Origin of the sequence: Pantoea sp. GM_Pan_4, assembly GCF_026541005.1 — a bacterium.
In the GTDB taxonomy this organism is placed as follows: domain Bacteria; phylum Pseudomonadota; class Gammaproteobacteria; order Enterobacterales; family Enterobacteriaceae; genus Pantoea; species Pantoea dispersa.
Genome location: NZ_JALNUZ010000009.1, coordinates 112,160 through 168,962, shown reverse-complemented (window position 1 = coordinate 168,962; position 56,803 = coordinate 112,160). Strand labels below are relative to the sequence as shown.

The window sequence follows — 56,803 nt, the reverse complement described above, 5'->3', positions numbered from 1 at the left end:
GCATCGCAGGCCAGGTTTGCCGTCATCCGCGATGACATCGACCAGCCGATAATGGCCCGCGACTAGAGGTCGATGACCACGGCCAGGTACAGCCAGCCTTCAGCCGTACGTAAGTATGTGATGTCTCCCGACCACTTCTGGTTCGGGCCGCTGGCGTTAAAATCCTGCTTCAGCAGGTTTTCTGAGACCGGCAGACCGTGTTCACGGTAGCTTACCGGACTGAACCGGCGTGAAGCTTTTGCCCGCAGACCCTGACGCCGCAGGCTGGAGGCTATCGTTTTCACGTTGTATGTCAGGCCCTGCGCACGCAGCTCTTCTGCCAGGCGGGGTGCTCCGTAGCGCTGTTTAGCCAGGCTGAAGGCGCTACAGACCAGGCTGTCGCAGTTCTGTCGGAAGCGCTGGCGTGCACTGATAACTGTGCAACGGCTCCGCCAGGCATACCAGCCGCTGCGGGCCACACGCAGCACCCGGCACATGCCTTTAATACTGAACTCAGCCTGATGGTTTTCGATGAAGACATACTTCATTTCAGGCGCTTCGCGAAGTATGTCGCGGCCTTTTGGAGAATGGCCAGCTCCTCGTCCTTTTCAGCCAGCTGGCGTTTGAGGCGAGCAATTTCAGCTGCCTGTTCACTCTCGCGCTCAGAGGACGTTGCCTGATTTTTCTGCTTGCTGCGCCAGTTGTAGAGCTGCGATTCGTACAGGCTGAGCTCGCGAGCTGCAGCGGCCACGCCGATATGTTCAGCAAGCTTGATGGCTTCCTGGCGGAACTCCGGCGTGTGTTGTTTACGGGGCTTTTTGGTCGCCGTTGGTTTTGCCATATGAGTCACCTCTGGTTAAGAGTTTACTCACTTAGTCTCGTGTCCACTATTGCTGGGTAAGATCACTTTCCATCGAGGTTCTGAAGCGTCTTAATGGTACCGGAGCCATCTGTACTATCCCGATGAGCGGACTTTTCGGTGAAAAGGCCGCTCAGGGCGATCGCGGTCAGTAATAATATAATAAGCAAGCCTTATGACTGACTTTTAGTGTGCAACGGGGAGCTGTGACAGACGTATCAACTGAATATTTCATCTATCCAGTCTGCAAATGCACGTACGGCGGGTGAAAGAAAACGCTGATGGGGATAAAGCAATGCGACAGGAACAGACGACGGCTGCCAGTCGGCCAGGACTTCAACCAGCGTTCCTTTCTGAAGGTGTTCTGCCACAACGTTCTCAGCAAGCTGCGCCAGCCCGAATCCTTCGAGGCACATTTTTATATAGAGTCCCGTCTCGTTGACGGCTGCCTGCCCCCTGACGGGTACGGACAGCGTTTCTGTTCCCTTTACAAAACGCAATTCGTCTGTACGCCGGCTTTGTCCGGAAAAATAATGAATAGCCCGGTGATGAGATAAATCTTCAGGTGACTGCGGAATACCGTACTCCCTGAGATAATCGGGAGAGGCGCAGGTGATCCAGCGAAATTCTCCGAGCGAACGGGCTACAAGCGTGGAGTTAAGTAACTCTCCGGTTCTGATCACGCAGTCCACGCCCTCCTGAACCAGGTCAACCTGCCGGTCGCTGACGCCGATCATCAGGTAAATATCAGGATAACGGCTGTAGAACTCTTTCAGGTTTGGCATCACGAGGAAGTGCGCTATACCGCCGGGCATATCAACGCGTAAACGGCCACGGGGGCGCCTGTTCGAATCGGCCAGACTGGCTTCCGTATGCTCAATTAAGGCCAGAATTTCCCGGCACTGCGCCAGATACTGCATACCTTCCGGAGTAAGGCTGACCCGTCTTGTGGTCCGGTTCAGCAGACGCACCTGCAGATATTTCTCCAGGTTTTTGATGGTGCTGGTAACAGTAGAAGAAGGCAGGGACAGTGTTTCCGCTGCCCGGACAAAGCTTCCGGCCTCAGCCACCCTTATAAAAACCTGCATAGCCTGAATTCGATCCACCTGATTGCGCTCCTGAATAGCATGTGACGGTGATAACCATCATTATTCGCAAATTCTGAATGATGAAAACACGTTAGTCATCTTTTTCAGCTTAAATAGGAGGCGTATTGTTTTCCTTCTGAACCTGAAAGAGACAATTCAAATGACCGATTACAGCAGAAATATTGTTAACAATCAGACGGCAAATGCGCCGGTAACGCTGATCCGCGGTGCAACCATACTGAGTATGGATGAGAATGTTGGTAACTATGAACGTGGCGATATTCTTGTCACAGGGTCAACCATCACCGCCATCGGTAAGGACCTGAACGCCGAGGGTGCTCACGTCATTGATGCCACAAATATGATTGCTATGCCGGGGATGGTCGATTCTCATCGTCACGCCTGGGAAGGCCAGCTGCGCCGCATCAACCCCAACGCCACCTGTCTGGACGACTATAGCAATGCCACGCACTTCTCGTTTGCGAAATACTATCGGCCCGCAGATATCTATGTCGGTAATCTCCTGACGGCGCTGGGCGCGATTGATGCGGGTATCACTACCATGATTGATAACTCGCACAACAGCCGTACCGCAGCACATGCAGACGCCGCCGTTGAAGCCCTGCTTGATGCCGGAATTCGCGCTATTCATGCTTCCGGCGCGCCGGTAGCAGGCGAATGGGATAAAGCGCACTGGCCGGGTAACTGGCAGCGTCTGCAGGAAAAATATTTCAAAGACAATCCTGAGGGACTGGTTTCTCTGGGCGTCATGGCCCAGCTGGAGCCGGAATTGTGGGCCGAGGCCCGCCGGCTCGGGCTGCCAATCGTGACCGAATTCTTTGGCGCTGAAATGGCTTCAGAGCTTAAATCACTGCATCAGCAGGGCCTGCTGGGCCCGGACAATATCTTCAACCACTGCACAGCACTGCCTGATGAGGGCTGGGAAATCCTGCGTGAAGCCGGCGTACGGGTGAACGTCTGTCCGCGCTCAGATTCGCACTATGGCATTGAAAGCGGGATGTTTGCCATTGAGGCCGCGCAGCGCCATGGCATCAATCCTGGCCTGAGCGTGGATAACGAAACGTCTTACAGCACAGATATGTTTATGGAAATGCGCGTGGCGTTCTATCTGCAGCGAGTAATGGGTATGCATAAGCAGCACTGCTGTGATTCAGGGCATTCTCTGACAACGCTCCCGGCAGCGCAGCTGCTGAAGTCGGCAACCGTCGATGGTGCGACCTGTGCTGGACTACAGGATAAAGTGGGTAGCCTGACGCCAGGCAAACAGGCCGACCTGATCCTGATTAACGCTGCTGATCTCAATCTCTATCCGAACGGGAATGCCTTCGGGACGGTGGTGCATGCAACTGAACGCAGCAACATCGATACCGTCATGATTGGCGGGCGCATCGTCAAGCAGAACGGCAAAGTTCTGGGCGTGGACAGCGAGCGTCTTCGTGCTGCCATCGATGAATCACGCGAACACCTTTTCGCCGCCGCCGGGTATGAGCCGGACATCTTTGCGGAGAAATTCCTGCCGCTGGTACAGGCAAGCTGACAGGGAATAACAGCATGAGCGCGATTTATTACGTAATAGCTTTTGCAGCGGGTCTTGGTATTACTTTGCAGACGACCCTGAACAGTCAGCTCGCAAAAGGACTCGGGGGCGATCCGGTCACCGCCGCGTTCTTTTCCTTTACGGCCGGGGCGTTGAGCCTCGGGATTTACTCGCTGCTACGTGGAGGGTTATTTAGCTCTCTCGCTGCTATTCCTTCGCAGCCAGCATGGAGTCTGGCGGGCGGCCTGATCGGTGCCTGTGCGTTGTTCAGCTACGTGGTGCTGGCACCGAAAATCGGTTTTTCAGCCCTGCTCGGGCTGGCAATCGTTGGGCAGTTACTCTCGTCGCAGATGATTGACCATTTCGGTCTGCTGGGTGCTGTACGGCGACCGGTTTCGCTGCTCAAACTGGGGGGCATGCTGGTCATGCTGGCAGGACTCGCCATCATGCTTTTTGGTGACAAACTTTCAGCGCGTTTTTTGCCCTGACAGGGTGGGAATAGCTTGTTACTGCCGTCTGCCATAGTGCAGATGGCCTTACGCTTTTGGTCAGGCGCGATGCGAAACTTTTATATGCGGGAGAAATAACATGTTTTCAGTGGCTGCTGATGCCAGAAATTTGCTGGGAGAGTGCCCAATCTGGTGCGAGAGGACACGCAGGATTTACTGGACTGACATTGAAGGCAGCGAGCTGCTTGCCCTTGAAGAAGACACCAGTGTTGTGATGCGCTGGTCCCTGCCTGAGCGCCTCGGATCGTTTGCACTTACTGAACATTCTGACGTTTTACTGATGGGACTGGCGTCCCGATTCGCCTTCTGCGATCTGAATACGGGTATCTTTACGCCGGTTGTGGCGTCACCGGGAGGACCGGGAACACGGACAGGGGATGGTCGGTGCGACCGCGAGGGTAATTTCGTCTTCGGGACCATGGATGACGGATACCCCGCAAAAGTCATAGGAAGATTTCACAGGCTAAATGCAGCGACACTCAGCATTGAGACGCTACCCCTGCCTGAGGTGGCCATCCCGAACAGCATCTGTTTCAGTCCGGACGGCAGCACGATGTATTACTGTGACTCGATGCAGGGCCGTATAATGTGCTGTGATTACCCCTCTATGAATAACCAGCGCGTGTTCACTGCAACAGAAGGAAAGGGGGCGCCTGACGGCTCCTGCGTGGACGCAATGGGCTATGTCTGGAATGCCGAATGGGGAGGAAGCCGTGTTGTACGTTATCGTCCGGACGGAACGACGGAGAGTATCCTGCCCTCTCCAGGAGTTCAGAGCACTTGCCCGACACTCGCGGGAGAAGCATTCACAACGCTGTATTGTACCAGTGCCAGCGTGGGTCTTTCTGTGCCGTCAAGGCATGATGGAGCGTTGCTAAGAGCGGAATCAGCCGTATTCCCCGGTTTACCGGAGAGCCGGTTTTCAGCTCACACAGCGTAACCGCTTTGCTATCAGTGCCAACAGGGGGAACAGAGTCTTTCTCTTCACCATATTCGGGTAGGTAGGAGAAAGACTCTGGTATTTATTACAGCAGCTTAAATACGTTTATAATGAGCTGCCCGGGGTCAGGTTTGCATTTATCCAGGCTGCCACGTCGGTAACCGGAATGTTATGGCGTTCATTGAATGTCTGCTTTTTATCCCATGCAACTCCCCGCCCCTGTGCAAAAACGGCACGATACTTAGACATCATGTCTTGCGGGTTGAGCGCGAGTTTATCCATCAGATATTGTTCGCTCCATTCCGTGCAGCTGAAAGGACGGCCAAGCGCTGATTGCAGCTTATCTGCTACCTCTGCGTAGGTCAGTGTATCACCGGCGATATACACAATTTCATTCCGGATGCGAGGAGTTTTAAATACGATCGCTGCCGTCAGCATCCCGATATCATCGGGAGTTGTCAGTGTCATGGTGTTGTCAATACTGCCGAGTGCGTGAACAGTATCGTTCTGCAGATCGACCACACCGAAGTCTGGTTCGAACAAATAGCTCATAAAGATGCCGGTCGAAATGATGACCCACTCAGTTTCATGCTGGCTGCGTAGTAAGTCACGCACGTCAATCTGCGCGTCGAAGATGTCTTGTGGACTGCCGCGTCCGATGGCATCAAAATCGGCACCAAACTGCCATGGGAAATAGCGTGGAATCCGCGCCTGCAGGGCCGCCTGCGCCAGTTTCATCGGTGTATTTATGCCGGCCGCGTACCCCGTGCAGCCAACGACTGTGTCAAATTGCGCAAAGAGGCTGGCCAAATCGTCGACAGAACTCATGACGAGATCGCCCGTGACTATATTGATACCGAGGTTTCTGATTTCCGTGATAACGAATTGTTTTCCAGGTTCATCTGACGTTACGGTGCTTTCGCGCAGCAACACGCTGATTTTCGTTCCCTCCACATCTTTTGCCCGAAGGGCAAGATTTCGCAGAACGGGGAGGCCCAGCTCACCGGCACCGAGCACGAGGATATTTTCAGACGTAGTGTTAAGAGCAGTTTTGTTCATAATCTGGCCTTACAGGAATTGTTGAGCCACTCTAGCAATTCATAACAGGCTAAAAAAGAAGGTACATGCATGATACTGGGAGCTAGTGAGATGGTTCGGGAAGAGATTCTTCAGTATTCGCAGGCTGTATGTAAGGGTCTGAGAGACGATGATGATGGTTTGCGGCGGGAAGTGCTGACTCATGCAGGAAGTCGCTGGTCGCTGGGTATCGTCAACACGCTTGGCGTTTATGGCAGACTGCGTCATGCCGAGATTGGCAGGCGTATGCATGGAGTGACTCAGCGTATGCTGACGCGCACATTACGGCAGCTTGAGCGTGACGGACTGGTTATCCGCCATGATTTCGGTGAGGTTCCTCCGAAAGTCGAGTACGAGCTTTCTGATACGGGGATGGAGCTGCTTGTTCGTATGATTCCGCTATGGACCTGGATTGTCGAGAATGCGGATCGTTTCAGGGAAGACAGGCTTAAATACGACAAACAGAGCAGCATCCCAAGTTCTTAACAAGTTTTCAGGGTAAATGGTAACTTTACTTTGTTCAAGATCTGCTTCTGGCACAAAGCTGTCTGTTAGGTTAGGTTATGGCCTTGAGCCATAAAAATGTTAGCTCAAATCTTCGCTAACATTTTTAGAGGCATTTTACCCGAATTCAATTGTCAATGTGTATTCCTGCATCGCCAGAACGAGCCATGGTGCTACGTGCTGCCGCAATACGCCTGCGAGCAATTTCCACATAATCCGCTTCGCGCTCAATACCGATGAAACAGAAACCTTCCATCGCCGCAGCTTTACCGGTACTTCCACTCCCCATAAAGGGATCAAGTACAGTGCCGCCTGGGGGAGTAACCAGGCGGCAAAGGTAACGCATCAGCTCGGTGGGCTTTACACATGGATGATTGTTACCCTCACCACGGTCTTTTTTGCTGGATTTTGCACAATAAAAGAACCAACTGGCGCTGCTAATTTCTACCTGCTGAGGGTTATCCCGGAACCAGGCAAGTACTGCATCACTGCCATCATGGATAAGATTGGCAGGCCATCGGCCATCAGGGTTTCCTTGCCTGGCGATATCCCCAGCACCTTTATTTCTGCCTTGCCACATGTGGTTAGGATCGGAACCTCCCGGGCCATTTGGATAATCATAGGGTGATTCTCCTTCTGCCAGAGGGATCCTGCATTCACTGATGTTCAGAACGCCGGTACCATGCGCGCATAGATTCGATTCTATAGACCAGTTGAATGACTTACGGGCAAGGGTAATCGGCTCCAGTGCCGGTTTTAACGCATGGTGAGATTTAGGAAAGCCCGAACCGTATACCCAGCCCAACATTCCGTCACGTCCAAATGTCGCGTCCAGTAATTTGAGCTGATCCGGCGACAAACTTTCAATGAGGGCCTGAGCAATGTTGCTGGTTTCGTAGAGAAATACGATCATGTCACGTATTTCAAAGCCCGCATCCTCAATACGCGCTGCCATCCGGTGTTGAGTTCGGGATCCCGAGAAGGACAGTAGATGACCACCGGGCTTGAGTACGCGCAGACATTCTTCCCAGATGGCTTGTGAGGGAACATCTTAGTCCCATGTCTTACCCATGAATTTAATACCATAAGGCGGGTCGGTCACGATGCTGTCCACAGAGTTGCCCGGCATATTGCGCAGTACGTCAAGGCAGTCGCCATGAGTCAGAATATCATGCATGGCGTTCCCTCCCTTCATCATCACCGGCAGATGGGGAGGGGGGCCCTTGTTTATCCTTGACACTATTTTCCAGTTCATCGAGGGCGCGGAAGATAAACATTTCTCGGTTCTTCACATCAAATGGAACAGGAACGCTCTTTCTCATCACCGTCCTGATGCTGCCAAACAGCCTGACCAGCGACTCCTTAGTTTTATCATCCGGCATAACATATATCACGTAATGCCAGCGTCCGGCGTCGCTGGCGGTCAGATGACTGTTAATGATGCTGATGTAACGGGCGCGGGTTTTCATCGTTCGCTCTGTTTCCACTGCAACGATGGCACCGCTGCTTAAGGTAATAATGCCGTCCGGTCGGTGCCGGACGCCTGGGTATCGCGACATAAATTCTCCCCGGTCGCCGTTAAGCCAGCCTGTGCCACCTTTTTCCTCAAGGGCGATCCTTACCCGCTGGTTTAACAGTCGATGTTCCAGCGTCGAGTTTTTGAGTTTGCCCGGCTCAAAATAGGCGGGGAAAACCCTGTCATTAGCGCTAACCACCATTGCCAGTCCCTGCATGGTGATCCCCCACAATGATTTTTTCCCGGTCAATACTGGATACTCATGTTTATTCAGGAGACCCATTGAAACCGCTTTATTCAGCAGGTTATACATCGCATGGTTATGTTTCCCTTTATAGCCAACAACTCTTTTTAAGGTCTGGAAATCAGAGAACGTTTCCTCCTTGAGAAAATACAGCAATGCCCGCATTCTCCGTTTAGCGGCTTCATTTCTTTCAGCAACGTTATGAATAAGCATTGATAGCCTCACAGGTTAATGGAGGGTTTATGAATCTGATTTTCTTTTTCGGTATGCGGCGGGTTTTTATGTTCAAATGAAAACAGGTCGATATATTGCTTATTAGCTGGAATGTGGAATAGCTTGGTTGCCTTCGCCAGATCGTTCTGGGTAAAAACAAAACCAACAAATTTGGGGAGGTTAAGCAACATGTTGCTGTCTATATAATATCGTTCAGCCTGGCGGATCATCCTGTCCGTTTCCATCTTCTCCGTCAGGGATATATCTGTTTTAACTTTTCTCATTTCATCGTCAACCAGAATAGAGCCTGTCATCCTTGCCACCCAGTCGGCGGTGTCCGGATCGCGAAGGCGATAAACAAGCATAAACTTGCAGTTCTCAATCACCGAACCGGCAACGGCATCACCCTCCAGATCTGCCGGACAGTCATATAGATCTTTTACCGACTGGTGAGCCATGATGATATGTACACCTTTGTCCCGCGCTGCGCCAAGTCCCTCAAGTGCAGGGCGGGACAGGTGATACTTGAGTTCATCAAGGAAAATAGCGACAGGACGAGGTTTGCCTTTTATCCGGTCACGCGTTTCGGCTATCTGAATCAGGCGGGTTAAAATCATTCGCTGAGCCGATATGATTTTCTGATTACGCATCGAGCCGATGATGTAACAGCAACCGCCCTCATCAAATATTTTCTTTAGTGAAAATCCCTTATTGGCATTAATGGAATTCACTAAAGCGATTTCTTCAAGCTCGCCATAAAAAGCAGGCACATCTTCACTGAGGGATTTCACAAAGTCAGTGTTAAATAAGTCGCGTAACGTCATTCCCTTTTCATAAATAGCTGCCGCATTTCTGGCTGCGCGACGGTCGGCGATACGGTAAAAGTCAGCACCTTCGCCTTTTTTACCCAGGCTGAAACCGGCGTTAAACAGCTCCTCCAGTTGTTCATGAGAAATATCAGCCAGTAAATCAAGCTGAAAATTAAGATCATTCAGGTTAATAAGAACAAATTGTTTTCCCGCTTTCTGACAGGTTTCCCGCAAAACATGTGGTGCCCACTCATCATTTTTAGGATCTTCGACAAATACGCCTTCACCTGAAAGTATTGCCTGATAAAGCAGTACACAGGCACTGACTCCTTTACCAGAGCCAGTGGTGCCGATAAGGTCTGCGTGCTGAGTTTGAAATTCTTCGGGGGTGATATATTGCGGCTGATCATCTTTGTCCAGCCCGATAAAGATACCGTTATTCAGGTCAATATAATCCAGCGGATTATACGCAATGCTGTTAGGCAACATGTCCCTGACTTCACGAACATCCGTTCTGACATTTCTTTCCAGTTTACTTTTTTTAATCATCCGGTGTTTCAGACTGTCGACTTCTCCGGCCAGCAGCCTTCGGGCAGTAATATGAAAAGCCAGACCGGCAAGCGTAAATCCGACAGTCAGTATCCAGAGTGATAATCTGAGCAGGATGTCATTATCGAGCGCTTTAAAGAAAAAACTCAGCCCCTGAATGGTCAGCGGTGACAGAGTACCGAATATGAAAAAGAAGGTGGATACACCCACTACTGATTTTAACCAGAAGGGGGCATTTTTTCTTTCTTCTATTGGCAGGTGAAATATAAATGGCAGCGTCAGCCCGGCAAATATGGACAATATTACCGGGTTGTGTTGCAGCCACAGCAGAAAAACAGAAAAGGCATCCGAAAAGGCATTCAGCCTTTGCATCAGATGAGTTTCCATTGCAGTGATCTCCGGTCTGATTTCGGTGTGGCGGGCGCATCATATGGGCGTCACCGATGGACGTAAAACCCCACGCCCATACGCGACGCTCATCGATGACGCCCATAAAAGGATGAAAAGCACTGAACGCCTCCGGCGCTCATGCCCGTTATCCGCGCCTTCAGATACCAGCCGACCCGTGGTCGTCAGTCCCCTGAAACGCCCGCATGACGGGCAACAGCGTGTTTCCTTTGTCCTGGCTGTACGCCCTGACAGCCGAAAACATGGGGGCAATGTCTTCGCTGAACGCTGCGTCAAATCCCCCAAGGTCAAGGGCGGCACACCGTCGCACGCTACGCGCGACCACCCCCTTTAAGACGGTCGCTTTCGCCTTTTTCTTCCCTTTGCTTGTTCCTCGCAGCGGGAATAAAAGGGAAGCTGACCTTTAAAGAGGGTGGTCGCGCCACGCTACCGGCTTTGGGCCGGAGACTTAGCCGCGACGGTGTGCGGGGCTGTGCCCCCCGGGTAAACCGCTGTCGTGGGCGACAGCTTTTCGCTCGCCGGGGCGGCGAAATTTATCCGGCTCCCCCCGGCCTGCAAAATCCGCGTGGGCGCGGCTGTTTGCAGGTGAGGCGCGGTGCCTGAATTATTTTCGCTCCTTAACCCGCGAAAATATTTCTGTCCGCTGCCTCATTTTTACGGCCCCTGTTTCTTCGCTCCTTAATCCGCGAAAAACAGAAGCCGTAAAAACCTGAAAACCGTCACGCCCTTGCGCCCGGTCCGCCAGTATTAACCACGAACGCGGCCATATTTACTGATAATCTGGCTGATAGCTGCCGGGTTTGCTGAATCACATTCAAGTAAAAACGATTTTCTGGCATCAGCCGTATGGTCAGGAAGAAAGCCGTGTTTATTCTTTTTCACGATATTAAAGAATGCCCGTTCAGCGGAGTGACATTCACTGCCGCCGCTGTTTCCCGTTGTTTTACCGTACATGCATAAAACCACTTCGCATGCATCAGCGGCCATTGCGGATGTTGAACATGACGCCATAACGCCGAGAAATAATAAGGAGAGTATGACTTTCTTCATTTCAGTGACCAGTATGATTAATGAAAGGTTGCGTATTTAGGGTAATGTTATTTACCAGAGTTATTTTCTGAATGTCTCTTTCATGCCATTTAAATGAACTGGCTTAAAATAAATATCATGCATCCGGCGAATATCGCCGTGTATATCAATGCTGACGATGACATCAATGCTTTTTAGTACCTTGCGTAACAGCACATCAAAAGGAATATTCCGGCAGTCGGGGTTTTCATAGCAGCGGTCAATGATCCCTTCAATACATTCTTCCGGGCTGCCCGCATGCAGGGAGGTGATTAATCCCTCATGCCCGGAACCAATAATTTTCAGCGCGTCCCATGCCTCTCGCCCGCGAATTTCCGCCAGCAATATCCGGTCAGGGTTCATGCGATAATTAGCACGGATCAGTCTGCCGGGCGTGACAATGGCGTTGTCCCCGGCATCCGCCGGGTAAAAAAGATGAACATAATTGGCGTGGTGATGAAAACGGATTTCAGGATTATCCTCAATCGTTATCAACCGGAGATGCAGCGGAATATAATGCAGCAGCGTTTTCATATAGGTGGTTTTGCCGGAGCCGGTTTCACCCACAATAAAAATCGTTTTGCCGTATTCCACCGCCTTTTCCATAAAACGGGGGATGTTCCCGCTTTGATATAACTGAACCAGTGCATCATCCTGGCTTTCCGTTTTCTCCTGACCAGCCACACGCTGATAAAATCCTGCATCAATCCATGACTGATGTGTTTTCTGCTCAAACGAAGGCTTGCGCAGCGTAATGGATACCGTATTACGCTCACAGGCCGGGGGAATAATCGTCTGAATACGTTCGCCGGATTCGAGAGTGGCCGACAGTATCGGTGACGTATCGTCAATATTATCGTCCTGCCAGGACGCCAGCGCTCTGGCAAAAGCATGACACTGACGCAGCGTGACCGGGGATTCATGCCGCTGCCATGCCCCCTTTATTTTGGTGTGCAGTTCCCCCGGTCGGTTAATCGCGATTTCGGTCAGCCCTTCGACTGGCAGACAATCACCGAACAGCTGATTTTTCATAAAATCCAGTGACAGGTTTTCAGCGCTCATACCATTTCTTTTTCAGCCGTAGTTGATAAACAGAGGAAAAATCAATATCCGTACCGGTCATGATGCCGATCACATCGCCCTGGTTCAGGTACATCGTGGGCGGGATACTGATGCTGTTTTCCAGCGTCGTTTTCGCCATTTCCGCCGTGGCGGCACGGGTGTTTTCGGTATAGTCGGTATTGCGGTCTTTACCCGGCGCGGCCTCTGATGCCGCTGCCGCCACGTCCTGCACGGTACTCAGCATCAGGGCGTTGCCGAAACGCTCCCAGAAATGGCTGTCGATCCAGCCCGCGATCCCCGCCTCACCGAGCGGGCCGGTGGCCTGCGTATCGGTGAGCGGGATTTGCAGGCTGCCGGGCTCTGGCGTGCGCAGCTCCGTCCACAGCACAAACATCCGGCTGCGCCCATGTTGCAGTGCGCCGGTGCGGTAGACACCACGGGCGACCGTTCCTGCCGGGATCAGTTTCACATGGTTACTGGCGCTCCAGACATTTTCACCGATCAGGCAGGAGATATGACCGCCAACATCGGACACGAAGCGCCGCATCATCGAACACGGAATATAGTGATCCACCGGGATATAGAGATCGGGATCAAGGCCCAGCCGCCTGACACCGGTGACGCGGGCAACGCCCGGATTGTCGTTGTTATTGCTGCCTGCCGGTGCTGTCGTATCCGGGCAGCGCAGGCGTCCATCTTCGCCACTGACCAGTACCGACTGACAGGATGTGTACGCCGTGGAGGCAGACAGGCTGTCCGACGTTCCCGCGCTGTTGCGCGGTTCGCTACGGGACGTGTAGGCATTGCCGCCAGCCGTTGTGCTGCTGTTCAGCCCGTCTGCAAGCGCTGCAGCCTTGTTCAGGGCGGGCGGTTCCGCTGGCAGGGCTGGTCCGGTAGTGACGGTCTGACGGGCCGGGTCTGCGCTTTTCTGCCTCCCTGGCCCGAACAGGCCAAACGGGTTACTGTCCATGCCCAGATTCTTACGCTCCTGCTGCACCGCCCCGGAGGAGGGCGGCGGCGCGGTGTCAGATTCTTTCTCATCACCCCTTTTCAGGGCGCTGAGAAGACGATCGCCACCGGATGCCAGCGCGATGACCAGGACCAGACTCAGCAGGCTGACGATCAGCGTGCGGCGACCGGACGTCTTACGGAAACGGGTCACTTCCGGCTGGCCGGGCGGCGTTTTCTGCTCCGACTCCTGATATGCCATTGCCGCGCGGGCGCGTTCGCGGGCTTCTGCTTCACGTTCTGCGGTGGTTTTTTTCGGTTCGTCCGGGAAAAATTTGTCGGTCATTTTGCCTCCAGCGTAACGGAGGGTGAAACAGTGTCACTGTTGGTCAGCGGGATACGCCCGGATCCGTCGTTTTCGACCCCCACCACCGAGGTGCCGTAACGCAGAACCAGCTGCGTCGATGCCGGAACCACCACCACGGTGTAACTGCCCCGTTTAACCGTTCCGGGCGTGACCGCCTGCTCCTGGCCGTTAACCACCCGGAAAACGGAAGGCAGGGTCTTCGTGGGGGAAAAACCGATATACGCGAAACGACCGTCATCCCAGGTAAAGTCCGGGGCGATGAAGGCTGAGCCTGCTGCCACCCGTTTTGTATAGCGCCAGTTGCGCGGAGTGGTAGCCTTCCCGAATGCCGCCGCTATCCGCTTGCGGTCCAGTGTTTCCTGCTGTCGTTGCTGACGGGTGGCGCTGGCAGCGGCTGACTTTTTCCTCTGCTCATCGGGATAGCGGTAGCGGATAACAAATGCCTGAACGGGCGAGTCTTTATCCAGCACGTTCAGCTCCAGGCTGTAATCGCGCTTCGAGGTCACCACGAACAGATTGGTTTTCCAGTCTTTTGCCGTCGGCAGAAACACCTGGCTGACGGTGTTGCCGCTGGCATCCGTGACCGGCTGGGTAATCGGGTTCGGGCTGACGCCCACCCGGTTATCGCTTTTCGTCACGGTCCAGCCTCTGGGAAAACCCGCCTGCGCATCGATAACGGTTTCATCATCGTCAAACACCAGCATGGTGACGTAGCCGGGGCGGGTACTGACGACCGTGGCGTTCTGGCTGTTGTACGTGACGTTCTGCATCCGGCTGTCATACGCGCTGCCGCGCGGTGTCGCGGAGCTCCATGCCACACATGACACCAGTAAACCCGTGAGGAGCAGAATGTATTTCAGCATCATTCCCCCCTCAACTCTTTGTCGCGCTGGTAGCTGGTGACGATAAAGCCCAGCGGGTTCACTTCGCGCTGGCTGTCGGTCAGTTGCCGGTGCGGGACGTAGCGGTATGTGAGGCGGATATTCCAGACATCCGTTTTCACGGAATTATCAGCAATACGGCGGATAGTGCGCTTGATACGCAGGGTTGCCAGATTATCCGGCCCGGTGGCAGGCGCATGCACATTGGAAATAATGTCGATATCAACAACATATTCCGCCTTGTTAAAAATCACGTCCGGTGCCTGGTCACCGTTAAACCCGTCCAGATAGTCCCGGTTCACACTGTCGCTGTTAAATAACTGCACGTCGTCATAATCACGCTGGAGGGAGAAATAATTATATCCCTCGCGGAGTCTGACATAGTGTGCTGCCAGTGAATGCGCCAGTGCCTTTTCAGACGAAATATCCCGCTCCTTCACGCGGGTCATATATTCATAGCGCCCGGTCTGTTTATCCACTGACCATAATTCAGTGTCGGTGGTTTTCAGTGGCAGCAGAATAATAATGGCCGCAATCGGCATTGCGGCCAGAATCAGTCCGGCAGCGGCCACCCGCCAGGCGGTTTTTCGGGAACGCTCTTCCTTTTCCAGCAGGATGGATTCAAAAGAGCGGGAAACATTAACAATGTTCTGAATATCAGACATGGTGAGTGAGCTCCTGAATGATGGTGGGGGAATTTACCGGCTCGGGTTCGCCGGATACCGGCGGGAGGTTGCCCTGATGCCGTGCGCAGCCCGTGAGCGCGCACAGCATCAGAAGGAAGATGCTGAATTTCATGGAACCCCTTATCGTATGGATGCAGGAATGCCGCACCGGTGGCGCAGGCCATGGCTTGACGGGGAAAGGAAATTAAGGGTCGGGAAGATTAACGGTGACGCTGCCGGTTCAGGCGTTTCATGCTTTCGATGGCGGCGGCGCGTTTCTGCCAGGCGCTCACGGTTTTACCCGCGCCTGCGCCGGCGAGCCTGCCGGCCGCCGCGGCGGCGGCCATGCCGCCTTTCGCAGCCAGGCGGGCTCCGCCCTTTACCCCCGGCCCGGCGAGGTCGGCGGATTTGTTCGCCAGTCCGCTCAGGCCACTCATGGCGGCACCCTGCAGCACTGCCTGTACGGCGGCCCCGCTGAGTGCGCTGGCGAGCTTCGCGGAGAACCAGACCACCACACCCGCCGCAATCCCGGCCAGCAGGCACTGCGCCGCCAGTGTTACCATATTGGTTTCAGCGGATGTTTTTGTTGCAGCATCCAGTATCTTATGCAGGTAATTAATGGCGATACGGATGGATAAGGCAGAAAACATGATCGTTAACATTGCCGCGAAAATTGTTCTCAGCCAGTTATCGAACATCGGCTTAAGAAAACCGTACAGCAGGCAGAAAATAAAGAGCGGCGCGGTGGTCGTCATTAACAGGATGGTGATTTCGGCGAGCAGATTGACAAAGGTGGCTGCCATTAGCAGGACAATAGAGCCGCCCCATACCAGGACTTCGGCAAGGCCACCATTCAGTTTGACGTAAGTTGAGGTGTCCATATTAAATAACTTTTGCCCCAGCGCCTGTGCCTTTTCCCAGACGGTATCGAGCAGCGCCCAGACGTTATCATCGCCGCTGATACCGTCTTTGAGTCCCTGGATAGCCGCTACCGCCATATCCAGCCAGCCATCAAGATTTAACGCAAAGGTGGTGATCAGCAACATGCGGCCCACATCCCAGGCGACATCTTCAACCGGGGTCCGGAGTTTGCCAGCCAGCGTCTGATAACCGCGAAACAGTATAAACAGGGTAAAAGAGCTGACGATGATGACGCTGATCATCGTGCCGTAAGTGGAAGATTGACCTTCCAGTACGGCATTCAGTCCATCCATGATGTTTTTGTCCATACCAACAAAAATGCCACCGGACATGGTGCCTCACCTGATATATAAAGAAAGGATATAGAAAACAGGGAGGACTCCCTGTTTTGCTGGAGGAAAAATTACTGTGTCACTGCATTTCGTTTTTCAGCTTCCTGCTGAAATATCGCCTCGAATTTCTCCTTAACCCCGGGCTGGCCTTCCTGTGCAAACATAAGTGCTGCCCGGTGGGCAAATTCGCAGTTATCGCTTGCCTCACCATCCTTCAGGCATTGCGTATAAACCACATAAGTTTCGTCAGGATGCTGCTTATACCAGGCTTCGGATTTGGTTTCCTGGCAGCCGGACAGTAATATCACGCCTGAGAGTGTGTATAAGGTGAACAATGATCTGAGCACGGATAACCTCCTTATAAATTATTAAGGTCAGCAACAGGAGCCGTTAGCTGCTGCTGTTCAAAGGCTTTCTGTCTTTGCTGTTCCAGCAATGTCGTTCGCTGTTCAGCCTGTCTGACAGACATCTCCCACTGATTCGTCAGCGCATTTAACTGTACGCTTTTCGCCGCGATGGCGTTAGCCAGATCCTGAGACTCTTTCGAGTCCTGCGCATTCGATATACGGTCAGATAAGTCTGATATATCGCTGAGTGTGTTGTTTATCCTGTTTTCAACGTCAGTGGTATTCTCAATCGCCATTGCCTGATTGAGGATCATCTGTTTGCAACTGTCGGCCAGGGCCTGAGACTTTATTCCTTCCTGTTCCTCGCTGCATACGCTGAATGATTTGTATTTATTGTAAAGGTTTTGCAGTTCAGCAGAATATGAGCTGTTTTGCGTGGTCAGCAGATCATCCAGTGAAATACCGCTCTTACGGAGATTATCAATATCGGTTTTCAGGCTTCGGGCATCGCTGAGAAAACCCTGAATATCCCGCACGCCGGTTGCAGTAGCTAACTGTTTTTTATACGCATCAAGTTCACTTTTATAATGGGTAACTGTATCCTCCCATTGCTGTAATTTCTGCATCCACTGGTTACTGGATTCGGTATTCTGCACGGCGTCGAAAACCGGTATTCCGGCGCTGAACGCCTGCGTCGGGAAAAATAACGATAATGCCAGAAAGGTGTATCTGGTACGCATATCAATGACCTCCGTATGAATATCAGATTGCCCGCTCAAGGAAGGTTTCTTTCCATTCATCAGGTCGCATGCCGTCCTGATAAATGGCATCGAATATTTTCAGGTTGTCCTCACTGCCGCTGAGGAGCCGGGTGAGTTTACCCAGCCCGGACAGATCCATTTTTGCCATCGCCACAAACGGGCGGGTTTCCCCGGCCCGCAACGGTGTTTTCAGGATGACCATGTAATGCTCGCCCGGATCCAGATTCCTGACCGTGTCATAAACGCTGTCCGGCACTTTCATTTTTTCCACGTAATCCGCATGACTGGCCTTCGGGTTGGCGAGGAAAATCTGGGTGCCGCACTGTTCAATAATCGCCGGGGCGATGGGATGTCTGACGATTTCATCCGGTGACTGTGTTGCGGGGACGAATATGCCGTTCAGCTTGCGGATAACTTTCAGCATATTGAGCGAGAAACGGGAAAATTCGACATCGGACAGCCAGCGCCAGAACTCATCCATAAACATCACCAGGCGGCGACCGTCCAGCAGGCTGGTCACGCGATACAGCAGGTAAAAGGTCACGGGGCCGCGTATATCGTCATCATCCAGAAATTCGGTGCCGTCGATACCAAAGTTATCGACATCGCTGATGGTGAAAGTATCAGCCTCGTTATCAAACACCCAGCCGAACTCGCCCCCCTGCGCCCACTGTTTCAGGCGAATACGCAGCCCGTTGGTGCGGGCGTCTGTGGTCGGCGGCTCCGGCAGCACTTCCAGCAGCCGGGTGATCCCGAACCGGCGGTACTCCGGCGGATAGCCCAGCATGATGGTGTCAACGGCGGCACTGATCCGTTCCTCATCGCGTGGATCGAGCGGCTTACCGTTACGGCGGCACAGCATGCGCACCAGCCGTTTGATGAAACTGATGTTCCGGCGGGTTGGCTCCAGCGCAAACGGGTTGAATCCGGTGGGCTCGCCGGTACGGATGCGGAAATAACGCCCGCCCGCCTGGCGGATCGCCATCTCCGCCGCCCGGTCCTTATCGAAATACACCGTGGTCAGCCGTTTGAGGGTGGCAGAAGGCGCGAATGTCGCCGGGTTGCGGTACTTCTGCATCAGTTGTTGCACGACCGTCATCAGCAGGGTTTTGCCGGAGCCGGTTTTCCCGATAATTGCCGTATTCCCTGGCGTTTTCTCACCGGTGTCATCCCGCCCGGCCTGGCTGTCGTGAAGGTTCAGGTAATACCCGCCACCGCCGGGCGATGTGAGGATGGCGATGGCTTCCCCCCACGGATTGCCGCTGCGTTTGTGGGGATGGAAGTTATGCAGGCAGGCCATATCGGCAAAATTCTGGCTGCTGACGGCTACCAGTCGGGGACGCAGCGTATAGACGCCCGGCAGTTGCGCCAGATATGCGGCGGGCAGTGACAGGGTGGAGAGCGTCGTCATAATACCCAGATCGGCGAAGGGCTGGGCCAGAACGTTAGTGTCCTTCACCACCTGTCCGGCACTGTCTGAGGAGATCAGCAGGGAAAAGTGGAATTTACCGCACGACACATGCCCGGACTGGAGCAGGTCGCGCAGGACAATCAGCTCTTCGCGCTGGGAAGTCGCGTCGTCGTCCGTGGAGTTAAGTCGTTTTTCCGCCAGCCGGATATGATTCTGCGTCTCATCCCGTGCCATGCAGGTAAAGGACTGCGTCAGAACATACTCGCTTTCGGCGTACAGCAGCGCATCCAGCATACCAGTATGGGTTTCCGGGGAATAATCCTTAATCTCCAGGCTGCGGAAGAAGCGGGAACCGCTGACCGTCTGGCATTCACCGGTGTCGGTGGTGAAAAAGACGTCTGGCGTACTGAGCGTTTCATAAAATGGTGAGCGCGTTACGGCCACTTTCTGCCACTGGCCGGTAAGCAGACGATGGAAGAACGCCAGTTGTGAGGAATACACCCGCCCGTTTTCTTCATATATCCCCAGCGGCGTTGCCATATAGCGGGATAATGAAGATTCCAGTGCTTCGCGGTATTCCAGCATGATTTTGAGCGCGTCATCCAGTGCTGCCTGGCGTTTACCGTACGACTGCGCTTTCATGGTTTTCTTCTCAATCTGAGAGAACGGCGCGTAGCAGACGGTGAAAAACAGTCGGTGCCGCCAGAACGGTTTTTCTTTTACCGGCTGGTAATACCGCCGGGTCACGTCATCGGAAAAGGGAATACCCGAACAGGCTTCAAAAGCATCATGGTATTTTTCACGAAGCCGGTGAATATAGAATGTTACCGGCAGACCCTCATACGAACGAATAACGTTATTCAGGTGCGTAGCCATCAGGGTCAGGTGATGTTCGTCTTCACATTCAAAGACCGTGCCGCCCAGCTCCCAGGTGGCAACCAAATCACGGTGACGATTTCTGATGACGTAGAGGTGAATATGGGAGGAATACGGAATATATTTATCCAGCGTAATACGCTCGCTTAATTTCATTTTCTGAATAAACTCCGAGATATCAACGTTATCGTACTGGTTTGCCAGCAGGGCATTCGCGCCAAAATGGGTGTTGGTGAAAAGCCGTCCACGGGTTTTAAATGCCAGCCAGAGCAGACTGAAATAATGAATGTCCTTTCGGGTTTTATTTTTCATTTCCGCCCAGGCAGGAATGAGCAGAACCGCCAGGTAATAGCTGACATAGACCGCCAGCAGGACGATGGCCCCGCTGACGAGAACGAACGGCACCAGAGGAATACCCATAATGGCGGCAGGCCGCGTAAGCGCTTTATTCAGCGTAGCCATCGTTGTCTCCCTTATGACGCCCAGTAGGCACCGAAGCCGGATGCACCGACAATCAGGATCGCGCCGATGATGACGTTACGCATGTCGTGCAGGCTCTTGCCGTCGAACAGCACCTTGTAGCCCACCCACATGGTCGCCAGCGTGATGGTGACGGCGGCCAGTCCCAGCAGGCCGGTCGAGGTATTGCTCAGTGTTTCATTGGCCTTGTTAAAACCACTGTCCGCCGCCAGCACCGGGGAAGACAGCAGCACGGAAGCAACAGCGGAGTAACGGCGTTTACGCATGATCATTTCTCCTCATCAGGGATAACAGGGATAGCGCCGCGAATGACGGAACCGGGATAATGCAGGGAAGTCAGGATCGGCGCAGTGGCACCGGCAGGCTCGCCGCGCAGCACAACGGCGGGATAACGGACAGACGGCTGTGCGTTCCGGTCAGGGGCACGCAGCCGGTCTTTCCGCGTGGACGGGACGACATAGCCAATGCGCTGCACGTAGCTGGTCTGGTTAAAGGCGGATTCCGGCCGCTGGCCGGTTTCAAAGTTGCCGGAGTAGTAACAACTGAGCGCCCGTTTCAGTGTTCCGCCGCGCCGGTAACAGTCGGCGAGAATGCGCTCAAATACCGACAGATTGATGCAAGGGTTAAGCAGGTCGCTGGCCGTGACGCCGTAATGGCGGAAATTGATGCTGGTGATTTGCATAAGGCCGACCGAATAGCGTCGGCCCTGTGCAGCCAGCTGTCTGGTGAGGCGGATCGCCTCCGGCAGACTTGTGGGGAAATGTGAAATCACGCCCCGGCTGTCTGGCAGAATTTCAGCAATGGCGTAAGGGTGGAAACCGGATTCGACCCGTGCGACATCAAGCGACGTGGACGGGTGAATACTGGCGGCGCACTGCACCGCCAGTGCCAGAAAGGCAGTGGTGGAAAGCATGCTGGCCTCGTAACAGAGAGACCGGCGGCTTATAGAAAAATACGCCGCCGGGGGAGAAGAAGAGAAAATGGATTAAGCGGCAGAGGCATCCTGTGAAATGTCACTTTCTTCTCTCGGTTCAAGTAGCACCAGTCTGCCGGAGACGGCAATACCGGGTATCAAAACGATATTCAGACCGGGCTTGCCGTTATGTGCGAAGGCCACGCCAACTTTTGTCCAGTACGTGTTTTTTTCGCCCTGAGCATCGGGCTGGCTTTCCTGGGTAACAAAGACGTGATAAACGGGTTTTCTCATGGAATTTCCTTTAATTAAAAACAGTAAATGAAATAAACCAGTCACATCCCGGTTCTGCATTCCGGTTTTAACGGGTCAGCGAGAACATTCAGCGGCACCCTGAATTGTGGTTACGTGACAGCCCGATCCATTTTGTTAAAGAGCAATACCCGGCCCGGACGAATTAACGTCCATCTGGGCAACCATGCTGTAATGGCAATTTCAGGATCGGATATTTAGCACAGGATATAAACGAAAAACTCAAAATAAAAAGAAGAGAGATTAATAAATGGAAAATTTAAGATGCTATGAGAAGGATAAAAGTATAAAAGTATAAAAGTATAAAAGTATAAAAGTATAAAAGTATAAAAAAGAAAATAGAGACTCATTTAAATTTAATGAGAATGATAAGGACGTGCAGAGAAATAATATCTTCGCACGTCATTGTTGCCATGATTAACGTTTACGGCGCTCAAGTTTTTCCTGACATTCCGTACACGTGGTTACGCCCGGCAATGTCTGTCGTCGCTTTTCAGGAATGGGTTTACCGCATACACGACAGTGGAGTAATGACGGTTCTGACCCAGGTTTAAAACGATTCTGTTCAATCATCTCCTCCAGTCGCTGCTCATTAAATTCCTGATCGCGGTCGATCTCATCCGGCATGTGGCGTCCTCCTGTCAGCGGCAGCGTCCTGTTCGCACAGTGCGATACGTTTCCAGACCATGGTGAGTGATAGCCCTTCGACCTTACGCTTCAGGGCTTCCGTTACCTGCATCATGGCAATCAGTGCGTCAGGCGATTCGAGGTTGCCCACCCGGCACTTCTGCCATTGCCGCCAGATCTCGGCATCTGTCTCTTCATCCGGCTCAGGTGTACGTCCATATGGCACGCTGACACCCAGCAACCGTCGCTGAAGGCAGACATCATTAGACGTCAGGCCAAAGTAGTGGTTGAGCAACGCGATAGAACCGCCCAGCCGGATAGCCCGGTTAATCTGCTGCTGCTGTCGGTATTCCTGTCGGGCCTGCGCCAATAAATGATGCAGAACATCATGGCGGACACTGACCGAAACAAAGGGAGCCGCCGCCCGGCTGACAGCAAACAGTTCATCGAGTGATAACTGATTAAGAGCATTCATTTCTTCGAACGTGAATCCGAGGGACTCACAGTGACGAATATTGCCTTCTTTCAGAGCGTGCAATGCATCAGTTAAGATGGTGTAATTAATTAATGGAATCATTCTGTTATCTCCTCAAGCTATATGGAAAAGTTGAGCAAATAAACGGACATTTTTAACTGATCTAACGTCCGGCTAACTTAAGATTGATCCATTCATCAATTTCCGATTCGAGCCAGGCCACACTGGCCGGGCCAATTTTTATTGAACGTGGGAAAGAACCATTTTTCATATACAAGTAAATTTGAGAGCGTTTCAAACCGGTTTTTTCTTCGACCTGTTTTAAACGTAATAACTGATGTGATGTCATTGTATTCTCCTATTGTGGAATGACTGGTGCATGTCCAGAGAAAATAAAAGAACACAGCAGTAAGCTTAGGAAAAGCCGATAGCACCTTATTACTGATGGGAAGATCCTTAGTACGGTTTTGTAGTGAATAAATAATACGTTATTAGTTGTATAAGGATGTGGAGAAGGATAGTTGTGCTGCTGTGTAGTTTTCAGCGTTTCGCTGCTGCAATGGTGTCATGGCTTAGCGTGATAATGAGGACAATAAAAAGATGCGGTTAAATACATTCATTGTGAATTTCAGTCAGGGGGGCGTTACCACTCTGGTGGTAATGCGCTATGAAGCATCGCCATAGAAGTGTTCTGTGTGGTCGAAACATATATGCTCAACTACTTCCTTAACACAATGCTGAATTGATTGTGCTTCCCGATCATGTATAGACCGATCCAACAGATATAATACCGTCCTTTGATTCTTGTTATCGTTAAGGCGGCTGAGGCAATAAAGTCCTGGCTGGAGGTTCCATGCGGTAAAGATTCTGTAGTGTGATCCCCCGCACAGGAAGACGGATATGGCAGCTCTATGACTCACCTCTGGTTTCTTGGAAAACTTGATGTCGCTAATTATCGGTTAAGTGTGCGCTTGTTTTCCGTTCGGCAAAATAGTGTGCTGGTGTACTGCCCATGGTTTTTTTGAACATGGTGATAAACGCATTAACCGATTCATACCCCAGATTAGCTGCAACATTCTGAACCGAAACGCCGCTGGCCAGTTCCCGGAGAGCAATTATCAGTTGCAGTTGCTGACGCCAGCGTCCGAACGTCAACCCGGTTTCGCGCAGCATTAAACGCGCGAGAGAACGCTCGCTAAGCGCCAGTCTTTTTGCCCATGTTTTGAATGTGCTTCGGTCATCAGGTTGACTGACCAGAGCATCGGCCATGGCGCGGATTTTAGGATGCGACGACACAGGGAGGCTCAGTTTCTGCTGAGGCATGGTGGCTAATTCATCAAGTGTTACTCTGGTCAGTCTGGCTAGATGGCTTTCTGGTGGGTATCCGACGCCCTCGTGGGTTAAACGGGCAATGAGTTCTTTGATCAGACCAGAAATGGCCAGAGTGCAGCATCGCTCCGGCAGCTCGGCGGCTCCAGGCTCGATAAAAAGATAGTTGAGATGCGCATTCCAAGTAGCTTTTGCGCTGTGCGGCACTCCCCCAGGGATCCAGACGGCACAATCAGGCGGCACGATCCAGATATCATTTTCGGCGCGACAAATGACCGCTCCATAGAGGGCAATAATCAATTGCCCTTTGCGGTGCGTATGCACAGGCACTTCGGCCGCGTAATCGACAAAATCCAAATGACGCGCGACTGCGGGGCAGGAGGTGGTATCCGGATCGAACAGCGTATTGGCGAGTGGGGGCAACATAGATTGGCAACATTTAGGTATTTTTTGACAGAATAGAGTATTTAAGTGGATATGCAAGCCGGTAATAATTTCCGGCATGAAAAAATTAACGCGAGTTACTTTCATTTTTTTACACACGATATGCCATCGTCTTCGCGGTATGGCTTCTCCTTCACTACTGAATGATGCGAACGCTCTGCTCTATTCGGCGAAGAGTTTTACCGCTGCGATGCTCGCATACTATATTGCATTATCAATTGGCCTAGAGCGGCCTTCCTGGGCAATTATCACCGTATATATTGTTTCCCAAACCTCCGTCGGAGCATCGCTAAGCAGAAGTTTGTATCGTCTGGTGGGAACGGTAATTGGCGCTGGCATGACGGTATTAATTGTACCCACGTTCGTGAATTCACCCGTATTTTGCAGCGTGATACTGGCAGGCTGGATTACATTCTGCCTCTATCTGTCCTTGCTGGAACGTACGCCCCGGGCCTATGGTTTTGTCCTTGCTGGTTACACTGCGAGTCTGATTGGCTTCCCTGCTGTATCCGATCCTGGCGCGATTTTTGACATCGCTATCACTCGGGTACAGGAAATCATGATCGGTATCTTCTGCGCGGCACTTATTCATCGCTATGTATTGCCCGCGCGCATCTCAGGTCAGTTCAACAGTAAATTATCGCAGACGCTGCTCGCGGCGCGACAGCGTATCGCAGAGACTTTAACAGGCAAACCCGATCCTGTTTCCTCGCCGCTGCATATGGCACTGGCATTGCAGTTCCTGCAGGGCATCAGCCATCATATCCCTTATGATTTTGCGTTCTCTGTACCGGTCCGGCAAGCGAGAAAAAGGCTTCATGACAGGCTTGCGCGATTAGTCATTGTTAACTGTGAGTTACGTGACCGTTTAGCGCTGATAGCGAAGATACCTTTCGATGTGCAAATTTTAATGGATGATGTTGAGGTCTGGCTGGCCTGCAAAGATGAAGGAAAATTTAAAAGCGAGGGGGAAGCGCTCAAAAAACGCAGTGAAAAATTACTGCAGCGCTATGTCGTACATGAGTTGACGTTTGTAGAAGCACTGCATGTAAGTTTTATGCGCTACCTGACAGAGGCCATTGTCCTCGTGCAGCAGTGCTATCGTCTTTCGGATGCCATTCATCACGCGAATCAGATGCCTGCGCACTCAGAAATGAATGACGTGAAAGGGTATGTATTCCACCGCGATCCTCTTACTGCTGCCCGCACCGCATTGGGCGCTTTCACCATCATTTTGAGCGGCTGCATGGTGTGGATTTTCTCGGCATGGCCTGATGGCGGTACGGCAGTATCTATCCTTGGCGTTTGTTGCACACTGTTTGGCAGCTTCGATACGCCTGCCCCGCATATTGTGAAATACATCATTGGTTCCCTCTGGGGAGTTGTGATAAGCCTGATCTACAGCTTCGTTCTCCTACCGCAAGTCAGTGATTTTATCGTGCTGGTAGTGGTTCTAGCTCCGGTATATCTGCTTGCCGGATCGCTCCAGGCACGGCCGCCCACTACTTTTATGGCGATGGGGATCACACTGACGCTGCCTATTTTGTGCGAGCTGGGTGCTCATTACAGCGGGGATTTTGCCGTGGCGGTGAATACCTCTATCGCATTATTTTCTGCAACTGGCTTTGCGGTATTCAGCATGGGCTTTCTGCAGACTGTGCAGGCAGATGCGGCAATAAAACGCCTGCTTAAATTATGCCAGCGCGATATTAACCGCAGCGTGAAAGGTGTGTTGAATACTGATGAAACTCTCTGGATCAACCTGATGATCGATCGGGCTGCGTTGATACTGCCGCGTTTGCCGCGCAGCGGACAGTCATCAGAACAGGCATTGAATCATCTTTTGCACACCCTGCGTATAGGCCTGTGTGTAATGCGATTACGCCGATGGGATGCGCATGCAGACAAAGAAATAAAAGAGGTTCTCACTTGTCTTACACACTCGACGGATATTAACACCTTACTTGAACGGATTGTCAGCCTGACTGAGCGTAGCCTGTCCGTAGCAGATGAACTATCGCGGCATCATGTTAATCAACTGGTTGATCTGTACTGCGCATTAAGCACTCAGGAAATGGAGCATGCCGATGATCAATGATTTCAATATTGAGGGCGTTTTTGTACCCGGTCTACTGTTAATTTCCCTCGTCGCGCTCACCTGTACGCTATTACTCGTGCAGCTTTTCTCGCTAAGCAAGGGTTACCGTCGCTTGCCGTTTCGCCCGATGATCGATTTTTCCATCTTTATTATTACTTTTTACCTGTTGTTGCAGGGACTGACCGAACTGGGGTTTTTAAAATGAAATCGTTACTTTCTCTACTGGGCCGCTATTTGCTGACGCTCAGCGCTGTGGCGGTTGCTACGCTTTTGGCTTTTATTCTCTGGAAACATTATGTGCAAACTCCCTGGACCCGCGATGGTCGGGTTCGTGCGGATGTGGTCCAGATTGCGCCGGATGTCTCTGGACCGGTTCTGAATGTGGCCGTCCGCGATAATCAGTGGGTTAATCGGGGCGATGTGCTCTATTCCATTGACCCGCACTGGTTGAGGTTGGCAGTGGTCAGCGCCCAGGCTGATGTTGAGGCGAAACGTCATGAAATGCTGATGCGCCAGGATGCGGCGAGGCGACGCTCTCAGATTAAAGGGGTGATTTCCAGCGAGGATTTACAACAAACAGCCAGCGCAGCAAGCGTCGCTGCGGCTAATTACCACGGTGCACTGGCTGCGCTGGACCTTGCAGAGCTTAACTTATCGCATGCTATTGTTCGCTCTCCGGTTACGGGCTATGTCACACATTTGCGGCTTCGCCCTGGTGACTATGCCACAGCGGGAGAAACTAAACTTTCCATCATTGATGCCAATAGTTTTTGGGTGGTTGGCTATTTTGAAGAGACTAAGTTGCAACATATCCGCACGGGAAATACTGCACACATTACGCTGATGGGATTTAAGCCGGTGATCACGGGGCATGTTGAGAGTATCGGGCGCGGAATAGATGATAACAATGACGAGACCGGGGGGCTTGGCCTGCCTAATGTCGAGCCAACCTTTAGCTGGGTGCGGCTCGCGCAGCGTATCCCGGTTCGGATTCATATTGACAGATTGCCGGAGGGAGTTGAATTGGTGGCTGGACTGTCTGCGAGTATATCCATCACACCATAATAAAAAGTATGGTTTCTATTGAGGATTTATGCAGAACTTAGGGATTGTCAGCTCTTGAACTATATGCCTGATGAAAATGTATTTCTAGTAGAGTAATTCTAAGGTTTCGGTTATGAAAAACAGAAAAGATTTTGTAAATGACTTAATTATCTGGATAAGCAAAAATATAGAGATGCCACTAAAAATTGATGATGTGGCTATCAGGTCCGGATATTCAAAATGGCATTTGCAGAGACTGTTTTTTTCTGAAACAGGGCAGAGCCTGGGAGGTTTTATCAGAGAGAAAAAATTATGTCTTATTTTAGAGGCTGTTATCACAACAAATGAACCTTTGATAAATATCGCGATGCGATTTGGCTTTGACTCTCAGCAATCATTAACCAGGGCATTTCGGAAAAGGTATAATGTCCCACCGCACCGGTATAGAAAAAATGCCGTAAATATTAAAAGCAAGTCTTCTAGGGAGTAAGGTAATTACTCGTATCATAAGGATGAGTTTTTAAATCGTTAGTAACTATCTGGATTACGGACGGGTTCATCTAGTAATCATGGTCTTAGTACCTCAGTTATAGATTTGTTGAACGAAATGAAATCACTCATTTATTTCATTGTAAATGAATCTAAGTCTTTCTGTGCAATGTATGTTTTCGTGTTTTTACATGTGTAATGTATTGGTGAGTAAGTTTTGGATTCATTAATTGGAATGTAATTACGAACCCATGTGTGTATTTAATGGTTGGATAAAATAAGGTTAATCTATTTTGCGCATTTTGGATTCGATCGAACCTATGCAGGTCGGCTAAATCCTCCTTGAATAAGGAGTGGTTTTTATGTATATGTGGGGCTGTGAGCATTTAAATACTGTTTTGTTTTTACATTTCTAATGCTTGGTAATTGATGATATGTATTTATACCCGTAATGCAGAAATATAATATCCCTTGAGGTGACAAGGAAAAAAGAGTCAAAAAAACTAATTATGTCCGTATTACTGATTTTAGAGTCCTTAATACGGACATTTGGGTTTGGTAAAATTCACTTGCGTCAATCCGACATTGATGTGGGGGAACCGCGTACGAGTGCAGTTTTTAACGTATCACCACTGAGCCTGTCGGTAATGCCTTCGTCAGATGCCCATTGTTCGAAAATAGATAGTAGTTTGTACGGTTTACTAATTAATGGACGGATGACTTCATTGTTTTTACAGGCCAGCCAGAAAAAACGAGATAGTGGTGTTGATATTCGCGTCGCAGATAATGGGGGCACTCTGCTATTGGTTATGATGTCAATGACTTTATCAAGTTCAGCATGTCGAATAACAAACCAGGCATCCCGAGGTAAAATATGAGCCGGGAAATACTCTTTCCCCAGGTAGTTATTTATCCTCTTTGAGAATATATCTTCATGTACATCTGGTGAAATGTTTTTAGGGAGTTGCATAATTTTTTGTGTTATTCTTTCTTCCCATGTCATTTTATCGAATAGTTGAAATGGTTCTCCTTGTAAGCTAACTGTTATGCCATGATTAAAATCAATAGCTCCTGTTACAGGTAATGGTATTTTAAGAGATTGGGCAAGTAATTTTTGTACTAGAACATATTCATATCCAATCAATAGAGTGTCAATAACTCTCTCTGTGGGAATGATATATTTCCCAGTAGTGCTAACAATAAAATTATGTCCTTCAATAAACGCTTTTTTGTCAAGAAGGCATAAACGATTTATTGATGACGTATCAGATGGTCTGAGCCTTACTTTGTAGCCCGACCTCTGTATTTTTCGTAATGTAATTGGCGACTGAAAGTAAATAGAGAGATGAATGCTGCCATGTAATGCATACCTGTAAATGTCACTTTTTTTTAATTTTCAGTCCTTTTTTATTTATCACTTCGACTGCTTCACGGATAGTCAGCCAGTCAGGCGAACTATAGTTTGTATTTGATAGTGTTTGTTTTTTTGACATAGTGGTTTGCCTCTATTTCTATTTTTTTAAAAAAATACCATGAATTTTCCAGTGAGATTAATTTCATGGTGCGGGATCTATTACGTTATAATATTTGGGTTATATTGACGCGGGGGCTTCTTAGCGTTTCAGCCCCCCATGTCCGGCCTCATATTTCGCAGTGATTGAAAAGAAGAACAAATATCAGGTTAAACTAATTCAATCCTCAAACATTATTTAAGTTGAATGGAAGACATTACATAAATCTGTCTGCTCCGCCTGATGCTTCAATTGTCTGTCCAGTAACAAACTGATTCCTCCCAGAAAGTAGGAACGCAGCAATTGCAGTAATATCTTCAGGAAGTCCAAAGCGGCCCACAGGCGTTTTCTCTTTACCCAGTAATGCCATTACCTCTTCGTCTGTTCTGTCAGCTAGTTCAGGACGACGATTGCGAACATTCGGTAGCATGTTCTGCGCCCAGTTATCCGTCGCGACAGCACCCACTCCGATCGCATTGACCAGAATGCCATCCGGAGCCACGCTAAGTGCTAAACTACGGGTCAGGTTGTTGATAGCGGCGCTCAGTGCGTGTGAGACGGTAAGTTGCGGATTAGGGTAGATACCGCCAATGGATGAGATATTGACAATACGCCCCCAGTTTCGTCTCTGCATCCCGGGGATGATTACCTTACAAAAACGTCGCATGGCGGAGAATTTGGTCTCAGTCATTATCTGCCAGTCTTCTTCCGAAGTGGTTAACAGCGTGCCCGCATGGGCTCTTCCGGCATTGTTCACCAGTAAATCAATACGCTGAAAAACCTTTTCCGCTTGTTCAACCACTAAAGAAGGTAGTTTGGGATCAGTCACATCCCCGGCAATAGGCAGCACCGAAACACCGTATTTCTCTGAAATTTTTTTCGCAGCAAGAATCAGCTCAGGTTCTCGTCTGGCCACCATGATTAAATGCACACCATTCATGGCCAATTCTTCACACATGCTGAAACCAATTCCGGTACGGGCTCCAGTTACCAGAGCCACTTTTCCAGTCAGTTTTAAATCCATTTGTTGCTCCTCAAGTTAAGCACAGTCAATAACATGAGCAGTATTAGTAACAAATCTCTTTTTCAGGAGCTTGTGCATCAGAATTCAGATGTCTGAAAAAAGCGGTCAAAGAGTTGGGTGTCGCCTTTGCTTATACTCCAGACAATATTGAGTTTAGTGCCAGGAGTGGTCAATGCGTTCGGACAATCACGAGCTTTCTTCTACCAGGATTCTTATGCTGGGGATTATTTGTTGTATTGTTGTGGCTAATATTTATTTTAATCAATCTGTCCTGAATTTAATTGCCGGATCATTTCCCAATGAATGGGGAGCTGTTTCTTTGATCCCCATGGTCACCCAGGTAGGCTATGCGGTGGGCTTATTCTTTCTGATACCCCTAGGCGATTATATTGAACGTCAGCGGCTTATCCTGCGTCAAGCGCAGGTGCTTTTCCTGGCAATGATCGGCATGATGTTATCCCCAACGGCGACAGTGTTGGTGTTCTACTCCTTCCTTACCGGGATGGCTGCAACAGTAGCTCAACAGATAGTGCCGCTTGCCGCCTCGCTCTCAAGAACTTCTGCACGAGGTAAAACCGTTTGTACGGTGATGAGCGGTGTCCTGGCAGGTATCCTTGCTGGCCGGGCTATCGGAGGCCTTATTGGTCAGTATGTCGGCTGGCGTGGCGTCTTTTTATCCGGAGCGATCATGACATTGCTGGCTATATTTTTCATCTTACGCATTTTGCCTACTCAGTCGTTGTCAACGCCAAAGTTTAACTATCTGGCGGTATTACGTTCATTAGGACTGCTGTGGAAAAACGAGCCGCAGGTGCGTGGTGCAACTCTTACACAAGTAATGCTGTTTGCCTCCTTCAGCGTGCTGTGGACCGTGCTCCCTTTCTGGTTAGCTCATCGCTACGATTACGGTGCAGGGATAACGGCACCCTAGCTGCTTTGGGGTTAATCGGTATTCTGTGTGCGCCTCTGGCGGGAAGTTTCAGCGATCGGCAGGGACCATTCCGAATGGTTGTTTTTGGTGTGATACTCATGCTGCTAGCCTGGACTGTTTTTTGGAGATGGAACAGTATTGTGGGTATGGTGGTGGGCATTCTACTACTGGATACGGGTGAGCAATGTGTACTGATAGCTAATCAGCACACGATTTATTCTTTGCGTCCGGATGCCAGAAACCGTCTTAATACATTATTTATGTGCGTTATGTTTATTGGCGGAGCATGTGGCTCACTGACTGCCACCTGGTTATGGGAGACAACTCATAGCTGGGCGCTGATTTCTTCAGCAGGGGGCGGACTCGTGATCATGGGGATGTTGATAGCCGTAAGACGTAAATATTCAGGCCCCTATTCGGGCACATAGCGCAATAGCACTTCTTACATCCGTCGCATTGTCTGAGTCTTCAACATCATGTAAAGCGTCCTGTATCAATTGCTTAGCAGCCCATTTTTCCCCAGCTTCAGCCTGCAATGTCGCCAATGAATAAGCAATACGGAGGGCCCAGCCATGAGCCTGTTGCTGGCGCGCTTTGTCCAGGGCCTTCTCCAACAGCAGGCGTTGTTTCTGAGGAGGTAATTGAGTGGCAGAAAGACGCATCAGCTCAGGCGTGCACCAGTTTTCATGATCCTGGCGGGTGGCTCTCAGTGATACCCCGGTATCAATTTCTGACAACAAGGGGGAATATTGCCAGTCTAATCCCATCGCCCGCAACGAGCTAAACAGTGTGGTTTGACTAACATCGGTATGACTGAACTGTTTGGCCCAAACAAGAAACAGCTCGCCGTATGTCTTCCAGAAATATAAATCATGCCTTTTTGCCAGATGAATCAGCCAGTTTGCGACCTTTATAACCCAACGCGGATTACGATCCAGTGCTGCTGTCATACAAGCGCCTTCAGCCAGTGCACAGCAAAGAGAACAGACATGCTGCAAACGAGCGGCTTTTTTAACACCGCGCCATGCCATCTGTTTCGCGGCCTTATACTCACCCTGTAACCAGAGTAAACGAGACAGAAAGGCCTGACCGGCGCTCTCTTGATCAAGACCAAAACGGAAAGAGTGGCTTAATTCACCATGTTCATACCAATCAAGAGATTGCTGGAGATAATCACGCCCTACATCATGACGGCCCAAAAAATGCAGGGATACACCGAGAATACGCAGCCCGGTTGCCATCGCCTCCTCGTCGGTAATGGACCGTGCTAGCTCGCACATAGATTGCGCATGCTCAAGCGCTTTATCCAACTCGCCAGTACGCAGATAATACAACCATAATCCGTAGTGTGCCTGTAAACGTATTTCTTTGTCGTCGAGCTTTTCTGCAATTGTCAGCGCGGTTTTCCAGGCTGAATGTGTTTCAGGCGTGGGGCCTTTTGCCCAGGTTGACGCCTTACCTGCTACAGCGCTGAGATTCATTCTCTGGCGTAGCGTTAATACTACCTGCGAAGTATTTTCATAAAGCAGAGGATAAATATGGCGCTGACATTCATCGTATAGTGAATATTCAATCCAAAAAGGGGTCATAGCTTGTAAGATCTCAAGCCCTTTAGAGGGAGCAGCTCCCTCAATCAACGTTTGCTGTAATACACTCCGCAAATCATTAAGTATATGGCTATAACGTTCACGCCATTGTCCTGTTGGCAGCATAAACCAATCATCTTGGGCCTCTTTTACCATAACTTTATAATAGTCGGCAAAACGGGCCTCAAGAACAGTATATTCACCCTGTTGCCTGAGTTTATCGCATGCGAACTGGCGCATGGTTTCCAGCAGGCGGAAACGGGTCTCTGGTACCTGAGTACTGACCTGAATCAGGGATAAAGACAGCAATCTTTGCAGATCGTCAACAACCTGCCAGCGATGCTTGTCTTTAATCAGCAGAAGGTCGCTTACTGATTTCACACTGAACATATCGGTATAGATCCCCAGAGAGCAAAATAATCGTTGTTCACGTGTGTTGAGCAACTGATAAGTCCACTCCAGCGCGGTCAGTATTTTCTGATGTCTGGGCTCCAGAGATCTGTGCGTATTGCTCAATAGCTGGAAACGGTCTTCCAGTCGGCTATAGATCTCTTTGACACTCATGACTGGCAGACGGGAGGCCGCAAGTTCAATCGCCAACGGCAGACCGTCAAGATGACGGCATAACTCGCCAATCAAAGACAGTTCGCTGGCTGATGGATGGTAATCATGTCGATTGGCCTGCCCGCGTTCGATAAAGAGGCGGACACTGGAAAAAGTCAGTAACTCGTGGGTATCAGCCTCTTCGCTCTCAGGAACTTGTAATGGTGGTAGTAGATATTGTTGCTCGCCGGCAACCTGCAACGCTACCTGGCTGGTCAACAACAGTTTGATATGGGGAGCTAGGTGCAGGAGCAACGTAATCACTGGTTCAAGTTCATTAATTACATGTTCACAGTTATCAATCAGCAGTAAACATCGACGCCGTGCAAGCTGTTGCCGTAAATCGGCATCATTATGAATGGCAGCTAATGGAAGATGGAGCGCTTGTGAAATAACGGATAGCAAGCTGGATGCTTCGGTGATATGAGCCAGTTCAGCCACACATATTCCATCAGGAAAATGCGTGTGTGTAAGACTGACGACTTCCCATGCCAGACGAGTCTTACCCACGCCCCCTGAGCCTGTAATCGTCACCAGACGGTATTGATCCAATAAGGCGCATAATTCCTGCACAGCTTTATCACGCCCCAGAATCGACGCTAGAAAAGGGGTAATAGCGGGCTCAGGTATTTTTGATTTAGAGAGCGGTTCAGTTGGCGATTTGTTGATATTAAAGCGATAACCACAACCAAATTCAGTAACCAGTAGATGGCGGTCATGTCCCAGTATGCGGCGTATAGCTGAAATTTGTGCCTGAAGATTATTTTCTTCGACGATTTCATTTCCCCACACTTGCGTAAGTAAAGATTCTTTACTTACCGCTTTACCTCTGGCACTCACCAGAGCAACTAGAACATCAAAAGCTCTGGCAGAAATTCTTACTGGCTTACCCCGATGTAACAGAATCCTTAGCTGTGGCCAGATTTGCCAGTCAGCAAAGTGAATCTCATCAATTGATATCATAGTGTTGAGATCTTCTGTTTTGAGCATCACGAACTCTCGCTATGGAGTAAGCCATTTCTAACGAAAGCGGTTATCAGAATCAGGCTACATGTTGAATGTGTTGCATAGGAGTATCACTATTCAATACCACTTTTACCGTTAATGATTATAAAGCCAATAGTGCTATGTGGCATAGCTTTGCGATCAAACTGGTGATGAAAACTGAACTATCTATGCCAGCCATATCCCATCAGGCCTGGCTGGAAAAGCACTCACATGGATAATCATTCGACCAGGGATTAACCTTCAAATAACAGCGTGTGTCCATAGAACATTTAAATAATGGTGGTACGGGATGCCAATACTAGGACTGATGGCGGTATATACAGTCTTATCTCAATGGCGCTAACAGCCACAGACAGAGGAAGCGGACTTGATACCTGTACCATAAACAGAGTATATCGACGAACGATCCACGCTGACAATGAGACGACAATTGGCATCCAACGAAGCGATCAAAGGCTAATTATTGCGATGCCGGTCAGCACCACCACTGCACCGGCAATCCGGCGTGCCAGATGATTTTCACGAAACAACCAGTACGAGAGAAGAGAGCCGACAATAATAGATGTTTCCCTGAGAGGAGCGACGAGTGCCAGTGGCATGCTCTGCATGGCTGTCAGCACAAGGATGTAGGCAAGTGGAGAACATACAGCGATGATAAGGATCGGAACTCTATCTACACGTACAGCCGTTGGGATTCGATACCGTCGTCGCATCGCACCAGGGGTCAGAATAAGACTCTGTAGCAGGAGTGTGCTGGCGTAGTAACTAACTGGATCCAGGTGCAGAGAGATTACCGAATAACCATCCCAGAGGGTATAGCCAGCGATGGCGGTGCCTGTCGCTGCCCCCCATATCATTCCTTTAAGTGGCCGGCTTCCGCTCCTGAATGGATTGCCGGTGACAACGAAAATACCAGCGATAACGAGAAGCGCGCCGAGTAAAGCGCTTGCTGAAAGCCGTTCCCCCATCAGAAGGGTTGCAAACAGTATCGTCAGAACCGGTCCGCTCCCCCGGGCAATCGGATAAACAACACCAAGTTCGGCGCGCTCGTAGCCAGCCTGCAAGATTAGAGAATAAGCGATATGAAGCGCAGATGAGATAACTGCCCCGACTGCGAGTCGCCAGTCGAGCTCCTGTTGTCCCTCAACTGTCAGAATGAGGCTGATCGGAACCCACAACAATGCTGAGGCACAGCTGTAGGCCCAGACGAACAAAAGTGTGTCTTCCTTCTTGTATTTTGAGGCTATATTCCATACTGCATGAGCTACTGAAGCAGTAAGAATCATCGCAACCGTGCTGAACTGCATCAGGACATATCCGGCAAATCAATACCCGCTCGTTCAGCCCGGCGACTTTGTTCTTTATCCCGCAGAGTGAGGGCAGCGACCAGCGTATCAATAACGACTAGCTGGGCCAGTCTACTGCCGGCAGCGGCCATCTGTGCCGGTAATGGCGCTCCGCCAACCACGAGCGAAACGTTGGCGAGTGTCGCCAGTGGTGTATCGTACTGGTTAGTTATTGCGATAAGCGATGCTCCGGCCGAGGATGCGGCATCAGCAACGGCGAGTGTGGATGATGTGCGACCTGTCGAGCTGACGACGATCATCACGTCGCCTGAACCGAGTAGGCGGGCAGCAATCATCGCTGATAAATAATCCTGGATACTGATGGTTATCACACCAGCCGTCCGCAGACGAAATACAGCATCAGCGGCAACCGTCGCAGAGGGGCCGGCACCAAATGCAAATACCTGGCGTGCGCTCTGGATTAAATCGACCGCCTCATCAAGGGCGGAGATTTCAATAGCACCACTGAGCGCAGTCAGCGCGTCTGCACCAGCACGAACTGATGTTTCCAGCACCGATGCCAACGTCGCATCCGCTGTGAGAACTTCAGGCGGTGCAAAGAACCGGGCAGTACCACGAGCCCGGGCAATCTCTATCTTAAGTTCAGTGAACCCGGTGAACCCAATCGCTCGTGCAGCGCGTATTACTGTCGGCGGTGATACACCTGCGCGGGTGGCAACCTGTGCTGTCGTGCTTGTACCGACAAACAAAGGATCGACAAGCAGGAGATCGACAACTTTAGCCTCACTTGCAGCGAGGTCGCCGCTTCGGGCGTGAATGCTGCCAAGCCATTGCTGTAACCGCTGCTCGCTTTCTGAAACTCTGTTACCATTTTCATTTTTCATGTGTAATATATTACATTCCCTTTGCGAAGGGCACAACCATCACGTAAGTAGATTCTGTTAAAAGGAGTCCGCATCATGAACACTGAAATCAAGACGGTTGTCGCTGTTGTTGGTCCGGGTGCCATCGGCACCACAGTCGCGGCGGCGTTACACGAAGTCGGCCGCACACCATTGCTGTGTGGACGTACTCCCCGCGATCACCTGACCCTGCAAGACGGCGACCGCTTTATCACCGTACCCGGTCCGGTACAGACGAATCCGGCGCAAATTACTCGCACAGCCGATCTTGTCTTTCTGGCAGTCAAGTCCACACAAATCGACGCGGCAGCAGAATGGCTCAGGGCGTTGACCGGCCCGGAGACGGTTGTATGCGTGCTTCAGAACGGGGTCGAACAGCTGGACAGGCTCGCGACGTACTCTCTGCCCGGACAGATTGTCCCCGCAGTCGTGTGGTTTCCCGCACAGGCGCAGTCAGATGGCTCAGTACGCTTGCGTGGCGACGCGCGCCTGAGCCTTCCAGACACGTCAGCTTCCTTCTTAGTGGCAAAAGCGCTACAAGGCACGCGGTGCTCCGTAGATTTGGCCGCAAACTTCAGCTCCCTGGCCTGGCGCAAACTGATGCAGAACGCGGTGGCTGGACTCATGGCGCTCACGCACCGCCGCTCGGGCATGTTCGCCCGCGCTGACATCGCCAGGCTTACGCTGGCTTATTTACAGGAATGTCTGTCCGTGGCACGGGCAGAAGGAGCAGAACTCGGCGACGAAGTGCCGCAGGAGATCCTCGACAAGTTCCGGGCGGCTCCCGCAGACATGAGCACTTCCATCCTTACGGATCGAGAAGCAGGCCGACCGCTCGAATGGGATATCCGCAACGGTGTCATTGCGCGTCGCGGCCGGGTTCACAGCATTCCAACGCCTGTCAGCGACATCCTGGTGCCGCTTCTTGCGGCTGCTAGCGATGGCCCAGGTTGATCCCAGGCAGATGATCGCGCTATTACTTCTCTTCTGCCTGGCCCTCGGTGCCGGTGTGCTCAGCGGTGTCGTCGGCACTGGTTCGTCGCTAATCATGCTCCCCGTCCTCGTCACCATATACGGGCCAAGGATTGCAGTGCCTGTTATGGCGATCGCCTCCCTTTTCGGCAACATCGGACGGGTGATTGTCTGGTGGCATGAGATTCGTTGGCGACCGGTGTTTGCCTATTCGTTCGCGGGAGTTCCTGCGGCTGTTCTCGGGGCGCACACGTTACTTACGATTTCTCCTGGCACAGTGGAGGTATTCCTGGCAGCTTTCTTCCTTGCGATGATCCCGCTGCGCCGTCTCATCAGACGATCGAACCTCCACTTGAATCTCTGGCACATGAGTTTTGCCGGGGCGATTGTCGGGTTTCTGACAGGATTCGTGCTCTCTACAGGGCCGCTCAGTGTGCCAGTATTCACCGGCTACGGAATGAGTGGCGGCGTATTTCTGGGATCAGAGGCGGCAAGCGCAATCCTGCTCTACGCTGGCAAGTTAGCTACGTTCGGTATATCGGGCGCACTCGCACAGCCTGTCCTCACACATGGACTTGCCATCGGCATCGCATTGTTCGTCGGTTCGATGATTGCGAAACGTCTCGTCCAGAAACTCCAGACGCACACGTTCGAGCTTCTCATTGATGCCGTTCTCGTAGCTGGGGCAGTAGGGATGATCCTTGCTCTTAAATGAAATGGCACGCCAGGGCTGACGGGGCAAGCGTGTTGTTATCGTATAACAGCTTTCTACAGGCAGCGACGGGGTGGGATGATGGGTCTGACAAGCTATTAGAAATGAACAAAGCCGTACCAGGGTATGCTGATACAGCTTTTTGTTATGGGTCATGCCGCTTCGTTGTTTTTATCCCGTCCTGTGTTAAAAGGAGGTACGTATGCGACCCGGCATATATCAAGATAATCCGACCACCACTGCATCATCGCCTTGCGGGCTTCCAGATGCTCAGCCTTATGAATGTAAGCCAGACGCACGGTGTTGCGCTCCTGGTGACTCATCTGGCGTTCCACTGCATCTTGCGACCATAGACCAGACTCCATCAGGGCACTGCATGCCATCGCCCGAAAGCCATGACCACAGATGTCTTTTTTCGTGTCGAATCCCATCAGGCGCAGTGCTTTATTGACCGTGTTTTCACACATCGGCTTGTACGGGTTGTGGTCGCCGGGGAATACCAGTTCATAAACCCCGGATATTTCCTTAATCCGTTTCAGAATAGCTATAGCCTGCTGTGAGAGGGGCACGATATGAGCAGTGCGCATTTTGGCACCACGCCCGGAATAACGCACATCTGGAATGGGTTCTCGCGTCGCGGGTATTGTCCAGACCCGGTTTCTGAAATCAATCTCTGACCAGCGGGCAAAGCGCAGTTCACTGGAGCGGATGAACACATGCAGCGTCAGCAGGACGGCCAGCCGCGTCAGTTCACGGCCCTGATGATATGCCTCAATGCGTTCGAGCAGTTCAGGCAGCCGCTCCAGCGGTAGGGCGGGGTAATGCCGTCTGGCAGGAGGTGTTGTCACGCCTTCAAGGTTTGCAGCCGGATTGTTATCGATTAATCCCTGGTGGAGCGCATGGCGCATGATGTTACTGACGTGCTGCCGCGTGCGGGACGCGACTTCCAGCAGGCCTTTTTCTTCAATTCCTTTCAGCAAATTAATGAAATGCCGGGGTTTAAGTTCGGTAACTGACAGATATCCGATAACCGGAAAGACATGATTGTTCAGGCTTGCGAGCAGGCGGTCAGCGGTATTCTGCGACCATTTTTTATTGCTTTTATGCCAGGCCAGCGCCACGGTTTTAAACACCTTCTCAGTTGGGCAGGCACCGCGTTCTGCGGCCCGCTGCATTACCGGGTTGATGTTCAGCGCCAGCATCTTACGGATACCTTCGCGCTGCTGGCGGGCATCAGACAGTGAGACGGCAGGATAGGCACCCAGTGCAATGCGGGATTCTTTACCGTTAATACGGTACTTGAGATACCAGTGACGGGAACCGCTAGGTTTGACCAGCAGATACAGACCGTGGGAATCGGAGACTTTATAGGGTTTATCGGTGGCTTTGAGAGTGCGAATCTTCGCGTCGGTAAGGGACATATGGGGGTCACTCCATTATCGAACTAACCTGACCCCAGATTTGACCACCAATTTTTCCCGATGCGAAGGGTAAAATCAAAATGCACCGGGAAGAGTTTTCACGCTAACCTCTTGAATCAATATCAGATAAGGATTCGCAAAGATGCATGCAAACAGGAAATTGGCTCCTCTGACTGGACTCGAACCAGTGACATACGGATTAACAGTCCGCCGTTCTACCGACTGAACTACAGAGGAATCGTTGGAACGAGGCGAATATTAGCGATGCCGATCCCCGTTGTCAAAGCCCGATCGCACACTTCTGGTTTAAGTGCGCGTAAAAGCAGCGGATTGCTGCTTTTCTGCCTTGAATGGGCAGATTTCAAACTGCCAGCAAGATCTCACTTTAAACGCATTTCCTTTGAGATGTTAGATGCGTGTCAAAGTTTTGTTATTTGCCGATTTTAAAACAATCATTTCAGTGCTTTTATGATGAAAATTTCAAAAGAAGAAAGGATGAAACAAATGAACTGCTTATCATCACGCCCGAAACGAGTTTTGTCCGCTCAACGCTTCTTTCGAAAGTAACACATTGATAAGGAAGATGTTGAAAAAAGGAGCAGCACGGTACCGATAGCGTCAGACCAGAAGCCTTACCTCTACGAACAGAAAAAAAACGCCAGCGACGTTGAGTGAATGTAAAAGATATTTTTCATTCGCGGACTCAGCCAACCTGAGCACGTTAACAAATAAGAAGGGTTACCTATGAAATTCAAAAAAGCGTTAGTGACTTCCCTGTTAGCTTGCATGTTACCTGCCGCTGTGATGGCAAAAGATATCCAGCTGGGCGTTTCTATGGCGCTGTTTGATGACAACTTCCTCACCATCCTGCGCACAGCCATGCAGAAAGAGATGCAAAAAGACAATATCAAAGGCCAGGTTGAAGACGCCAAAGGCGACGTGGCCCAGCAGCTGCAGCAGGTGCAGAACTTCATTGGTCAGGGTGTTGACGCCATCATCGTGAACCCGGTCGATACCAACGCGGTGAAGCCGATCATGGATGCCGCGACCAAAGCCGGTATTCCACTGGTATTCGTCAACCGCAAACCGGCGGGTCAGCTGACCGACAAGATGGCGTACGTCGGCTCCGACTCTGAACTGGCGGGCCGTCTGCAGATGGAAGCACTGGCCAAAGCGATGAACGGCAAAGGCAACGTGGCGATCCTGATGGGCGACCTGGCGAACGAATCAACCCGTGACCGTACTAAAGGCGTCGAAGCGGTGGTCGCCAAATATCCGGGCATTAAGGTGGTACAGAAGCAAACCGCCAAGTTTACGCGTAACGATGCGGTAGACGTGGTGAGCAACTGGATGACCGCCGGTGACGATATCCAGGCCATTGCCTCAAACAACGATGAAATGGCGATTGGTGCGCTGCAGGCGCTGGGTAAAAACCCGAACCACATCCTGATTGCCGGCGTGGACGGTACGCCTGATGCGCTGCAAATGCTGAAGAATGGCAAAATGGTTGCCACCGTATTCCAGGATGCGAAAGGTCAGGGCGAAGGTGCCGTACAGACTGCGGTGAAACTGGCGAACGGCGAAAAAGTGGAAAAAATCATCAACATCCCTTACCAGCTGATCACCAAAGACAACATGGCGCAGTTCGAAAACCGTAACCAGAAATAATCGCTCCCCCTTAAGCCGTACGGAGGTGATGTATGACCGCTTTTGCGCTTGAAGCCGAAGGCATCAGCAAGTTCTTCCCCGGAGTGAAGGCACTCGACAATGTCTCACTGCGTATTAAGCCGGGGTCGGTACATGCCCTGATGGGTGAAAATGGCGCGGGCAAATCCACTTTAATGAAATGTCTTATCGGGATGTATCGTCCCGATAAGGGCACTATCCGCATTAAAGGGGAGCCAGTGCAGTTTCAGGACACCATGGACGCGCTGCGTTCCGGCATTTCCATGATTCACCAGGAGCTGAATCTGGTGCCTTACATGACCGTGGCGGAGAATATCTGGCTCGGTCGTGAACCGATGAAATACGGCTTTGTCGATCACGGCAAGCTCAATCAGCAGACGCAGGAACTGCTTAACAAACTGAATATCCGTCTGAAAGCCGATCGGCTGGTCGGCGAGCTCAGCATTGCGTCCCAGCAGATGGTGGAAATTGCCAAAGCGGTGTCGTGGAACTCCGACATCGTGATTATGGATGAACCGACCTCGGCGCTGACGGAAACTGAAGTGGCGCATCTGTTCACCATCATCCGCGACCTGCGTGCCCAGGGCAAAGCCATCATCTATATCAGCCATAAAATGGATGAAATTTTCGCCATCACCGATGAGATCAGCATCTTCCGCGACGGCACCTGGGTCGGCAGTAATAGCACCACCGCCTTTACCCGTCAGTCGCTGATCACCCAGATGGTGGGACGCGAACTGACGCAGCTGTTCCCTAAATTCAACAGTGCCATCGGCGAAGAAGTGCTGACGGTGCGCAACCTGACCTGCAAAGACCGCTTTACCGATGTCAGCTTCAGCGTGCGCAAAGGCGAGATCCTCGGCGTGGCCGGGCTGGTGGGTGCCGGACGCAGCGAGGTGATGGAGAGCCTGTTCGGCATGGAAAGCTTCGACAGCGGTGAAGTGCTGATTGATGGTGTGCCGGTGAAAATCGATTCGCCGTCAACGGCGATTGAGAAGGGCATGGCGTTTCTCACCGAAGACCGCAAAAAGTCCGGGCTGTTTCTGGTGTTGTCGGTGCTGGAGAACATGAGCATCGTCAATATGCCCGATTACATCGGCAAAAGCGGTTTCGTTAGCCACATGAAGATGGCGCAGGACTGCATGGAGCAGATCCGCAAACTCAATATTAAAACGCCGACCATGGATCAGATCATCAATAACCTCAGCGGCGGTAATCAGCAGAAGGTGCTGATTGCGCGCTGGCTGCTGGCGCAACCGAAGATTCTGATCCTCGATGAACCAACCCGCGGCATTGATGTTGGCGCCAAAGCCGAAATCTACCGCCTGATCAGTGAACTGGCTAACCGTGGCGTGGCCATCATCATGGTGTCTTCTGAGCTGCCGGAGATTCTCGGCATGAGCGACCGGGTGATGGTGATGCACGGCGGACGTATAACCGGCATCCTCGATAAAGAAGAGGCCGACCAGGAAACCATTTTGTCGTTGGCATCCGAGTGAGGCACGAGACCCCTATGAGTAACGTAAAAATAACGGCCCCGCAGGCCACCGAACAGAGTTCTTTCTTCGGCAATCTGCGCCATAAACTGCCGAAAGACACCGGCATCTTTGTCGTGATGTTAGGCATTGCGCTGATCTTTGAAATAGCCGGCTGGTACGTGCGTGACCAGTCATTTCTGCTCAACACCAACCGTTTAGTGCTGATTGTGCTGCAGGTGGCGATCATCGGTATTATCGCCGTCGGCGTCACCCAGGTCATTATTACTACCGGTATCGACCTGTCGTCCGGTTCGGTTATCGCCCTGACGGCGGTGGTTGCCGCCAGCCTGGCACAGACGTCTGACAGCCTGTCGCCGATGTATCCGTCACTGGTCAATCTGCCCGCCGCCATCCCGATCGTCGCCGGCATCGGCGTCGGCCTGCTGTGCGGCGTGGTCAACGGTGTGCTCATCACCAAAACCGGCATTCCGCCGTTTATCGCCACGCTCGGTATGATGGTGTCGGCGCGCGGTCTGGCACAATATTATACCCAGGGCAACCCGATCAGCTTCCTGTCGGACGGTTTCACCTCCATCGGTCAGGGCGCGATGCCGGTGATTATCTTCCTGGTGGTCGCCTTCCTGTTCCACATCGCACTCAAACACACCCGCTACGGCAAATATGTCTATGCGATTGGCGGCAACATGACCTCTGCCAAAGTGTCGGGCATCAACGTTAATAAATACCTGATCATCGTGTATACCATCGCCGGGGCGCTCTCGGGTCTGGCGGGGGTGGTACTGGCGGCGCGCGTCAGCAGCGGCCAGTCGAGCATGGGCATGGCGTATGAACTCGACGCCATCGCCGCCGCAGTTATCGGTGGCAGCAGCCTGATGGGCGGCGTCGGGCGGATTACCGGCACGCTGATCGGCGCAGTGATCCTCGGTTTAATCAAAAGTGGCTTTACCTTTGTTGGCGTCGATGCTTACGTGCAGGACATCATTAAAGGGATGATCATCGTCGCAGCGGTTTCAATCGATATGCACCGCAACCGCAAAAAACGCTAACCCGTTCTGCTCCTCTCTTCCGGGAGAGGAGCAGGGTAAAGGCGGTAATTGCACGCTGCCGGGTTGCCGGCATCGTCAGACACAATAAGTTTTCCCACTGATAGCCACCGCGCAATTTCTCTTTATTCTCCTTTCTGCCCCCGCAATCCGTGCATTTTCTGCCCGTTTTGCACCACAGCAGCACGCGCAGTCATCACTTTTTTGCACATCTGCCTCGCAAATGCTGCACCATCAGGGTGCGTCATCGCCAGCGGATAAACGTTATGGGTCATGTGCGGCACTTATTAACCCATTTGGGGTAATCAGAAACGCTTATTTTCCCGTTCGTTAGGAAAATTCTGGTCAGTGCCCGCCGGGTAAAGATCAAACCTGGCCTGCATATTGCAATTTCTTTGTCACAAGCCAGCAGGCTGAGAACTCATCATTTGGGCATTCGGGGATCCGTGACGGAGGCAATATGAACTTAAGACGACTGAAATACTTTGTAAAAATCGTCGATATCGGCAGCCTGACGCAGGCAGCAGAAGTCCTGCATATCGCACAACCTGCACTCAGCCAACAGGTGGCGACGCTGGAGAACGAACTCGACCAGCAGTTGCTGATCCGCACCAAGCGCGGCGTAACGCCAACCGAAGCCGGTAAAATTCTTTATGCTCACGCACGCACCATCCTGCGCCAGTGCGAACAGGCGCAGACAGCGGTGATCAACGCTGGCCAGGCGCTCAATGGTCAGGTATCGATTGGCCTCGCGCCGGGCACGGCGGCCTCTTCGCTGACCATGCCGCTGCTGCAAACGGTGCGCGAGCAATATCCTGATGTGCTGGTCTATCTGCATGAGAACAGCGGCACTTCACTCAATGAGAAAGTGATGAATGGCCAGCTGGATATGGCCGTGCTGTACGATCGCGCGCCGACTGCCGGTATCAACAGCATTCCGCTGATGAAAGAGGAGCTGTATCTGGTAGGGGCGACGGCCTGTCCGGGTACTACGGTGGATCTGGCTGACGTGGCGCAGATGAACCTGTTCCTGCCGCGTGACTACAGCGCAGTGCGCAAACGCGTGGACGAAGCGTTCTCGCTGCGTCGTCTGAGCGCGAAAATCATCGGTGAAATTGAGTCGATCTCAACCTTAACCGCGGCGGTGTCGAGCGGCATGGGCGTTACCGTACTGCCGGAATCGGCGGCACGCGCGCTGGTGAGTTCAACGCATGCGTGGATGGCACGCATTAACAGTCCGTCGCTGAATCTGCCGCTGTCGCTGAACGTCTCAGCGCGCCTGCCGCTGTCGCCATCGGCGCAGGCGGTCAAAAATATTCTGCTGTCGCTGCTGAATAAGCCGATGGTGGAGGAGCGCGAACTGATGTTAGTGGGGTGATAGAGAGGTTTTTTCCCTCACCCTAACCCTCTCCCGCCCGCGGGAGAGGGAACCGTCTGGCGCAGCCATCCATCCCGGTACGCCATCTCAATCTCGCGCGATCCACTCCCTCTCCCTATGGGAGAGGGCCGGGGTGAGGGCGGCAAAGCGCACCCATCCCCAACCCCACGCTTATTACTATTGCGCATAACACACCGTTTTTTATTATTTGTTGCAATCACACCAACTTCATAACATGGACGAAACAGGGCAGGAAACAGGAGAAAAGGGTGTGAATTTCCAGCAACTTAAAATTATACGCGAAGCGGCCCGTTGCGAATTCAACCTGACAGAAGTCGCCAATACATTGTTTACCTCACAATCCGGGGTGAGCCGGCATATTCGCGATCTGGAAGATGAACTGGGCGTGGAAATCTTCATTCGACGTGGCAAGCGGCTGTTAGGCATGACCGAACCGGGCAAAGCGCTGCTGACCATTGCTGAACGCATCCTTGATGAGGCCGGCAAAGTGCGCCGGCTGGCGGATGTGTTTACCAATGAGACCAGCGGTGTGCTGACCATCGCCACCACGCACACCCAGGCGCGCTATAGCCTGCCACGCGTCATCAAAGCGTTTCGCCAGCTCTATCCCAACGTGCGGCTGGAACTCAATCAGGGTTCACCGCAGGAGATCGTCGCCATGCTGCTGGCCGGTGAGGCCGATGTCGGCATCGCCTCGGAGCAACTGGTAAATAACACCAGCCTGGCGGCATTCCCGTGGTTCAGCTGGCACCACTCGCTGCTGGTGCCGCACGATCACGAGCTGCTGGCGAATCAGCCGGTCACGCTCGCCAGCCTCAGCCGCCATCCGCTGATCACCTATCGTCAGGGGATTACCGGTCGCTCGCGCGTGGACCGCGCCTTCCAGGCTGCTGGTCTCCGCCCGGATATCGTGCTCAGCGCGCAGGATTCTGACGTAGTGAAAACCTATGTCGAACTCGGGCTGGGCGTCGGTATCCTCGCCGATCAGGCGTGCGATATTTACGATGGCGAAGACCTGGTGAAGATCGATGCTCACCATCTGTTTGATGCCAACACCGTGTGGCTCGGACTGAAGCGCGGTCAGCTCCAGCGCAACTACGTCTGGCAGTTCCTTGAACTGTGTAACGCTAACCTGTCACTGGAAGAGATCAAACGGCAGGCGCTCTCTTATGAAACCGACGACGAACCCGCCATCGATTTCCAAATTTGAGTTTCCTCTCTGGCCCGGTGCGGGCCTTTTTTATTTGCTTCCGCAAACGGACGTGGCAAGCTGGCGGGCAGAACGCCTCTCAGGGAGAACAGAATGAATTCGATATTGCGCGCCATGACCCTCGCGGACGCCGAAGCGGGTTATCGCCTGACTCAGCAACTGGGCTGGGCGCACCGCCGTGAAGACTGGCAGCAGCTCATCGCCCTGGGTGAAGGCGTGGTGGTTGAGGCGCAGGGCGACTATCTCGGCGGGGCGATTGGCTGGCGCTGGGGGCCGGACGCCGCCACTATCGGTCTGGTGATTGTGAGCGAACAGGCGCGCGGACGCGGTATTGGCCGCCAGGTGATGCAGGCAATGCTGGAAAAATTCTCCGGCTGCAACATGCGGCTGCACGCCACCGATATGGGGCAGGTGCTGTATGAGAAGCTCGGCTTCCAGGCCTGCGATCGCGTGGCGCAGCATCAGACGCGCGCGCTGGCGCAGCAGCCTGCGGTAATGGTACCGGATGGCCTGACGCTGCGGCCGGCCGTTGAAGCGGATGCCGCCGCCATCGACGCACTGGATTATCTGGCGAACGGGCTGCGGCGAACGCGTCTGCATCAGCAGCTGCTGGCGCAAAGCGTGGTGCTGCAGGATGCACAGGGCAGGTTGCAGGGGTTTGCCAGTCGCCGCCGCTTTGGGCACGGCTGGACCATCGGCCCGGTGATTGCTGACGATGTTGCGGCGGCGCAGGCGCTGGTGTCGCAGCTGATGCAGGATCTGACGCAGCAGTTTGTCCGGCTGGACACGCACGATGCCCGGCTCGGCGCGTGGCTGCTCAACCTTGGGCTGGCGCAGGTCGATGCGCCTTATGCGATGGTACACGGCACACCGTGGCGGGCGGCACCGAACGGGCCGCAGACTTTCGCGCTGGTCTCGCCTGCGCTGGGTTAACTAAGCGTAACGGCAGCGATTTCTAAGCCAGACGCGGCGAACGTCGCCGAACAGGCGTTATCTGTCACATTCCATTTCGTCGGCTACCCTTAACGTTTATTGCAAACGTCTAAGGGAGAGCCCGTCATGAGCAAGAAAACCAGCGATTTCTTTGTTGAACGCCTGCAGGCATGGGGCGTCACGCGCATTTATGGCTATCCGGGCGATGGCATCAACGGCGTGCTGGGCGCTATCCAGCGGGCCAATAAAGCCGGTGCAGGCATCGAATTTATTCAGGTGCGACATGAAGAGATGGCGGCCTTTATGGCTGCTGGTCACGCCAAATTTACCGGTGAGCTCGGCGTCTGTCTGTCGACCGGCGGCCCCGGTGCCACCCATCTGCTGACCGGCCTGTACGATGCCAAAATGGATCACGCGCCGGTGCTGGCGATTGCCGGCCAGGCGGAAACCACCGCACGCGGCGCCAGCTACCAGCAGGAGATGAATTTAGACCGCATCTTCGCCGATGTGGCGAACTTTGTGCAGGAAGCGGCAGCCCCGGCGCAGATCCAGCATCTGGTCGATCGTGGCGTGCGCATTGCCAAAGCGCAGAACGGCGTCGCGGTGATCATCCTGCCGAAAGATCTGCAGGATGAGAACTGGCAGCCACCGCAGCATGCGCACGGATTTACCCATTCCGGGCCGGGCTATCAGCGGCCGAAGATTGTGCCCTACGACGAGGATTTGCGCCGTGCCGCTGAGGTACTTAACGCCGGCAAAAAAGTTGCGGTACTGATTGGTGCTGGTGCGCGCGGTGCTGCGGTTGAAGTGGTGCAGATTGCCAATGTGCTCGGCGCGGGCGTGGCCAAAGCGCTGCTGGGCAAAGACGTGCTGCCGGACGATGCGCCTTTCGTCACCGGTTCGATCGGCCTGCTCGGTACCAAACCGTCGTGGGAGCTGATGCAGAACTGCGACACTTTACTGATGATTGGCAGCGGTTTTCCGTGGACCGAATTTCTGCCGCCGGAAGGTAAAGTGCGCGCGGTACAAATCGATATCGATCCGGCGATGCTGGGGCTGCGCTATCCGTGCGAGGTCAATCTGCACGGCGACGCGGCAGAGACCCTGCGTGCGCTGTTGCCGTTACTGACGCATAAAGCGGATCGCCACTGGCAGGAGGAGATCGCGGTACAGGTGCGCGACTGGTGGACGTTGATGGAACAGCGCGCCATGGCGCCCGCCAACCCGGTCAATCCGCAGCGCGTGGTGTGGGAGATGTCCCCGCAGCTGCCGGACGATGCGATTGTCACCTCGGACTCGGGCTCCTGCGCCAACTGGTTTGCGCGCGATTATCGGGTGAAGCAGGGCCAGCGCGCCACGCTGTCGGGTGGGCTGGCTTGCATGGGGGCCGCCGTCCCGTTTGCCATCGCCGCGAAATTTGCTTTTCCCACTCAGCCAGTGGTGGCGCTGGTGGGCGACGGGGCGATGCAGATGAACAACCTGGCCGAGCTGATCACCATCCAGAAATACTGGCAGCAGTGGGCCGATCCGCGCCTGATTGTCTGCGTGTTCAATAATCAGGATCTCAATCAGGTCACCTGGGAACAGCGGGTGATGGAAGGCAATCCACGCTTTGAAGCTTCGCAGCAGCTGCCGGATGTGCAGTATGCGCGCTTTGCCGACAGCCTCGGTTTGCAGGGCATCTATGTCGACCGGCCGGAGGATCTGGCGGCGGCGTGGCAGCAGGCGCTCAGCGCCACCCGACCGGTAGTGCTGGAGGTGAAAACCGATCCGGAAGTGGCCCCGCTGCCGCCGCATATCACGCTTAAGCAGGCCAAAGCCTTTATGTCGTCTATGGCGAAGGGCGACCGCGGCATGGCGCAGGTGATTAGCGACACCGCCAGTCAGTTGCTGCACAGCAAGGGTTAGCGCGCCGCTACAATGTGTGCAGGATGGTGGTGCAGAAATACAATGCCGCACGGATCGTAACGGCGCAATTCATTGCGCATTCTGGCAGCTGTGCAATCTTTCACTCAGCGCGATAAATCGCGCCGCAACAATGTGTGCAGGATGGTGGTGCCGAAATTCAACCCCGCACGAATCGTAGCGGCGCAATTCATTGCGCATTCGGACAACTGTGAAGTGTTTAACTCAGCGCAATTCATTGCGCATTCCGGCAGCTGTGCAATGGTTAACTCAGCGCGATAAATCGTGCCGCTACAATGTGTGCATGATGATGGTGCAAAAATTCAATCCCGCACGAATCGTAGCGGCGCAATTTATTGCGCTTTATAATCGGCATCACTCTTGTTGATAATAATGATCCAGCTCCCACCTCAACGGGTTTTGCTCAATATATTGCCGTGCGATAAACAGCTCTTTTTCATTACGTATAATCCGCTCATAAAAATTGTGTTGCCACACTCTGTTTGCGATAACCCGACTAACGCCTGCCTTATAACCAGCTACGATTCTGCTTAAGGAATTATTGTTCTCGCCACACAGCCACAAAATGCCGTGTAGGTGATTTGGCATCACAACAAATGCATCTGTCATCAATCCTGGAACACGTAACGACAGATTAAGCCATTCCTGATATACAACACTCCCTGTTTTACTGGGAATCAGTTGCGCCTGCCTGATACGGCCAAACAGACATAACCGTTGTCGCGTAACGAGGGTAATGAAATAAGCTCCCGCTGCAGCGTAATCGTAATGCAACAGTCGTAATTGTTTTCTGAATTGCATAACAGCCTCCTTTCACAGAGCATCTGCTATCCGAATCAATTTTTCAGATTTTTTTTCAACTTCTCCGATCCAGATTCAGAAAAGCGCGACAAATAACGCCGCTACGATGTCCGTCATAGATCTGCACGTAAATACATTCCCGCACAAATCGTAGCGACGCAGTTTATCGCGTCTCTTCTGCATCCTCACACCATCCGCTCAATCTCGCTCAACGGCACCGCCCGGCTGAACAAATATCCCTGCAGCTCATTACACCCGGCATCTGCCAGCGCGTTTTTCTGGCCCTCGGTTTCGACGCCTTCGGCGGTGACGGTCAGGCCCATGGCGTGGCCGAGGCGTACCACGGATTCAACAATCGCGGTGGAGTTTTCCGCCACGCCCAGCGACTGGGTAAACGACCGGTCGATTTTAATCTTGTCGACCGGAAACGTGCTGAGATAATTCAGGCTCGAATAACCGGTGCCGAAATCATCCAGCGCGATACGGAACCCGGCGTCGCGCAGCGCGATGATACTGTTGCGCGCTTCGTGTTCATCCTCAATCAACACGCCTTCGGTGATTTCCAGCTCCAGCCGCTGCGGATCGGCACCTTCCGACTGCACAATCTCAATCATGCGTTCGACAAACCCGCTGGCGCGGAACTGCACCGGCGAAACGTTCACCGCCACAATCACCTGCGGCAACTTTAGCGCGGTTTTGCAGGCCTCACGCAGCACCCATTCGCCCAGCGGAATAATCATGCCGGTCTCTTCGGCGATGGCGATAAAGTCCGCAGGCGAAACATCGCCGCGCTGCGGATGATGCCAGCGCAGCAGCGCTTCCAGTCCGACAATCTGCTGGCCGCTGATCTCCATCAGTGGCTGATACCACACCGCCAGACCGTCGTACGTGAGCAGCGCCTGACGCAGATCCGCCGCTATCTGCTGCCGCGTGCGCAGCGATTCATCCATCACCTTTTCAAACTGGCGATACTGGCCGCGTCCGCCATTTTTCGCCTCGTACAGCGCAATGTCGGCTTTGCGCATCAGCTCCAGCCGGTCAATACCATCGCGGGGTGCCAGCGCCAGGCCAATGCTGACGCCAACCCACAGCTCATTGCCCACCAGCTGATACGGCTCGCCCAGCGCGGCGATGATGCGCTGCGCCAGCGCCTGCACCTGACCGATATTCTCTACCTCCGGCATCACGATGATAAATTCATCGCCGCCAATACGCCCGACGGTATCGCTGGCGCGCACCAGGTGGCTCAGGCGGCGCGCCACCTCGATAATCAGATCATCGCCAGCGTGATGGCCCCAGGTATCGTTAATGATTTTGAAGCGATCCAGATCCAGCAGCAGCAACGCCACGCGCTGGTCGTGACGCGTCGCGGCGGCCAGTGCCTGAGTCAGCCGATCTTCAACCAGCGCCCGGTTCGGCAGCCCGGTCAGCACATCGTGAAACGCCAGATGCTGCGCCTGCGCCTCGCTGGCCCCGAGCTTCAGCAGCGACTGCGATAAATCGAGCGAGGAAGTCCAGATGCGCCGCACCATAAACAGACACAGCAGGGTGATCAGCAGCACCGAAATCAGCGTGGAAGGGCCGAGGGTACGCAACATCTGCGCGCCCGGCTTGTCCGGATCCCAGCTGAGGTAGCCGACGATATCGCCCTGACGCGAGGTCAGCGGATAGCGCGCTTTGTGTTCGTTCTGCGGTACGCCATCGCTAAAGAAGAGCTGCCGCAGCTGACTGCGTTCAGACAGGTTGCGCAGATAGCCATCATCAAGAAACTTAATACTCACCAACCGGTAGCGCCCGGCCTCGCGCGTGCTGCTGATATCGCCCACCGCCAGCGCTGCCGCACGCTGGCCGATGCGCACAAAATCCGCGCGGTCGGCCGGACCGGGTACCTCATCACTGCTTTGCACCAGTGGCGTCTGCAACAGATCGCGCAGGTACGGCCCGATGCGCAGATCCGCCACCGGCTGGCCGTTGCGCCACACGGCGGTCGGCTGATTGGTGCGGTCAAGCAGCACAATCAGCTGATGATCAAACATATCGTACAGCCAGCTACCGACGTTTTGATTCAGCCAGTCGCTGTCCGGCTGCGGCTGCGCCAGTTGATCGGCGAGCGGGGACCAGCGCGTCAGGCTGCGCAGCTGGCGCAGATGTTCACTCAGGCTCTGATTGAACGAGGCGGCGATCATCCGCTGCTGCTGCTCGCGCGCCTCATGGTTGGTGGCCGAGGTGCTCCAGAACAGGCCGAAACCGGCACCGAGAAAAGTCAGCAGCAAAATCGCCACCAGCGGCAGGATCACTTCGCGCAAAAAATTGCGGCGAAAACCGTGCGAAAGTTTGAAGGTGTTTATCATTTTAAGGTTTCGCGCTCCGGGCAGGGCTTACTGAATAAATTAGCAGAATTTACGCAGCCTGCATCTGGTAAGGGAAGCGTTAAAGGCGTGAAACTGCACGCGATTTTTTTGCGCATAGTCACAAAGGTAACAGTTAAGTGGATTTTATTGAATTGGCCGCTGTCTGGCTGCCATCCTGCTGCCTTAAAGCAAATTCATCCGCACGTCACTGAGCCGTCACGGCACTGTCATCTGTCTCCCGCACTGTAGTCGCCATTCCGCAGCCTCTTCCGCTGCGCCCCTCAACCTGAAGCGAATGAGGTATTGAGCGTGATGGAGATATCCAGACATCCGACCACTGTCTATCAGGCGGTTGCCGCCCAGCTGGAGCAGGCGCTGCAGGAGCGCTATCGCTGCGGCGATTATCTGCCGTCTGAACAGCAGCTGGCCGATCACTATGCCGTCAATCGCCATACGCTGCGCCGGGCGGTAGATGAGCTGGTGAACAAAGGCCTGCTGCAGCGGCGCCATGGCGTCGGCATCCTGGTGCTGATGCGCCCGTACGACTATCCGCTGCATGCCCAGGCGCGCTTTAGCCAGAACCTGCTGGAGCAGGGCAGTCATCCCACCAGCGAACGGCTGCTGGCGGTACTGCGTCCGGCCAGCAGCGACGTGGCTGCCGCGCTGGGCAGTGACGAGGGCGCCAGCGTCATTCACTTACGCACCCTGCGCCGCGTCAACAGTGTGCCGGTGTGCGTAATCAACCACTATCTTGCCGACCTGCGCTGGTGGCCGGCGCTGCAGACGTTCCAGCACGGTTCCCTGCACGACTTCATGCAGCAGCAGCTCGGCCTGCAGCTGAGCCGCCGTCAGACCCGCATCAGTACCCGCCGCGCACAGGCCAAAGAGTGCAAACAGCTGGAGATTACGCTGCACGCGCCGCTGCTGTGCGTGCGCACCCTGAATACACAGCCGGACGGTCAGGTGGCGGAGTACTCCGTCAGCCTGACGCGTGGCGACATGATTGAACTCACCCTGGAGCACCAATGAAACAGCAAACCGCCCGTCAGCACTGGCTTTCGGTGCTGGCGCACAGTGAAGCCAGCGCGCTGGCCAGCCACTGGCAGTCGCTACAGCTTACACCCGCTTTCGAGCGCATGCGCCCGGCGGAAACCGGTTTAACCCGCCTGCAGGCGCGCATGGGCGGCAGCGGGAAACGCTTCGTCATGGGCGATGCCACCGTCACCCGCGCGGTGATCAGACTGCACGACGGCATGCTGGGTTTTAGCTATGTGCTGGGGCGCGATAAGGCGCATGCCGAACGTTGCGCGCTGATTGATGCGCTGCTGCAACAGCCTGAAACCCAGGCGCTGCTGCAGGAAAAAATTATTGCGCCGCTGGCGGCACTGCGTGAAGAGCAGCGCCAGCTGCGCGCGCGGGAGATCGCCAGCTCCAAAGTGGATTTCTTTACGCTGGTTCGCGGAGATAACGAATGACATTACTGGCAAGTTTTAACCATCCGGTTGCCGACGCCCAGCGCGCCTTCCGCCGCATTCTCAAAGCGATGAGCGAGCCGGGCGTGATGGTCTCGCTGCCGCTGGCGCAGGGCTGGGGCGATCTCTCCCCGGCCGCAACGGCGGTGCTGCTGACGCTGGTCGATCAGGAGAGCGCGCTATGGCTGGATCGCCGCGTGGACAGCGATATCCTGCGCAGCAACCTGCGCTTTCACACCGGCGTACCGATTGTCGATGAGCGCGATGCCCCGTTTGCGCTGACCCACGCGGCGGCCAATCCCGATCCCGCCTGCTTCGCCGCCGGTGACAATCTGTCCCCTGAGAAGAGCACCACGCTGATTGTCGAAGTGCCTTCGCTCAACGGCGGGCTGACGCTGCGCCTCTCCGGGCCCGGCCTGCGTGAGCCGCGCGCCATCGCGCCGCAGCTGCCGACCGCCATTCTGACCTACCTGCGTGAGCGCCCGCATCCCTTCCCGCAGGGGGTGGATCTGATTTTCACCTGCGGGGAAGCGATGATGGCGCTGCCACGCACCACCGATGTGGAGGTGTGCTGATGTATGTAGCCGTGAAAGGGGGCGAAAAGGCGATTGCCAGCGCCCATCAGCTGCAGGCCGATCTGCGCCGTGGCGATCGCAGCGTGGCGGAGCTGGGCTGCGATCAGGTGGCGCAACAGCTGGGGCTGGCGGTGGACCGGGTGATGACCGAAGGCGGCATCTTTGACACACAGCTGGCGGCCTTAGCCATCAAACAGGCCAGTGGCGATTTGGTCGAGGCGATTTTCCTGCTGCGCGCCTACCGCACCACGCTGCCGCGCCTCGCGGACAGCCTGGCGCTGGAAACCGCGGAAATGCGCATCGAGCGCCGCATCTCGGCAGTTTACAAAGATCTGCCCGGTGGCCAGGTGCTGGGCCCGACCTATGACTACAGCCACCGCCTGCTGGATTTTACCCTGCTGGCCAACGGCGAAACGCCGGCCGCCGCGCGTGACGATCAGGCGCTGGCGCAGCGTTGCCCGCATGTGTTCAGCATGATGACGCGTGAAGGGCTGGCAGCGCGTGAAGAGGATGACGGCAGCGAGCCGTGCGACATCACCCGCCAGCCGCCCGGTTATCCGGCGTCACGCGCTGCCCGCTTACAGCAGCTGGTGCGCGGCGACGAGGGTTTTCTGCTGGCGCTTGGCTATTCGACCCAGCGCGGCTATGGCCGCAACCATCCGTTTGCCGGTGAAATCCGCACCGGCTATCTCAGCGTGTCGATCTGCCCCGAAGAGCTGGGTTTTGAGATTGAAATTGGCGAGATCCTGCTGACCGAATGCGAAATGGTCAACGGCTTCACCACCCAGGGCGACAGCGCGCCGCACTTTACCCGCGGCTATGGTCTGGTGTTCGGACGCGCAGAGCGTAAGGCGATGGCGATGGCGCTGGTGGACCGTGCGCTGCAGGCACCCGAGTATCAGGAGCGCATTGCCGGGCCGGCACAGGACGAAGAGTTCGTGCTGTCGCACGCCGATAACGTCGAAGCCGCCGGCTTTGTCTCGCACCTGAAACTGCCGCACTACGTGGATTTCCAGGCGGAGCTGGAGCTGCTGCAGCGGCTGCGCCAACAGCATCAGGAGCAGAATGATGAGTGAGTTAACCGGCTACAACAACGGCTACCTGGATGAGCAGACCAAACGCACCATCCGCCGCGCCATTCTGAAAGCGGTCGCCATCCCCGGCTATCAGGTGCCGTTTGCCGGCCGCGAAATGCCAATGCCGTATGGCTGGGGCACCGGCGGCATCCAGATCACTGCCAGCATTATTGGCGACAGCGACGTGCTGAAAGTGATCGATCAGGGCGCGGATGACACCACCAACGCGGTCTCTATCCGGCGCTTCTTCCAGCGCGTCAGCGGGGCGGCAACCACCGAAGCCACCAAAGACGCCACGCTGATCCAGACGCGGCACCGCATTCCGGAGACGCCGCTTGAAGAGGATCAGGTGCTGATTTTCCAGGTGCCGATCCCGGAGCCGCTGCGCTTTATTGAGCCGCGTGAGACGGAAACCCGCACCATGCACGCGCTGGAGGAGTACGGCATCATGCAAGTCAAGCTGTATGAAGATATCGCCCGCTACGGCCATATCGCCACCACCTATGCCTATCCGGTGAAGGTTAACGATCGCTACGTGATGGATCCGTCGCCGATTCCCAAATTCGACAACCCGAAGATGCACATGATGCCGGCACTGCAGCTGTTTGGTGCCGGACGTGAAAAACGCATTTATGCGCTGCCGCCCTACACCAAAGTGGAAAGTCTTGATTTCGACGATCACCCGTTCAGCGTGCAGAGCTGGGAACAACCCTGTGCGCTGTGCGGTTCGCGCCACAGCTATCTCGACGAAG

The 56,803-nt window shown here is 53.2% G+C and carries 54 protein-coding genes, 1 tRNA gene and 2 pseudogenes (2 of these 57 cut by a window edge); 24 read left to right on the top strand and 33 right to left on the bottom strand.

Annotated features, from left to right (window positions below):
• Positions 1-820 (bottom strand): annotated as a pseudogene (locus tag OXR61_RS17945) (IS3 family transposase) (it extends 340 nt beyond the left edge of the window).
• A gap of 236 nt (positions 821-1,056) precedes the next feature.
• Positions 1,057-1,944: a LysR family transcriptional regulator gene (locus tag OXR61_RS17940; protein WP_047740646.1), complete on the bottom strand. Its 888-nt coding sequence runs from the start codon at positions 1,942-1,944 to the stop codon at positions 1,057-1,059.
• Between the two features lie 142 nt (positions 1,945-2,086).
• Here OXR61_RS17940 and OXR61_RS17935 point away from each other — a divergent pair, with 142 nt between their 5' ends.
• The 3 genes from OXR61_RS17935 (at position 2,087) to OXR61_RS17925 (ending at position 4,933) form a co-directional block, all read left to right on the top strand.
• Positions 2,087-3,484, top strand: coding sequence for an amidohydrolase family protein (locus tag OXR61_RS17935; RefSeq protein WP_047740647.1), 1,398 nt, complete (start codon positions 2,087-2,089; stop codon positions 3,482-3,484).
• 14 nt (positions 3,485-3,498) lie between these two features.
• Entirely contained in the window at positions 3,499-3,972 is a 474-nt protein-coding gene (locus tag OXR61_RS17930) for a DMT family transporter (protein WP_012539997.1), read from the top strand.
• Between the two features lie 100 nt (positions 3,973-4,072).
• The gene (locus OXR61_RS17925) at positions 4,073-4,933 is read left to right on the top strand and encodes an SMP-30/gluconolactonase/LRE family protein (RefSeq protein ID WP_047740649.1); all 861 of its coding nucleotides are present in this window, start codon (positions 4,073-4,075) and stop codon (positions 4,931-4,933) included.
• A gap of 105 nt (positions 4,934-5,038) precedes the next feature.
• Here the strand turns inward: OXR61_RS17925 and OXR61_RS17920 are convergent, their stop codons facing one another.
• A complete protein-coding gene (locus tag OXR61_RS17920) occupies positions 5,039-5,992 on the bottom strand; it encodes an aromatic alcohol reductase (protein WP_047740651.1) in 954 nt (317 codons plus the stop codon).
• Positions 5,993-6,061: 69 nt separating this feature from the next.
• Here OXR61_RS17920 and OXR61_RS17915 point away from each other — a divergent pair, with 69 nt between their 5' ends.
• Positions 6,062-6,496 carry a helix-turn-helix domain-containing protein gene (locus OXR61_RS17915; RefSeq protein ID WP_197769050.1) on the top strand — a complete coding sequence of 145 codons (435 nt, stop codon included), beginning with the start codon at positions 6,062-6,064 and terminating at the stop codon, positions 6,494-6,496.
• Positions 6,497-6,641: 145 nt separating this feature from the next.
• Here the strand turns inward: OXR61_RS17915 and OXR61_RS17910 are convergent, their stop codons facing one another.
• The 20 genes from OXR61_RS17910 to OXR61_RS17815 all read right to left on the bottom strand — a co-directional run bounded on the left by OXR61_RS17910 (position 6,642) and on the right by OXR61_RS17815 (position 24,454).
• The gene (locus OXR61_RS17910; protein WP_224251940.1) at positions 6,642-7,547 is read right to left on the bottom strand and encodes a site-specific DNA-methyltransferase; all 906 of its coding nucleotides are present in this window, start codon (positions 7,545-7,547) and stop codon (positions 6,642-6,644) included.
• 18 nt (positions 7,548-7,565) lie between these two features.
• Positions 7,566-7,691, bottom strand: a complete 126-nt coding sequence (locus OXR61_RS23395) for a hypothetical protein (protein ID WP_256376340.1) — start codon at positions 7,689-7,691, stop codon at positions 7,566-7,568.
• Positions 7,684-8,487 (bottom strand): MobC family replication-relaxation protein, encoded by an 804-nt coding sequence (mobC, locus tag OXR61_RS17900; RefSeq protein WP_267412492.1) that lies wholly within the window; start codon positions 8,485-8,487, stop codon positions 7,684-7,686. The genes OXR61_RS23395 and mobC overlap by 8 nt, the downstream gene beginning before the upstream one ends.
• An 8-nt stretch (positions 8,488-8,495) precedes the next feature.
• Positions 8,496-10,232 carry a type IV secretory system conjugative DNA transfer family protein gene (locus OXR61_RS17895; RefSeq protein WP_099817080.1) on the bottom strand — a complete coding sequence of 579 codons (1,737 nt, stop codon included), beginning with the start codon at positions 10,230-10,232 and terminating at the stop codon, positions 8,496-8,498.
• Positions 10,233-11,000: 768 nt separating this feature from the next.
• Positions 11,001-11,303 carry a TrbM/KikA/MpfK family conjugal transfer protein gene (locus OXR61_RS17890; protein ID WP_071844520.1) on the bottom strand — a complete coding sequence of 101 codons (303 nt, stop codon included), beginning with the start codon at positions 11,301-11,303 and terminating at the stop codon, positions 11,001-11,003.
• A gap of 60 nt (positions 11,304-11,363) precedes the next feature.
• On the bottom strand, positions 11,364-12,383 hold the full coding sequence (gene virB11, locus OXR61_RS17885; protein ID WP_267412491.1) for a P-type DNA transfer ATPase VirB11: 1,020 nt from the start codon (positions 12,381-12,383) through the stop codon (positions 11,364-11,366).
• On the bottom strand, positions 12,373-13,677 hold the full coding sequence (gene virB10, locus OXR61_RS17880; RefSeq protein ID WP_047740658.1) for a VirB10/TraB/TrbI family type IV secretion system protein: 1,305 nt from the start codon (positions 13,675-13,677) through the stop codon (positions 12,373-12,375). Before virB10 ends, virB11 begins: the two co-directional genes overlap by 11 nt.
• Positions 13,674-14,564: a P-type conjugative transfer protein VirB9 gene (gene virB9 / locus OXR61_RS17875; protein WP_187143591.1), complete on the bottom strand. Its 891-nt coding sequence runs from the start codon at positions 14,562-14,564 to the stop codon at positions 13,674-13,676. Before virB9 ends, virB10 begins: the two co-directional genes overlap by 4 nt.
• Positions 14,561-15,244 carry a type IV secretion system protein gene (locus OXR61_RS17870; protein WP_047740661.1) on the bottom strand — a complete coding sequence of 228 codons (684 nt, stop codon included), beginning with the start codon at positions 15,242-15,244 and terminating at the stop codon, positions 14,561-14,563. Before OXR61_RS17870 ends, virB9 begins: the two co-directional genes overlap by 4 nt.
• Before the next feature lie 221 nt (positions 15,245-15,465).
• Positions 15,466-16,497, bottom strand: a complete 1,032-nt coding sequence (locus OXR61_RS17865; protein ID WP_047740665.1) for a type IV secretion system protein — start codon at positions 16,495-16,497, stop codon at positions 15,466-15,468.
• Between the two features lie 71 nt (positions 16,498-16,568).
• Positions 16,569-16,844 carry an EexN family lipoprotein gene (locus OXR61_RS17860; RefSeq protein WP_047740666.1) on the bottom strand — a complete coding sequence of 92 codons (276 nt, stop codon included), beginning with the start codon at positions 16,842-16,844 and terminating at the stop codon, positions 16,569-16,571.
• 11 nt (positions 16,845-16,855) lie between these two features.
• Positions 16,856-17,584, bottom strand: a complete 729-nt coding sequence (locus tag OXR61_RS17855; protein WP_047740824.1) for a type IV secretion system protein — start codon at positions 17,582-17,584, stop codon at positions 16,856-16,858.
• A gap of 22 nt (positions 17,585-17,606) precedes the next feature.
• Positions 17,607-20,354: a VirB3 family type IV secretion system protein gene (locus tag OXR61_RS17850; protein WP_047740669.1), complete on the bottom strand. Its 2,748-nt coding sequence runs from the start codon at positions 20,352-20,354 to the stop codon at positions 17,607-17,609.
• Between the two features lie 11 nt (positions 20,355-20,365).
• The gene (locus tag OXR61_RS17845) at positions 20,366-20,644 is read right to left on the bottom strand and encodes a TrbC/VirB2 family protein (protein ID WP_047740671.1); all 279 of its coding nucleotides are present in this window, start codon (positions 20,642-20,644) and stop codon (positions 20,366-20,368) included.
• Entirely contained in the window at positions 20,641-21,285 is a 645-nt protein-coding gene (locus tag OXR61_RS17840; RefSeq protein WP_047740672.1) for a lytic transglycosylase domain-containing protein, read from the bottom strand. The genes OXR61_RS17845 and OXR61_RS17840 overlap by 4 nt, the downstream gene beginning before the upstream one ends.
• Before the next feature lie 72 nt (positions 21,286-21,357).
• A complete protein-coding gene (locus OXR61_RS17835; RefSeq protein ID WP_040206867.1) occupies positions 21,358-21,579 on the bottom strand; it encodes a hypothetical protein in 222 nt (73 codons plus the stop codon).
• Positions 21,580-22,014: 435 nt separating this feature from the next.
• Positions 22,015-22,224: a TraR/DksA family transcriptional regulator gene (locus tag OXR61_RS17830; protein WP_047740676.1), complete on the bottom strand. Its 210-nt coding sequence runs from the start codon at positions 22,222-22,224 to the stop codon at positions 22,015-22,017.
• On the bottom strand, positions 22,214-22,801 hold the full coding sequence (locus OXR61_RS17825) for a DUF2857 domain-containing protein (protein ID WP_047740678.1): 588 nt from the start codon (positions 22,799-22,801) through the stop codon (positions 22,214-22,216). The genes OXR61_RS17830 and OXR61_RS17825 overlap by 11 nt, the downstream gene beginning before the upstream one ends.
• Before the next feature lie 61 nt (positions 22,802-22,862).
• Positions 22,863-23,048, bottom strand: coding sequence for an AlpA family transcriptional regulator (locus OXR61_RS17820; protein WP_032936812.1), 186 nt, complete (start codon positions 23,046-23,048; stop codon positions 22,863-22,865).
• Between the two features lie 599 nt (positions 23,049-23,647).
• Complete coding sequence (locus tag OXR61_RS17815; protein ID WP_040206914.1) at positions 23,648-24,454, bottom strand: helix-turn-helix transcriptional regulator; 807 nt, start codon at positions 24,452-24,454, stop codon at positions 23,648-23,650.
• Positions 24,455-24,530: 76 nt separating this feature from the next.
• Here OXR61_RS17815 and OXR61_RS17810 point away from each other — a divergent pair, with 76 nt between their 5' ends.
• The 4 genes from OXR61_RS17810 to OXR61_RS17795 all read left to right on the top strand — a co-directional run bounded on the left by OXR61_RS17810 (position 24,531) and on the right by OXR61_RS17795 (position 28,104).
• Positions 24,531-26,570, top strand: coding sequence for an FUSC family protein (locus OXR61_RS17810; RefSeq protein ID WP_047740681.1), 2,040 nt, complete (start codon positions 24,531-24,533; stop codon positions 26,568-26,570).
• Positions 26,560-26,775, top strand: a complete 216-nt coding sequence (locus tag OXR61_RS17805; protein WP_004899298.1) for a DUF1656 domain-containing protein — start codon at positions 26,560-26,562, stop codon at positions 26,773-26,775. Before OXR61_RS17810 ends, OXR61_RS17805 begins: the two co-directional genes overlap by 11 nt.
• On the top strand, positions 26,772-27,635 hold the full coding sequence (locus tag OXR61_RS17800) for an HlyD family secretion protein (RefSeq protein WP_012539941.1): 864 nt from the start codon (positions 26,772-26,774) through the stop codon (positions 27,633-27,635). Before OXR61_RS17805 ends, OXR61_RS17800 begins: the two co-directional genes overlap by 4 nt.
• Positions 27,636-27,747: 112 nt before the next feature.
• Positions 27,748-28,104: a helix-turn-helix domain-containing protein gene (locus OXR61_RS17795; protein WP_040206012.1), complete on the top strand. Its 357-nt coding sequence runs from the start codon at positions 27,748-27,750 to the stop codon at positions 28,102-28,104.
• 573 nt (positions 28,105-28,677) lie between these two features.
• On the opposite strand, the pseudogene OXR61_RS17790 reads toward OXR61_RS17795, so the two are convergent.
• A pseudogene (locus tag OXR61_RS17790) lies at positions 28,678-29,596 on the bottom strand (hypothetical protein).
• A gap of 235 nt (positions 29,597-29,831) precedes the next feature.
• The gene (locus OXR61_RS17785) at positions 29,832-30,638 is read right to left on the bottom strand and encodes an SDR family NAD(P)-dependent oxidoreductase (RefSeq protein WP_099817082.1); all 807 of its coding nucleotides are present in this window, start codon (positions 30,636-30,638) and stop codon (positions 29,832-29,834) included.
• Positions 30,639-30,810: 172 nt separating this feature from the next.
• On the opposite strand from OXR61_RS17785, the gene OXR61_RS17780 reads away from it, so the two are divergent.
• Entirely contained in the window at positions 30,811-31,569 is a 759-nt protein-coding gene (locus OXR61_RS17780; protein WP_227505319.1) for an MFS transporter, read from the top strand.
• Positions 31,503-31,997 carry an MFS transporter gene (locus OXR61_RS23390; protein WP_323808333.1) on the top strand — a complete coding sequence of 165 codons (495 nt, stop codon included), beginning with the start codon at positions 31,503-31,505 and terminating at the stop codon, positions 31,995-31,997. Before OXR61_RS17780 ends, OXR61_RS23390 begins: the two co-directional genes overlap by 67 nt.
• On the opposite strand, the gene OXR61_RS17775 is transcribed toward OXR61_RS23390, so the two are convergent.
• From OXR61_RS17775 to OXR61_RS17765, 3 genes are all read right to left on the bottom strand, one after another.
• Positions 31,974-34,748, bottom strand: a complete 2,775-nt coding sequence (locus OXR61_RS17775) for a winged helix-turn-helix domain-containing protein (protein ID WP_047740687.1) — start codon at positions 34,746-34,748, stop codon at positions 31,974-31,976. The genes OXR61_RS23390 and OXR61_RS17775 overlap by 24 nt on opposite strands.
• Positions 34,749-35,215: 467 nt before the next feature.
• Positions 35,216-36,073, bottom strand: coding sequence for a DMT family transporter (locus OXR61_RS17770; RefSeq protein ID WP_047740689.1), 858 nt, complete (start codon positions 36,071-36,073; stop codon positions 35,216-35,218).
• Entirely contained in the window at positions 36,073-36,957 is an 885-nt protein-coding gene (locus OXR61_RS17765) for a MurR/RpiR family transcriptional regulator (protein WP_047740691.1), read from the bottom strand. The genes OXR61_RS17770 and OXR61_RS17765 overlap by 1 nt, the downstream gene beginning before the upstream one ends.
• 75 nt (positions 36,958-37,032) lie before the next feature.
• Between OXR61_RS17765 and OXR61_RS17760 the strand changes: the two genes are divergently transcribed.
• The gene (locus tag OXR61_RS17760) at positions 37,033-37,929 is read left to right on the top strand and encodes an oxidoreductase (protein WP_047739400.1); all 897 of its coding nucleotides are present in this window, start codon (positions 37,033-37,035) and stop codon (positions 37,927-37,929) included.
• Complete coding sequence (locus OXR61_RS17755; RefSeq protein ID WP_197769051.1) at positions 37,916-38,662, top strand: sulfite exporter TauE/SafE family protein; 747 nt, start codon at positions 37,916-37,918, stop codon at positions 38,660-38,662. The genes OXR61_RS17760 and OXR61_RS17755 overlap by 14 nt, the downstream gene beginning before the upstream one ends.
• A 149-nt stretch (positions 38,663-38,811) precedes the next feature.
• Here OXR61_RS17755 and OXR61_RS17750 read toward each other — a convergent pair whose 3' ends face one another.
• Both OXR61_RS17750 and OXR61_RS17745 read right to left on the bottom strand, forming a co-directional pair.
• Positions 38,812-40,080, bottom strand: a complete 1,269-nt coding sequence (locus OXR61_RS17750) for an integrase arm-type DNA-binding domain-containing protein (protein ID WP_047739401.1) — start codon at positions 40,078-40,080, stop codon at positions 38,812-38,814.
• 161 nt (positions 40,081-40,241) lie between these two features.
• Positions 40,242-40,317, bottom strand: a tRNA-Asn gene (locus OXR61_RS17745).
• A 507-nt stretch (positions 40,318-40,824) separates the two neighbouring features.
• Between OXR61_RS17745 and OXR61_RS17740 the strand changes: the two genes are divergently transcribed.
• The 3 genes from OXR61_RS17740 to OXR61_RS17730 are packed head-to-tail and all read left to right on the top strand — an operon-like array spanning position 40,825 to position 44,311.
• On the top strand, positions 40,825-41,748 hold the full coding sequence (locus OXR61_RS17740) for a sugar ABC transporter substrate-binding protein (protein WP_021509785.1): 924 nt from the start codon (positions 40,825-40,827) through the stop codon (positions 41,746-41,748).
• Between the two features lie 32 nt (positions 41,749-41,780).
• Entirely contained in the window at positions 41,781-43,265 is a 1,485-nt protein-coding gene (locus OXR61_RS17735; RefSeq protein WP_021509786.1) for a sugar ABC transporter ATP-binding protein, read from the top strand.
• Between the two features lie 14 nt (positions 43,266-43,279).
• Positions 43,280-44,311 (top strand): ABC transporter permease, encoded by a 1,032-nt coding sequence (locus OXR61_RS17730; RefSeq protein WP_021509787.1) that lies wholly within the window; start codon positions 43,280-43,282, stop codon positions 44,309-44,311.
• Between the two features lie 122 nt (positions 44,312-44,433).
• Here OXR61_RS17730 and OXR61_RS17725 read toward each other — a convergent pair whose 3' ends face one another.
• Positions 44,434-44,583 carry a hypothetical protein gene (locus tag OXR61_RS17725; RefSeq protein ID WP_155519939.1) on the bottom strand — a complete coding sequence of 50 codons (150 nt, stop codon included), beginning with the start codon at positions 44,581-44,583 and terminating at the stop codon, positions 44,434-44,436.
• Positions 44,584-44,768: 185 nt separating this feature from the next.
• On the opposite strand from OXR61_RS17725, the gene nac reads away from it, so the two are divergent.
• From nac to OXR61_RS17705, 4 genes are all read left to right on the top strand, one after another.
• Positions 44,769-45,686 carry a nitrogen assimilation transcriptional regulator NAC gene (gene nac, locus OXR61_RS17720; RefSeq protein WP_021509788.1) on the top strand — a complete coding sequence of 306 codons (918 nt, stop codon included), beginning with the start codon at positions 44,769-44,771 and terminating at the stop codon, positions 45,684-45,686.
• A gap of 271 nt (positions 45,687-45,957) precedes the next feature.
• Positions 45,958-46,917, top strand: a complete 960-nt coding sequence (gene cbl / locus OXR61_RS17715) for an HTH-type transcriptional regulator Cbl (protein ID WP_021509789.1) — start codon at positions 45,958-45,960, stop codon at positions 46,915-46,917.
• A gap of 93 nt (positions 46,918-47,010) precedes the next feature.
• A complete protein-coding gene (locus OXR61_RS17710) occupies positions 47,011-47,850 on the top strand; it encodes a GNAT family N-acetyltransferase (protein WP_031280164.1) in 840 nt (279 codons plus the stop codon).
• A gap of 126 nt (positions 47,851-47,976) precedes the next feature.
• Entirely contained in the window at positions 47,977-49,758 is a 1,782-nt protein-coding gene (locus tag OXR61_RS17705) for a thiamine pyrophosphate-requiring protein (protein WP_021509791.1), read from the top strand.
• 372 nt (positions 49,759-50,130) lie between these two features.
• On the opposite strand, the gene OXR61_RS17700 is transcribed toward OXR61_RS17705, so the two are convergent.
• Complete coding sequence (locus OXR61_RS17700; RefSeq protein WP_021509793.1) at positions 50,131-50,577, bottom strand: transposase; 447 nt, start codon at positions 50,575-50,577, stop codon at positions 50,131-50,133.
• A 185-nt stretch (positions 50,578-50,762) separates the two neighbouring features.
• Positions 50,763-52,928, bottom strand: a complete 2,166-nt coding sequence (locus tag OXR61_RS17695) for an EAL domain-containing protein (protein ID WP_021509794.1) — start codon at positions 52,926-52,928, stop codon at positions 50,763-50,765.
• A 312-nt stretch (positions 52,929-53,240) separates the two neighbouring features.
• On the opposite strand from OXR61_RS17695, the gene phnF reads away from it, so the two are divergent.
• The 5 genes in view from phnF to OXR61_RS17670 are tightly spaced (each overlapping or abutting the next) and all read left to right on the top strand, a layout consistent with a single transcriptional unit that may run on beyond the window.
• Positions 53,241-53,957 carry a phosphonate metabolism transcriptional regulator PhnF gene (phnF, locus tag OXR61_RS17690; protein ID WP_021509795.1) on the top strand — a complete coding sequence of 239 codons (717 nt, stop codon included), beginning with the start codon at positions 53,241-53,243 and terminating at the stop codon, positions 53,955-53,957.
• On the top strand, positions 53,954-54,403 hold the full coding sequence (gene phnG / locus OXR61_RS17685; RefSeq protein WP_267412490.1) for a phosphonate C-P lyase system protein PhnG: 450 nt from the start codon (positions 53,954-53,956) through the stop codon (positions 54,401-54,403). The genes phnF and phnG overlap by 4 nt, the downstream gene beginning before the upstream one ends.
• Positions 54,400-54,975, top strand: coding sequence for a phosphonate C-P lyase system protein PhnH (phnH, locus tag OXR61_RS17680; protein WP_021509797.1), 576 nt, complete (start codon positions 54,400-54,402; stop codon positions 54,973-54,975). The genes phnG and phnH overlap by 4 nt, the downstream gene beginning before the upstream one ends.
• Complete coding sequence (locus OXR61_RS17675; protein WP_021509798.1) at positions 54,975-56,051, top strand: carbon-phosphorus lyase complex subunit PhnI; 1,077 nt, start codon at positions 54,975-54,977, stop codon at positions 56,049-56,051. The genes phnH and OXR61_RS17675 overlap by 1 nt, the downstream gene beginning before the upstream one ends.
• Positions 56,044-56,803 carry the 5' portion of an alpha-D-ribose 1-methylphosphonate 5-phosphate C-P-lyase PhnJ gene (locus tag OXR61_RS17670; RefSeq protein WP_021509799.1) on the top strand. Its footprint extends 89 nt past the window's final position, so the window shows 760 of its 849 coding nt (coding positions 1-760); it begins with the start codon at positions 56,044-56,046; its stop codon lies off the right edge, out of view. Before OXR61_RS17675 ends, OXR61_RS17670 begins: the two co-directional genes overlap by 8 nt.

What these genes read in the sequence shown, in the direction of transcription:
- virB9 (WP_187143591.1), bottom strand. Translation starts at nt 14,564, where the DNA reads ATGATGCTGAAATACATTCTGCTCCTCACGGGTTTACTGGTGTCATGT.
- OXR61_RS17770 (WP_047740689.1), bottom strand. Translation starts at nt 36,073, where the DNA reads ATGCAGTTCAGCACGGTTGCGATGATTCTTACTGCTTCAGTAGCTCAT.
- OXR61_RS17870 (WP_047740661.1), bottom strand. Translation starts at nt 15,244, where the DNA reads ATGTCTGATATTCAGAACATTGTTAATGTTTCCCGCTCTTTTGAATCC.
- OXR61_RS23395 (WP_256376340.1), bottom strand. Translation starts at nt 7,691, where the DNA reads ATGCATGATATTCTGACTCATGGCGACTGCCTTGACGTACTGCGCAAT.
- OXR61_RS17830 (WP_047740676.1), bottom strand. Translation starts at nt 22,224, where the DNA reads ATGCCGGATGAGATCGACCGCGATCAGGAATTTAATGAGCAGCGACTG.
- OXR61_RS17805 (WP_004899298.1), top strand. Translation starts at nt 26,560, where the DNA reads ATGATCAATGATTTCAATATTGAGGGCGTTTTTGTACCCGGTCTACTG.
- OXR61_RS17850 (WP_047740669.1), bottom strand. Translation starts at nt 20,354, where the DNA reads ATGGCTACGCTGAATAAAGCGCTTACGCGGCCTGCCGCCATTATGGGT.
- OXR61_RS17845 (WP_047740671.1), bottom strand. Translation starts at nt 20,644, where the DNA reads ATGATCATGCGTAAACGCCGTTACTCCGCTGTTGCTTCCGTGCTGCTG.
- OXR61_RS17675 (WP_021509798.1), top strand. Translation starts at nt 54,975, where the DNA reads ATGTATGTAGCCGTGAAAGGGGGCGAAAAGGCGATTGCCAGCGCCCAT.
- phnG (WP_267412490.1), top strand. Translation starts at nt 53,954, where the DNA reads ATGAAACAGCAAACCGCCCGTCAGCACTGGCTTTCGGTGCTGGCGCAC.
- OXR61_RS17890 (WP_071844520.1), bottom strand. Translation starts at nt 11,303, where the DNA reads ATGAAGAAAGTCATACTCTCCTTATTATTTCTCGGCGTTATGGCGTCA.
- OXR61_RS17730 (WP_021509787.1), top strand. Translation starts at nt 43,280, where the DNA reads ATGAGTAACGTAAAAATAACGGCCCCGCAGGCCACCGAACAGAGTTCT.
- OXR61_RS17775 (WP_047740687.1), bottom strand. Translation starts at nt 34,748, where the DNA reads ATGCTCAAAACAGAAGATCTCAACACTATGATATCAATTGATGAGATT.
- OXR61_RS17930 (WP_012539997.1), top strand. Translation starts at nt 3,499, where the DNA reads ATGAGCGCGATTTATTACGTAATAGCTTTTGCAGCGGGTCTTGGTATT.
- OXR61_RS17765 (WP_047740691.1), bottom strand. Translation starts at nt 36,957, where the DNA reads ATGAAAAATGAAAATGGTAACAGAGTTTCAGAAAGCGAGCAGCGGTTA.
- OXR61_RS17755 (WP_197769051.1), top strand. Translation starts at nt 37,916, where the DNA reads ATGGCCCAGGTTGATCCCAGGCAGATGATCGCGCTATTACTTCTCTTC.
- nac (WP_021509788.1), top strand. Translation starts at nt 44,769, where the DNA reads ATGAACTTAAGACGACTGAAATACTTTGTAAAAATCGTCGATATCGGC.
- OXR61_RS17855 (WP_047740824.1), bottom strand. Translation starts at nt 17,584, where the DNA reads ATGCGTACCAGATACACCTTTCTGGCATTATCGTTATTTTTCCCGACG.
- OXR61_RS17700 (WP_021509793.1), bottom strand. Translation starts at nt 50,577, where the DNA reads ATGCAATTCAGAAAACAATTACGACTGTTGCATTACGATTACGCTGCA.
- OXR61_RS17780 (WP_227505319.1), top strand. Translation starts at nt 30,811, where the DNA reads ATGCGTTCGGACAATCACGAGCTTTCTTCTACCAGGATTCTTATGCTG.
- OXR61_RS17825 (WP_047740678.1), bottom strand. Translation starts at nt 22,801, where the DNA reads ATGATTCCATTAATTAATTACACCATCTTAACTGATGCATTGCACGCT.
- virB11 (WP_267412491.1), bottom strand. Translation starts at nt 12,383, where the DNA reads ATGAGCGCTGAAAACCTGTCACTGGATTTTATGAAAAATCAGCTGTTC.
- OXR61_RS17800 (WP_012539941.1), top strand. Translation starts at nt 26,772, where the DNA reads ATGAAATCGTTACTTTCTCTACTGGGCCGCTATTTGCTGACGCTCAGC.
- OXR61_RS17865 (WP_047740665.1), bottom strand. Translation starts at nt 16,497, where the DNA reads ATGTCCGGTGGCATTTTTGTTGGTATGGACAAAAACATCATGGATGGA.
- OXR61_RS17925 (WP_047740649.1), top strand. Translation starts at nt 4,073, where the DNA reads ATGTTTTCAGTGGCTGCTGATGCCAGAAATTTGCTGGGAGAGTGCCCA.
- mobC (WP_267412492.1), bottom strand. Translation starts at nt 8,487, where the DNA reads ATGCTTATTCATAACGTTGCTGAAAGAAATGAAGCCGCTAAACGGAGA.
- OXR61_RS17710 (WP_031280164.1), top strand. Translation starts at nt 47,011, where the DNA reads ATGAATTCGATATTGCGCGCCATGACCCTCGCGGACGCCGAAGCGGGT.
- OXR61_RS17725 (WP_155519939.1), bottom strand. Translation starts at nt 44,583, where the DNA reads ATGACCCATAACGTTTATCCGCTGGCGATGACGCACCCTGATGGTGCA.
- OXR61_RS17895 (WP_099817080.1), bottom strand. Translation starts at nt 10,232, where the DNA reads ATGGAAACTCATCTGATGCAAAGGCTGAATGCCTTTTCGGATGCCTTT.
- OXR61_RS17820 (WP_032936812.1), bottom strand. Translation starts at nt 23,048, where the DNA reads ATGACATCACATCAGTTATTACGTTTAAAACAGGTCGAAGAAAAAACC.
- OXR61_RS17785 (WP_099817082.1), bottom strand. Translation starts at nt 30,638, where the DNA reads ATGGATTTAAAACTGACTGGAAAAGTGGCTCTGGTAACTGGAGCCCGT.
- OXR61_RS17735 (WP_021509786.1), top strand. Translation starts at nt 41,781, where the DNA reads ATGACCGCTTTTGCGCTTGAAGCCGAAGGCATCAGCAAGTTCTTCCCC.
- OXR61_RS17920 (WP_047740651.1), bottom strand. Translation starts at nt 5,992, where the DNA reads ATGAACAAAACTGCTCTTAACACTACGTCTGAAAATATCCTCGTGCTC.
- OXR61_RS17750 (WP_047739401.1), bottom strand. Translation starts at nt 40,080, where the DNA reads ATGTCCCTTACCGACGCGAAGATTCGCACTCTCAAAGCCACCGATAAA.
- phnF (WP_021509795.1), top strand. Translation starts at nt 53,241, where the DNA reads ATGGAGATATCCAGACATCCGACCACTGTCTATCAGGCGGTTGCCGCC.
- OXR61_RS17705 (WP_021509791.1), top strand. Translation starts at nt 47,977, where the DNA reads ATGAGCAAGAAAACCAGCGATTTCTTTGTTGAACGCCTGCAGGCATGG.
- OXR61_RS17695 (WP_021509794.1), bottom strand. Translation starts at nt 52,928, where the DNA reads ATGATAAACACCTTCAAACTTTCGCACGGTTTTCGCCGCAATTTTTTG.
- OXR61_RS17840 (WP_047740672.1), bottom strand. Translation starts at nt 21,285, where the DNA reads ATGCTTTCCACCACTGCCTTTCTGGCACTGGCGGTGCAGTGCGCCGCC.
- OXR61_RS17835 (WP_040206867.1), bottom strand. Translation starts at nt 21,579, where the DNA reads ATGAGAAAACCCGTTTATCACGTCTTTGTTACCCAGGAAAGCCAGCCC.
- virB10 (WP_047740658.1), bottom strand. Translation starts at nt 13,677, where the DNA reads ATGACCGACAAATTTTTCCCGGACGAACCGAAAAAAACCACCGCAGAA.
- OXR61_RS17740 (WP_021509785.1), top strand. Translation starts at nt 40,825, where the DNA reads ATGAAATTCAAAAAAGCGTTAGTGACTTCCCTGTTAGCTTGCATGTTA.
- OXR61_RS17915 (WP_197769050.1), top strand. Translation starts at nt 6,062, where the DNA reads ATGATACTGGGAGCTAGTGAGATGGTTCGGGAAGAGATTCTTCAGTAT.
- OXR61_RS17795 (WP_040206012.1), top strand. Translation starts at nt 27,748, where the DNA reads ATGAAAAACAGAAAAGATTTTGTAAATGACTTAATTATCTGGATAAGC.
- OXR61_RS17935 (WP_047740647.1), top strand. Translation starts at nt 2,087, where the DNA reads ATGACCGATTACAGCAGAAATATTGTTAACAATCAGACGGCAAATGCG.
- phnH (WP_021509797.1), top strand. Translation starts at nt 54,400, where the DNA reads ATGACATTACTGGCAAGTTTTAACCATCCGGTTGCCGACGCCCAGCGC.
- OXR61_RS17810 (WP_047740681.1), top strand. Translation starts at nt 24,531, where the DNA reads ATGAAAAAATTAACGCGAGTTACTTTCATTTTTTTACACACGATATGC.
- OXR61_RS17815 (WP_040206914.1), bottom strand. Translation starts at nt 24,454, where the DNA reads ATGTTGCCCCCACTCGCCAATACGCTGTTCGATCCGGATACCACCTCC.
- OXR61_RS17760 (WP_047739400.1), top strand. Translation starts at nt 37,033, where the DNA reads ATGAACACTGAAATCAAGACGGTTGTCGCTGTTGTTGGTCCGGGTGCC.